Origin of the sequence: Aromatoleum aromaticum EbN1 (assembly GCF_000025965.1) — a bacterium.
Taxonomy (GTDB): domain Bacteria; phylum Pseudomonadota; class Gammaproteobacteria; order Burkholderiales; family Rhodocyclaceae; genus Aromatoleum; species Aromatoleum aromaticum.
In genome coordinates, this window is record NC_006824.1 from 170926 (window position 1) to 223670 (window position 52745).

The following is a 52745-nucleotide window of genomic DNA, read 5'->3' on the forward strand; positions in this document are numbered from 1 at the left end:
GCAGATCTCGTGGAACGTATGTATTGTAAAATATGCCGCACAATAACCGCTGTCAAGGTGCAGAACCACAGAGTGCGCGCGGATATCCTTAAACATCCGGGCATATCTACGCCTGCTCGGCCGAAGTGCAGCACTCATAGCGGCGAAATTTAGCTTACGTGCGCGGCACAATTTACTTGACACGACGGCCTCTGCGTTGCAGTGCTGGCCGCAGATCCTCGAGTAGCGCGGCGAGCTTGAGCAGGTCGTCCGTACGAAACCAGGAGCGTCCCGCGGAGATCTGGCTGAAGAGATCATCACCGGCGAGATTCGTCCACGAGATCAGCATCGAGCGCAATCGCGCTCGGCTATCGAAGTACATGACCCGATCTTCGCCCCAGTTCCACTTGCGCGTGACCAGCATAAACTCGACCCCGCGCAGGGGATGGAACGGATGGGTGATCTCGAAGGTTATGGGCGCTTGACTACCCTCACGGGCAGCAGTTGCTGACTTGATAGAAGGCCAAGGTCGAAGTCGGCGTGCAGATCGTGCAGCGCTGGATTCTGGCGCGGCTGCGTCACCGGCGTTTCTTCTCGCTGGGGGAGTTGAACGAGGCGATCGCCGCGTTACTCGAGCCGCTGAACACGCGTGCCTTCCGGCGCCTGCCAGGCTCGCGCCACGAAGCGTTCGAGACGCTCGATCGGCCGGCGCTGCGCCCGTTGCCCGCCACCGCGTTCCAGTTCGCCCAATGGAAACGGGCCAAGCCCAACATCGACTACCACGTCGAGTTCGACGGGCATTACTACAGCGTGCCGTATGCGCTCGCCGGCCAACCGGTGGAGTTGCGCATCACCGCGAGCAGCATCGAATGCTTTGCCGCGGGCCGCCGCGTTGCGGTGCATGCGAGAAGCCACCGGCACGGGGCTTTCACCACGCTCACCGAGCACATGCCCGCATCGCATCAGGCGCACCGCCAGTGGTCCCCGGGCAAACTCATCGGGTGGGGCGCCACGGTCGGACCTCACACCGAGCAGGTGGTCAGCCACCAACTCGAACGCATGCCGCACCCCGAGCAGGGCTACCGGGCATGCCTCGGGCTGATGCGCCTCGGTCGTCAATACGGCAACGAACGCCTCGAAGCCGCGGCGACCCGCGCCGTCACCCTCGGGGCGATGCGTTACCGCAACGTCGCCTCGATCCTCAAGAGCGGGCTCGACCGCGCGCCGCTGCCCGCATCCACTGCGCAGCAAAGCGAGCTTGCGCTACCGGCCGCTCACGAGAACCTGCGCGGTGCGCGCTACTACCACTGATTCCACCCACCGGAGAACATCGATGCTGATGCAACACAGCCTGCAACAACTGCGCACCCTGCGCCTGGAAGGCATGGCCCGCGCCTTCGAGGAGCAGCTCACCCAGCCCGCCATCACCGCGCTCAGCTTCGAGGAGCGTTTCGCCCAGCTCATCGATCGCGAGATTCTGCTGCGCGACGGCAAACGCATCGATCGGCTGCTCAAGGCCGCCCGCATCAAAGCCGCTGCCGCCTGCCTGGAGGACGTCGACTACCGCGCCGGGCGCGGCCTCGAGCGCAGCCAGATCGCCGCGCTCGGCACCGGTCAATGGATTCGTCACCACCAGAACTGCCTCATCACGGGCCCCACCGGCAGCGGCAAGACCTGGCTCGCCTGCGCGCTCGCCAACGCGGCGTGCCGGCAGGGCCTCGCGGCCTACTACGTGCGTCTGCCGCGGCTCTTCGAGGAGCTGCGCATCGCGCATGCCGACGGCAGCTTCAGCCGACGCCTCATGCAGCTCGCGCGCATGGATCTCATCGTCATCGACGATTGGGGCCTGGCCGCGCCGTCGGCTCAGGAGCGAAGCGACCTGCTGGAGCTGCTCGACGACCGGGTCGGCACGCGTTCGACCGTGATCACCAGCCAGCTGCCGATCGAGCACTGGCACACCTACTTGGGCGACCCGACCTTCGCCGATGCCATTCTCGATCGCGTCGTGCACGCCGCGCACAAGCTCGCCCTCAAGGACGAGTCGATGAGAAGAAAGGAAAAGGCATGAGGCCGTGCGCGCGAGACGCCTTACCCACAGGCGCCCGCCCGCCAGCGTATGAGGCGCGCTGGCGGCCGCCTGTGGATAAGTCTGCATCAGGCCTCGAATCGAGCGTCATCGTGACCAACGCGGTTAGAATCTGAACACCACGCTTCGCGCGCAGACCCCACCGGTCACGTTCGTCGGTGCAGGCGGTCACGTTCGTCGGAATGCGCAGACATCCGGGAACTCGGCTATCGAGCGCGGCGGTGGGTCGTCGAGCGGACCCACGGCTGGCTCAATCGCTATCGTCGCCTGTTGATACGTTGGGAGAAGAAAGCCGACTCCTACCTCGCCATGCTGCACTTTGCCTGCGGCATCATCACTTGGCGGGCCACTGGCCTACTGGAATAGGTTCTAATACTACAGTTGCAGATCATTCTTGTCCGACGCCTGTCAAAGCGAGGTTGGCTGCAGTCGAGGGTGGCAGTGATGTTGAGGCAGGCGGTTGAGTTGGCGCCCCACCGGGCGTTCTCCGAAGTGGAGCGCTGGTCAGAGCAGTTCGAAGCGCTGGTGCAGGAGATCGGGTGGCGTTTTTCGCGCAAGGATGTTCGCCGACATGCCATGGATTATTTGCGTGGCCTGCTCGGACCGGCCGAGCGCAAGAACGGCTGGCAGTTAGCCGAAGCGGCCGGTGAGGCAAGCCCGGCGGCGATCCAGCATTTGCTCGGGCGCGCGGTGTGGAATGCCGACGCGGTCCGCGACGATCTGCGCACCTATGTGACGAGGCATCTGAAAGATCCCGAAGCGGTATTGGTCGTCGATGAGACGGGCTTTCTCAAGAAGGGGCGCCACTCGGTCGGGGTGCAGCGCCAGTACAGCGGCACGGCCGGGCGCATCGAGAACTGCCAGATCGGCGTCTTTCTCGCCTATGCCGGCGAGCACGGGCGCGCCTTCATCGACCGCGAGTTGTACCTGCCGCGCGAATGGACGGACGATGCGGCGCGCTGCGAAGCGGCCGGTGTACCCAGGGACACCGGCTTTGCCACCAAACCGCAGCTGGCCCGGCGCCTGATCGAGGGCGCCATCGAGGCGAGCACCCCTTCGCCTGGGTAGCGGGTGATGAGGTGTACGGCAATGACCGGCGCCTGCGGGTGTGGCTCGAGGAGCAGGATCGTTCCTATGTGCTGGCCATTGCCCGCACCCAGCATCTTTGGCGCGAGACTATGCGCCAGCAAAGAGCGCGGGCCATCGCGCAGGAGATTCCCGACTCAGGGTGGCAACGACTGTCGGCCGGCGATGGCGCCAAGGGGCCGCGTCTGTACGACTGGGCCTTTGTGCCGATGCTCAGTTGGATGACGTCCCAGCAGCGGGGCCTGCTGGTGCGCAGAAGCCTGGGTGAGGACCGGGAGCTGGCCTACTATGCGGTCTATGCCCCCTTCGGCACCGCGCTGCCCGAGCTGGTGCGCGTGGCCGGACGGCGCTGGGCGATCGAGGAAGGGTTCGAAGCGAGCAAACAGCTCGTGGGCCTCGACCACTATGAGGTGCGCAGTTGGACCGGATAGTACCGGCACATCACACTGGCCCTACTCGCCCACGCCTATTTGGCTGTGCTGCGCCGGGCGGCGATCGACTTCGACCTCAAAAAAAGTCCCGCCCCTCCGCGCTCCTCGCTGCAGGCGTTCAAGGCCCGGCGGGGCTGCTACCCCTGACCGTGCCCGAGATCCGGCGCCTGCTGCTTGCCCTGGTCTGGCACCGCCCGCCTCAACCGGCCGCAACCCTCGCCTGGTCCTACTGGCGACGACGACACCAAGCCTATGCCAAGGACTGTCATTACCGCCGTGTAATTCAAGAGCATCTGCAACTGTAGTACTAGAGATCGCTGTTGACGATGAGCGACGTGGGCAGCCGCGGAGGAGAGCCCGCGTCGCTTTCAGCGCGCCGAGGCGCAGTCGATGCGGCGGAGCATTATTTGCCATCGACGCTGAACACGAGCAATGCATTCCCCGGCATTTTGAAGGAGAAACCGTAGCCCGAATTGACCAGCACATGCCCGTCGGCCAGAGTCGCCCCCGGCCCGCTCATGGAGCCGCCCTGTGCCATCACCCCCTCGCCGTTGACGGCGGGGAACTGCCGGGCGGTGTCGAATTCCCAGAGAATCTTTCCGGTCTCTCCCTCATAGGCGCGAAACCAGCCGTTCCAGTGCCCAGCAAACACCACGCCGGGCATTGCGGTTACGGCGGCCGACACGCCCGGTTCGCAGAATTTCCGGCCGTGGCACAGTTCCTCAGGCTCGCGGTGCGTCCACAGCGTCACACCATTGCGCGCGTCGATCGCATTCAGTCCCGGGGCTCCGGCCTGATCGTGCGGTGTGCCATCGGCCTTCATCATCACGTCGACGACCGGCACATAGACCCGCCAGCCTTCTGCAGCCATGCCGAAATGCGTGCCGCCCTGGATGCTTCCCTGTCCGACCCGGCTCTGCCAAACCTGCCTGCCGGTATTCGGGGAGAGTCCATGCACATTGCCGGATTTCGGAGCCACGACCAGGATATCCCGGCCTTTGCCGGCTTCAACCTTGAGGACCGAGGCGGCGATGTCGAAATCGGGGCCGTTCTCCTCAGGGCAGTTGGGATGGCCGGTGGCAAATGAGCAGGAGCCATTCCAGGAGTCTCGAGAGGTCGTCTGGAACTGCCAGCGGCGCTCGCCAGTCTTCAGGTCCACGGCGAATACCGCGTCCGAGTTGCGGTCGGCCGGCGAGGAATAGTTCTCGCCGCTGCCGAAGTACAGCACGCCCCGGGCCGCATCAATGGTCGGACTGTTCCACACCGGCGCGCCCGAGGGCCCGAGGATGGGCGTACCGACAGTGGTCTTGCCTTTAACCGCCGGCTTCTCCTCAACCGTGAAGTGGCGCCACCGAATTTCGCCCGTGTTCATGTCCAGCGCTGTCACTGAGCCGCGGAAGGTGCAGCACGCATATTTCTCGTCGAGCGCGTTCAACACTTCGAGGGAGGACACGGGCACATAAAGCAGGCCGTCGTGGGGTACGGGCGTTCCCGTGATGGTGGCGTTCGCGTGATCGTCGGGCCGCGTTCTCCACAACACCTTTCCGGTGAGGGCATCCATCGCGTACACGTTGCCCAGGTAATCGCCGAAGAACAGGCGCGGCAACCGGCCGGGTGCAGCCTCGGGCGGCAGCTGCTCGGCCACCACCGTGGTGCGCACCTCGCCTGAGACCTGGCTGGTCCACTTGGCGCACCCGGTCTCCAGATCGAACGCGTATACCGTTCCATCCTGGCTTCCCACATAGACGGCGCCATAAGCTACAACCGGCTGTGACCGAGCCTGTTTCGCGTCGGGGAAAGCATAGGCCCACTTGAGTTTCAGCTTGGGCACGTCTTCTTTGGTCAAGCCGGACGCCGACGTGGGCACGAAGCGCCGGTTGTCATAGCCCCAGCCCGCTGGCGCCGGCGGCTTGGACAGGTCGAAACCGCGCCGCTCCGGGGCGCACATCTCCGCTGCGGGGGGCGGGTTGTATGTAGCCAAATTCTTCTCCGTCAGGTATTCGGCAACTTGGCGCCGTTCCTCTGCGCTCAGAGGGGCTGCCTGGTCCTTCATGACCCCCTTGTCGAGCGCCCTGAGAATGGCTGCCGGCGACATCGCCCGCAAGAATTCGGCGTGCGGCGCCTTCGGGACCCCACCGTTGTGACAAGTCGCGCAGATCTTCGCAAACACGGCTTTCCCCGGATGCCTGTCCCGATCGAAATCGGCCCCGCTCCGGTCAATAGGCAACGATGCCGCCGCCTGCACTTCGAGCGCAGTCCATGCCGTCCACATCAGCAGGCCGACGAAGCGTCCGGTCGTGCGGTTCTTGTCGAAACCCCGACTCATAGTGTCTGTCTCCTAATTTTCCTGCTCTTCGCTTGTCGCCACGGCCGGCTGTGCGCGCCGCGGCGACGCGGCAAACGTGGCGGCGGGCTAGGGCGCGAAACACCGTCGTCGAAAAGCACGCGACGAGCCGCTGCCCCTCGGTCGCAGTCCGCTAGCGCGCCCTCGGCAGTAGCCGTCTCAGCCTTCGTTATGCTTGCCTGTCGCGTGCGCGCCGGCGATTTAGCCGAAGGTGAGCGCAACACCGATCGTGTGTCCGGCTCCGTAATACGCCTCCCGCGATATGCTGGCCGCGCAGTTGCCCGCCGCCTAGAGACCGGGAATCGGGCGGTTGTGGGCATCGAGCACCTGCGAGTGCTCGTTGGCCGCCGGACCGCCGCTCGTGCCGAGCGCACCGGCGGCGAGGATGAACGCGTAATACGGCCCCATTCGGCCAACGGATGCATGGTGACGTTGGGCCGCGGGTTGACGGGTTGAGCCGTGCCTTTGCGCATCGAAGAGAACGTGGCCGGCCAATCCCGATCGTAGGCGTGCAGGCCGCGTCCGAATTCCTCATCGCGACCGCTCTTCGCGTACCCGTTGAACCGGGCGACGGTTTCCCGAAGCGTCGCCGTAAAGTACGGCGACAGCGTGAAGGAACCGATTTCCGATCGGTGCTTCTGCAGACGGGCAGTGATGTTGGTGGTCAGTTCCGCAAGCGTTGCCCCTTGGATCAGGAAGGGGTGCGACTGCCCGTTGGGGAGCGGGAAGGCGCCACCGAAGCCGTCCAGCGTGCGCTCATCGAAGATCATGAACTGGCATTGGTTCGGGTATTCCTTGGCGACGGGATCGAAGACGAAATGTAGTTCGGTGCGATCGTTATAATTGATCTTCTCGTTGACGATGCGCTTCCCGTATTTGTTAACCACGACCATCGAATCGCCCGGCAGCACAAAAGCGCCCAGACCGATGGCGTGGTTCTCCAGCGCCTCTTCCAGCACGACCTGCGTGCGCCAGGCCGTGCCGAGCGCACCCATGCCGGCGCCAGCGTCAGCGGCTATCGACATGAAGTCTCCCGTTGAGCCGGACATTGCGCAGCTGCCGTAGAGGCCAGGCTGATGGATGCCGACCAGTTCGGTATTGTGGGCGTAGCCGCCGCTGCCGAAGTTCACCGCGCGCCGCGCCTTGACGCGAACAGGCTTGCCGTCCTTGATGGGTTCGATGCCAACGACGCGTGCGCCATCCGTAGGTATTTCACCCCCGCTTTTCGCGCCCTGGCGCCCTGGCGCCCCATCAGGATGCACCTCGGGCGTGAAGCGCCAACAACGGTCGGTGCGCCATAAACAGATTAGCCAGACCGAATAGCGAGAAGAGCTGCGCCTCGTTCTTCGCCAGTCCGCGGTAACGGGTCTTTCGGTGCTTGAAGAAGTTCTTCACGACATGGAACGGGTGCTCGACCTTGGCGCGGATGCTCGCCTTCGCGCGCTCGAGCTTCTCGAGGAGCTTGCCCAGCCGGTTCTTCGGCAGCGCCTTGCGTTTGCTGCGCTTCATGGCGATGTGCCAAGTCGCTTTGTTGTCGCGGTTTTCCTCGCGCTTCTCGACGCCCTGATAGCCCGCGTCACCCAGCACTTCCGTCTCCTCTCCGTGCAGCAGCTTGTGCGTCTGGCTCACGTCGCTCTCGTTGGCCGCCGTGGCCACCCCGCATGCACCAGGCCCGATTCGGCATCGACGCCGATGTGCGCTTTCATCCCGAAATGCCACTGATTGCCCTTCTTCGTCTGGTGCATCTCGGGATCACGTGCCTTCGCGCGGTTCTTGGTCGAAGGGGGCGCGGCGATGAGCGTCGCATCGACGATGGTGCCCTCGCGCATCATCAGGCCCCTCTCCGCGAGGTGCGTCTTGATCGCCTCGAAAATTTTGCGCGTGAGCCCGTGCGTTTCCAGTAGGCGGCGAAACTTCAACAGTGTGGTCGCGTCGGGCGCCGCTTCACGGGCCAGGTCGATCCCGAGGAAGCGGCGGATCGCCTGGCTGTCGTAGATCGCGTCCTCGATCCCTTCGTCCGACAATCCGAAGCACTGCTGCGCCAGGTACATCCGCAGCATCCGTCCCACCCCGATCAGCGGCCGACCGCGGCCTTCGCCCTTCGGATAGAACGGCTCGATCTCGACCTCAAGCGCCGACCACGGCGTCACCGCCTCGATCTCGGCGAGGAATCGGTCGCGCCGCGTCTGCTTCTTCTTCGCGGCGTACTCCAGCTCGGAAAAGCTCGATTGCATCGGTCGCAGTCTGGTCGTGATGGCAACAGCCGCCATTATCTGAAAGGCATGCCGCCAGCTGGGCGGCGGCGGACGAATAAATCAGCGCTTCCCTAGGCCTGCGCCCGGTCCTGCTCACTGCCACTACAGTTACGGGAAAGCAGGGCGTGTCACCGCGCTTATATTTCCTTTTCGCTTAGTCCGCGGTCGAGTTGCGTCGAGCAAATGAATTATACGATCGTTGGCGAAGATGACCTGTGTGAAGCGATGGTAAAATATAATCTCCCAGCAAGCAATATATTCTTTTTCGTTGCGGAAGTTTCATTTGCTTCCCCCCGACAACGGCGTAACAAGCGGCAGGCGACGGCGGTTTTCCCCTGGTCGGCATAATGGACCCTGCCCTTTTATCATCGATAGAGCTAGTAAAGATGGGGCGGCAGCGAGTATTGTCGGCACGCGCCAGAATATATTGCATAGACTGAAAAATATATTTAACATGAGGCCTATGCATATGATGGAACCAAGCCCGGACGCCTGACGTGTCACCTCGTATCCGGACTCAGGCTCATCGGCAGGCGGTTTTTGCGCCTGGAGCGCCACTTCATAAGAATCAGAAGATAGGGAGCAGTTCGAATGCCAATTGGCAGGATTGTCGAAATCTGGCGCTACCCGGTGAAGTCGATGGGCGGCGAGTCGATCACGAGCGCTTCGGTCGGCAAGCTCGGCATCGCGGGCGACCGCTGTTGGGCCGTGCGCGATCCCGGAGACAAAGGGGAAATTCGTACTGCGCGAAAGTTTCCTCGGCTGTTGCAGTGCTCGGCACGCTGCGTCGGCGAACCGGTGGCCCAGGGCGATGCCGACATGATTGACGTCGATTGGACGAAGCGAGGTCGTCCCTTGCGCGTCGCCCGCAAGTCCCCGCGCATCGAGGTGGACTTTCCCGACGGTGGCCGCCTAGGCAGTCACGAGCCGGGGATGTCGGACGATTTGTCGAAGGTAGTCGGCATTCCGGTCGACCTCTGCCCGCTACAGCCGGCCGACGACGCCGCTCACCATCAGCGCTTTCGCCGGCGTCGTCAAGAGCTCGATCAGGAGTTCAAGGATATGCTGGCGCGCTTGCCCGATGAGCCCTATCCCGACCTGGTCGCGCAGTTCGGCACCGACGTGATGGATTTCGTCACGCCCCCCGGCACGTACTTCGACGCCATGCCGCTGCACTTGATCACCACTGCGGCGTTGCGCGAGCTTGAGCGCTTGAATCCGCACGGCTCATTCGACCGACGCCGCTTCCGGGCCAACTTCGTCGTCGAGGTGGACGACGCGTCCGGCTTCGTTGAGTTCGACTGGTGCGGACGATCGCTGCGCCTCGGCGCCCTGACGACCAGCGTTCACATCCCGGTCGTGCGCTGTGTGATGCTAACGTTGGCGCAGCGCGATCTACCGAAAGACCCTTCCGTGCTGCGTACCGTGGTGCGCCACGCCAAACAGAACTTCGGGGTCTACCTCACCGCGGCCGAGCCTGCGACCGTCCGGGTTGGCGATCCGATCGAGCTGATCTGATAGGCAGAATAAGAATGTCAAAACAGGGACGAAAGCTGTTGAATCCGGCGGGTATCGAGGCGTTGTCGCGCCGTCTGGGTTTTTCTCAGGCAGTGCAGGTTGGCGATACGATCTGGGTATCCGGCCAAGTCGGCTGGGACGACGAAGGAAACATCGCCGAGGGCATCAAGGAGCAGTCCCGGCTGGCGCTCAAGAATCTGCGGCGTGTTCTCGCCGAGGCCGGAGCGACGCTTGACGACATCGTTGAACTCGTCACATTCCAAGTGGACATGTCCGACCTCGCGGCCTTTGCACAGGTGAAGTCGGAGCTGATGCCCAATGCCTATCCGGCGTGGACGGCGGTGGGCACGACGGCGCTTGCCTTTCCGGCGCTGCTCATCGAGGTGCGGGCCACTGCGGTGCGGCACTGCCTCGATCAGTCTGCGAAACCATAGCGGATCGGGGTTGCTCGGATTCGCCCCAATAGGGTGCCGACCAAGCCGCCCTGTGGCTCGCTCCGGCTCTTCATCAAGGGCACGACGAACCTGAAAATTGCTTGGGCCGCTAAGCTTGGGGAGGCACTGGCAACCGGCGGCCCAGCGATTTGATGGCGTGAGGCGCTCTGCGGCATCGCAGGTGCCAACATAGCCCCTAGCGGGCGATACGAGGAAGGAGTTGTGAGATGCGTTTAGAAAAAAAAATCGCGATCGTGACAGGCGCCGCTTCGGGGATTGGACAGGCGACGGCATTGCGGTTGGCAAAAGAAGGTGCTCATGTTGCTTGCTTTGACTTCAAGAGCCTGGACAGCACCATGAAGGCCATCGAGGCGGCGGGTGGCAATGCCAGCGCCTTCCAGGGAGATGTGAAACGAGCCTCCGACTGGGCGGAGATGGTGAAGCAGACTGTGGAACGCTTCGGGCGCGTGGATGTGCTAGCTAACATCGCCGGTGTCGTCTCTATCGGGTCGGACAATATCCTGGATCAGACCGAGGAGGGTTGGGACCGCATCATGGACATCAACGTCAAGGGTACCTGGCTGGGAATGAAGGAGGTCATGCCGGTGATGATGAAGAACGGTGGCGGGAAAATCGTCAATGTGGCATCCCTGGCCGCTCATGTGGGTCTGACTAACCTGGCGGCCTATTCGGCTTCCAAGGGGGCAGTCGTGGCCCTGACCCGGTACGCCGCCATGGAATACGCCAAAGACAATATTCAGGTCAACGCGGTTTCGCCGGGCATCATCCAGACCCCCATCCTGGGCGACACCACCCCGGAGATGACCAAGCTGTTCAGCGCCGACACACCGGCAGGAAGGTTGGGCAGGCCTGAGGAAATTGCCAACATGGTCCTGTTCCTTGCTTCCGATGAGGCTGATTTCATTACCGGTATCACCCACATCGTCGACGGTGGCTGGGGATCTCACTAGGGCTTTGGGGGAGCTGCACGAATGGCGCATGACACACGGATCCGAGGACTACTGGAACGACGCGGTCGGACGTCTCGTGCTCGCGAGTTCCCATCCGACCGTGATCGATTTCGTTCGTCTCGGCGGGTAGGCGGTTCACGCCACGGGCCACGGCGCGATGGCGGTGGCGGGGAAGCACATGACCATGCAGGCGGCGATACTCGAGTCACCCGGAATCGAAAACGTGCGCGTACGCGCGATACCCATGCCGACAGCGGGCCCGGGGACAGCCCTTGTCCGCATGCGCGCAGCCTCGCTCAATTACCGCGACCTGGTCGTGGTCAACGGAGGCTTCGGGTCGCGGCAGAAGCAGAGCGGCCTCGTCCTGCTCTCTGACGGTGCGGGCGAGATCGTCGAATTGGGTGAGGGCGTGTGTGAGTTCAACATCGGCGACCGGGTTGCCAGCTGCTTCTACGAGGACTGGGCTGGCGGCCGGCCTACCGCGGCGCGGTTGGCAACCGCGCTGGCGGCCGGACGTGACGGCATCGCGTGCGAGTACCGGGCGCTTGCGGCAACAGGCATCATGCGCGTACCCGATCATCTGAGCTGGATCGAGGCGGCCACTCTTCCATGCTCTGCGCTGACCGCCTGGAGTGCAGTCGTGGCGCACGGCGCAACGAAAGCCGGCGAGACTATAGTGACCCAGGGTTCCGGCGGCGTTTCGCTGTTCGCCGCCCAGTTTGCCCTTGCCTGCGGTGCGCGGCTCATATCCACGTCGTCATCGGAGGCCAAGCTCGCGCGACTGAAGGAAATCGGAGCACACGAGCTCATCAACTACCGCGCAGAACCGGAATGGGGGCGGCGGGCACGGGCGCTGAGCGGGGAGGGGGCTGACTTGGTAATCGACATCGGGGGCCGCGCGACCCTCAAGCAGTCCATGCTCGCGCTGCGCCCGGGGGGCACCGTCGCGCTCATTGGTGCGGTCAGCGGCCAGCGCGCCTCTCTCAACCTCGGTGCTGCCGTGGCCAATTCGATCCGCCTGCAGGGAATTGCCGTCGGCCATCGCGAGAGCTACGCTGAGATGATGCGCGCCGTGTCGTTCCATAAGATCAGGCCGGTGACCGACGAGGTGTTTCCCCTGGCCGATATTCAGGCGGCGCTCAGATTCTTGGCATCCGGGCAGCACGTGGGCAAAGTGTGTATCGAGATCTGACGCCGTCGTCCTGATAAAGCGCTGACCGGGCGATCCGTTCGGCCAGCTTCCCCTGCTCCGCCTCTCCCTGTTCAGGGATTGCCACCTCCGTGGAATACCGGCGTTCGCTTTTCCATGAATGCCGCGACGGCTTCTGGGGCGCGACAATCATCATGGCCGGCGTGTTGCCTCACGGAAGGATGTTACTCCGGCGTAATCGTCGCCTCGGGATTGTTCTGCGGTGGAGGCTGACGCCGCGTAGCGGCGGCAGCCTCCACCGCGTCGGCGTCGCCGAGTATTCGGGTTACGAGTTCCCTGGCGCGATTTGCCCGCCATTCTTTAACACGCCGCTGCAGGGTGCGCAGTTGGGCGCCGGAATAGAGCTCGGGCATCATCTCGGTGAGCCGTTTCTGCAGCTGTTGCGCGCTGACGCCGGGTTCCGTTTCGAGCCACTGCTGTATTTTCGGCCACGTGTGCGCGAAAGGATCCCGGCGCGAGCGCCAATCACGCACCGCGCGAGCTTTCCGACCATGGGTCGGGCGTACCTCGCCGGCCTGCCACGCCGTACTCAAACTGGTCAGGAACTCCGCAATCGGTACCTCACTGTCCGTCCTGACGCCTGTCACCCCAGAGCCCGTCGCCGAGCATTCGGCCACCTGCCGCTGAGCCTCGCGCATACGGCGCAGGAGGTCGACCGGATCGAGCGCGCGAAACTCCTCCTGCAGGCGCTGCCGGGTCGCCTCCGACACCGATGTTGAGCGCAGCACGCGCTCGAGCGGCGTCAGCGGCGTCTCGTAGTGCTTCGTTACCCGGGCCCCATGGCGTGTCTTCGACTTCAGCTTGAATGACGGCTGGAAGTAGTTGATGTACAGCCGCGAGACCCGATACAAGGACGCCAGCGTTTCCGTCGCTTGCAGTCCCCGCAGCTTGCCGTAGCCCACCAGCCGCCGCACGATCGAACCGTTCTTCTGCTCGACCCACGCCTGATCGTTCTTCTTGTAGGCCCGCGAGCGGGTCAGCTCGATACCCGTGTTCTTGCAGAACTCGAACACGCCTTCGTTCATGAAGACCGTGTCGTTATCGCTATCGAGACCTCGCAGCGGAAAGGGCAGTGCGGCACGCACGCGCTCGACGTGCTCAATGACGAATGTTTGGTTGCGAAACGGCATCGCCAGACACTCGGTCCAGCCCGTCGCAATGTCCGTCATCACCAGACTGTGCACGAAGTCGCCGTCGATCTTGATGCCGCCGCAATGCTCGACGAGGTCGATCTCGAGATAGCCGGGCAGCGGATCGACCCAGTCGGCAAACGTGCGGACGGGGACTGCGCGGCGAATCGCGTTGCCCACGCCTCCTGCACGTTTGCGTTGCCCGCCAAAGGCGTGTTGGCGGACGTCCCGGAGCAACCGGTCGATCGTCGCCGCGCTGATGCCCAGGAGCCTCTCGCGCAGCTCGTCGGCCAGCGACAGATGACCATACCGCGTCATCGACTCGAGCAGCGTCGGAATCACCGCCTTCAGCCGCTTGCCGCAGATCCGGTCGGCCGCTTCCCACAGCGTGATCAGCGCGGCACGACTCTCATCGTCGTAGCGCCGGCGTGGGCCCGGCCTTGCCTTCTGTGGCTGCGCTTCACGGCCCAGCACACGGATCGCGTGCTTGCGGTGATAGCCCGTCAGTTTGAGAAACTCATCGAGGATCTGTTGCTTGCCGCTGCGGCTGGAACGCCGGTACCGCTCCCCGACTGCCGTAATCAATTCCCGTCGTGTCGTCATGCTCAGTCGCCTCGCCATCGGTCGCCCCTGTCAGGCCTCTGACAGGTAGCAAAGTAGGTGAGGCAACCGCTGCGGCTCGGTAACAATTAATTCGAGTCAATGCGCCGGACAAGATGATTGTCGCGCCCCACATTAGGGCAAACTGTTCACGTCGGAGGCAGCGGCTCTTGCAAACCCGGGGCGGACCATACATTTTTTCCCGCGATCTCCTTCATGACCTCGATCTCGAGGTCGCGCTCGGCCAGCAACTTCTTCAGCCGCGCGTTCTCCTGTTCGAGCTGGCGCAGCCGCTTGACCTCATCGGGCGTCCATCGTCCCGAAGTGCTTGCGCCACGTGTAGATCGTCTGCTCGCTCACCCCGTGCTTCTTCGCCACTTCGGCGACCGGCGCCTTATCCGCTTCGCGCAAGATCGTCACCGTCTGGGCTTCCGTGAATCGGCTCTTTCGCATGACTTCCTCTTCTTGTTGGAAGCCATCCTCTCAAGTTTCACGTGGTCCGAAAATCCCCTGGCAGGTCAACCGTCTGTTGCCGTCGGATCTCGATCCGAATGTCGCCTGAGGGTTCGGCGGAGGGCGACTGCACGGTGACCGGCACAAAGGTAGGTGGGGCCTCCTTGCTCGGCTCTGCTGCATGAACATCACGCACGTTTGCCGAGACCTCCTGCAGCGCCTGCTCCCGGTGGGCCTTAACCCATTTACGCACGAAGTTGGTATTGCGCTGGTTGGCCAACGCCACCGCCGCAATAGAGATCCCCGGCTGCAAGCAGGCTTCGATTATCCGCGCCTTGAATTCCGGTGAATGTCGCCACCGTGTCCGAGGCGCGGGAAGAGAAATGAGTGCCGAGTCCATGTGTCCACGTGTCCGCAAAAAACGTCGTGGACACTATGCTCATCATCCGCAGGCGGCTCAGAAAGGTGGGGCGGCTGAACGCTTACTCACCAGCGCTACGCCATGCGGGCCCACGCCCAGGCGGCAATTCGCGAATACGTGGAAATCTTCTACAACCGCCAACGGCGCCACTCGCGCCTTGCTACTAACTTTTCAATAAGTAGTGTCACTATAGAGCGTATTGACACTCTGGTTGCCGGAAGAATGACTTCACGAGCTCGGGGAGTTTCTGAATGCTGCGCAGGGCCCCGAGTGCGAGGCGCTTCATGTCCTCCTTGCTCTCGACCACCTGGCGCGAAACCTTGCGCTTCACCTGCGCCCAGACCGTTTCGTCCGGGTTCAGGTGCGGCGAATACGGCGGCAGGTAGAACAGCTTCAGCCGGCCGCCGAGGCTGTCGACATAGGTCTTGATCAACTTTGCCTTGTGGATCGGATGACCATCGACGATGACGAACACCGGCTTCTGAGCGCCGATCATCAAGCGCTTGAGGAACTCCAGAAAGACCTTCGCACCGACCGAGCCTTCATGCAGCATGAACCGAAACTCGCCCTGCGCGCTCACCGCCGAGATCATGTTCAGCGAAAAGCGCCGGCCGGTGGCCGTCACCACCGGCGTCTGGCCCTGCGGCGCCCAGGGGGTGCCGGTGTGGTAGTCGGAACGGATTCCCGACTCGTCGGCAAAGTAGATCGTCGCGCCCGTCGCACGCGCTTCGGCGCGAATGGCGGGATAGGTCTCGGTCTCCCAGGTCCGCACCAGCACGGGATCCTGCTGCCAGGCCTGATAGAGCGGTTTCTGGGCGCTGAAGCCCAGGATCTTCATGAGCCGGTGGACCGAGGAAACCGACAGTTCCTTCTTGAGCTGACGATTGATCAGGTGACGGATCAGCGTCAGCGTCCACAGCCCGAACTCGAACTTGAACTGCTGCGGGGTGTGGTCGCGGACCGCGCGGGCGAGCCAGGCCATCTCCTCGGCGCTGAGCCTGGGCGGACGTCCCGGGATCGGCTTGGCGAGCAGGGCGTTCTGGCCGCCGTTGGCGAAGTCGGCCAGCCAGCGGAAGACGCTGCGAGGATTCACGCCGAACGAGGCGGCGACGCTCTGCACGGTCTGCCCCTCACGCACCGCTTTGATGGCCTGCTGCCGCATCACCTGCAAGGTGTGATGATCGTGGGCGCGACCGTCGGAAGTTCGCTTGCATTTCATGCCGCATATTATCGCCCATATGGCATTACTTTCGGGAAAGTTAGTATCTGGCGCCGGCCGTGTTTGCTCAACAATTCAGCAGACAGGCCGTCGCCGCTTGAGGCGGGAGTGTGCACGGTAGACAGGACATCTCAGTCGCAGGCCGACTGGCTGGGGGCGACGGATGATTCCGGACCCCGGTGCGCGATCAATCCTCCTTTGCCATGCCAAAGACCGGGGCACGCTTCTCCAGGAATGCCGCAACGGCTTCCTTGTGGTCGGGTGCCTGGTGGGCCAACACTTGGAACGCAGCGGACATCTCCAATAGCGTGTCCAAGCGCGTATGCAGGGCCTCCCGCATCAGCCGTTTGGCCAAGCGCACCGCGTGCGGCGGATTGGCGGCGATTTGCGCGGCCAGCTCATGGGCGGCAGTTAGCAACTCGTCCGCGGGAACTACGCGAGACACGAGATCCCAAGCCAAAGCCTGCTCCGCGTCGATCGTCCGGCCGGTAAAGGTGAGCTCTGCCGCGCGTGACAGACCGACAACCCGTGGCAGCAGCCAGGCGCCGCCGTCGCCGGGAATCAGGCCGAGCTTGACGAAGCTCTCGGCGAACTTGGCTTGGGTCGAGGCGATGCGGATATCGCACATGCAGGCCACGTCCAAGCCGGCGCCGATAGCCGAGCCGTTGATCGCGGCAATGACCGGGACCTCAAGGGTGAACAGCGCCAGCGGCAGGCGCTGGATTCCGCTGCGGTAGCCCTGCCGAATGTCCATCCCACCGATCTCGCCTGAGGCCTGGCGTTCCATCTCCTTGATGTTCCCCCCGCAGGAAAAGGCGCTGCCGGCACCGGTGACAATCACCGCGCGAACGCTCTGGTCCTGCTGTATGCGGTCGATGGCATCAAGAAAACCCTCCACGATGCGATTGCCAGTCAGGGGGTTGCGCTGCTCGGGTTGATTCATCGTCAGGGTGACAACATGGCCTTTCTGGCGGTACAGAATGTCATCGTTCATGAATCGGGTCCTAGGTCAGATAGTAGAGAAGACAACATCGGAAACATCGGCACGCGCGCAGGCCGCCGGCCCCTCAGGCGACGATGCTTTCGCTCCGGCATGTAATGGTCTTGGCCCGTGCGGCAATGTCACTGTCCTTAAGATACAAAACCGTGTGCCTGCCGGCGCCGAGCTCCGGCTGATCGATGAGGGCGAGCACGTCGTCCGGCCAATCGACATCGAAACCGATGCCGGACAAGCGCACGATGTGGACGGCAGCGCCGATTTTCTTGGCCTGACGCGCGTGCTTAACGAGACTCGAAGCCCCGTAGCTGAACTCGATCGCGCTCGCGGGGGTGCAGATTAGGCAGTTGGTGCCTTCGCGCTGCCGGTCCGGCGCCAACGTCAATGCGGGCCCCGGCGCGCTGCGGTGGGTGTCGATGAGGTGCGTGATCTCGGCGTGGTTGATGAGCGGCAGATCGCCGTGGATCACCATGACCTCGTCGATACCGCGTTCGGCCAGACGGTGTGCCGCAGCCTGCACGACGGCGTTGAGACCGGTGGCGGAAAGCCCGGACTCGTCGAGAAACTCGGCCCGATACTGCTCGGCCAGCCTGCGCGCCGCGGGATCATCGGAAACCACGACCACGCCCTCGATGGCCGGATGTGCGCAGAGCACCGTCAGCACGTCCTTCAGCATGGCGTGAAACAGTCCGCCCCGTTCCTCCGGGGTCAGGAGCCCGGCCAGGCGCTGCTTAGCCCGACAGAGATTCTTGGCTGGCAGAATGGTCCACATGTCGGTTCCCCTAGCGCGAGTGGATTTGAGGACGCGGCCGGATTGGCAGGCCGCGCGTCCGTCCGATGTCCTCATCGGGTGTGGGCTGGCGGCGCATAGGGTGCAGGCGTGAAGCGAAGTGAAGGGTTTCGCGAGCGAGCCGTTCCTGATCGGCGTCGTCCCGCATGAGGGTGTTGGTGGCCATGATCGCTGGCCCGGCCAAGCCCTCGGCCAGCGCCGCGTCGGCGCGGTCGATGACCAGGCCGTCGAGGAGGTCGCCATAGAACGACGCCAGCCCGGCCGGGCTCACCGGCAGACCGAGCTCGTGCATGATCTTGGCTGCCGGCCCCTTGATCGCCTGGCCGCCGATGAAAGGCGACACCGCGACTACGGGCGCGCGGCGCCGGCGCAGCAGCTCGGTGATGCCGGGCAGGGCGAGAATCGGCCGGATGCTGAGCACCGGATTGGACGGGCAGATCACGATGGCGGCCAGCGCGGGATCGGCCAGCGCTGCCGCCAGGGCGGAGTGCGGTCGGGCCGCCTCGATGCCGGCCAGGCTGATGGCGCGGAAGCGCGGTGCGGACTGCCGGCGCACGAAATAGTCCTGGAAGGCGAGACGGCCTTCGTCGGTGTCGACCAAGGTCCGCACCGGGTCGTCGGTCATTGGCACCACGCGATGGCGCACGTTAAGGCGCGCGCAGAACTCCGCGGTGACGGCGGACAGGGGCTGGGTCTTTAACCGCCAGGTGCGTTCGACGTGTGTGGCCAGATCCTGGTCGCCCAGCTGGAACCAAGTCGCGCCGCCCAGCCGCCTGAGCGCGGACATGAAGGCCCAGCTCTCGCCGGCCAGTCCCCAGCCCTGCTGCCGGTTGTTGAGCCCGGCGAGGGTGTACATCACCGTGTCGATGTCGGGCGACACATGCAGGCCCAGATGCTCGAAGTCATCGCCCGTGTTCACGATGATGGTGAGCGCCTCGGGCGCCAGCGCGGCGGCAAGGCCGCGGGCGAGGCGCGCGCCGCCGACGCCGCCGGCAAGTGCGAGAATCATTGCGCCCTCCGCACGATCCGTTGTCCGCCGGCCTTCATCGGAACATGTCCCGGTGCTTGGACCGGATGAGCTCGGCGGCGCTGCCCTCGCGTCGCTCGTAGGGGACGCCGCGCACTAGGACGACGGGCCGGCCCTCGCTCGCCTGTCCCATCACCAGCGACGCGGCGGCGGCAACCTCGTCGGCCAGCCCCAGTTCGCTGGTCCGCAGGGCGCGCCCGAACAGATCGGATTCGCCGCGCAGATCGAGCAGTCCGGGAAGTCCGCTCACGCCGATGGCCGTTCCCACCGTGCCGTTGCGCCAAGCCCGCCCGAAGCTGTCGATGATCACCACCGCGACATCGACGCCGCAGCTCTCTCGCAGCGAGGCGCGAATCTGCCGGCAGGTGTCGTCGGGATCGAGCGGCAGCAACAGCGCGTGTTCCTCGCCCGGATCCTGGACGCCATCATGATCGACGTTCGACTGATCGATGCCGGCATTAGCCATCACCATGCCGAGGCGATGGGCGACAACGATCACGCCGGGGCAGGAGCGCACCACCTCGGTCGATTCGCGCAGGATGAGCTCGACCAGGCGCGGCTCCTTGCCCGTTGCAGCAGCCAGTTCCAGGGCCTGCGCCGACGGGGTGACGCTGCCGAGGGCAACCTGCCGGCATTCGGCCTTGGAGACGATCTTCTGTGCCAGCACGACGACATCGCCAGGCGCGAGCTCGGCATCCGATGCCGCCAAACCGCCCAGAATGATCTCCGTTAGATCGTCCCCGGGTTTCACCAGCGGAATGCCGGCCAGCGCCCGCAGGGACATCGCGGCAGGTTGCCTGGCCATCACATCACCTTGGCGTCCGGGATGCCGGTGATACGGATGCCGGCGCTGGGGACCTTATAGCGCTGGTTCAGAGCGATCAGCACCGAGGTGAGGCCCTCGGCCACGATGGAATTGGCCAGCACGCCGCCATTCCAGCCGCGCAGGCCGACAGCATGGACGAGCTTGATCACCTCGTCACTGGCGACCGGATCGTCGCTGCATACCAGCACGTCGCACTCGGTGACGTGGGAGAGATCCTTCAGGTGATGCGCGGAGACGTTCTGGAACGCCGACACCACGTGCACGTCGGCACCGAGCAGCTTCTGGATCGCCTCGACGGCGGAGCCGTTGTCGGGTAGCTGTACCCGGTTCACCTTGGGCGGCATGAGGGGGACCGTCACGTCGACCAGGATCTTGCCCTTCAGGGCGTCCTGCACCTCCATTATGGTTGTCCGTTGGGCGGCGTAGGGCACGCTCAGCACAGCGATCTCCGCTGCCGCCGCTGCCTCGCGGTTGCTGCCGCCGCGTACGCGGTCGATGCCCAGTTCCTTGTTCATGGCCGCGGCGGCCTCAATCGCCTTTTCGGCCGAGCGGCTACCGAGAAACACTGGATAGCCCCTGTGCGCCCAGCGGAACGCGAGTCCGCCGCCTTCCTTGCCGGTGCCTCCGAGAACGCCGATGACTGGGAGATTCTTCTTGGTGCTCATGCTTTGCTGTCCTTTTCCTTCGTTAACCAACAACGGTTTCCTCGCAGCGCCCCTGGCTCTTGCGCTTGGCCGGCGTCAGGATCAGCGGCGCGAGCGGGGCGGCCTCGAGGCCGCGTTGATGAATTTCCTCGGTGACCGCTTGATACAGTGTGTCGCGCTGGCGCGGAATGCGGCCAACGGAGCGGATGAGCGCCTCCATCACCTTCGGCGGCATCTCCTGGCCATGCTGCGTGCCGGCCGCACGCGAGATGCTTTCGTTCATGAGGGTGCCGCCGAGGTCGTTCGCGCCCGCCCTGAGCGCCGCGCGGACGCCTTCGTGGCCCAGCTTGCACCACGATGTCTGGATGTTGGTCACGAGCGGATACAGGGACAGTCGCGCGACGGCATGCATGAGCAGGACCTCGCGGAAGGTGGGTCCGCGCCGGGTGCGTCCCTTCAGCGCGATCGGCGCCTCCATGTGCACGAACGGCAGCGGCACGAACTCGGTGAAGCCGCCGGTCTTTTCCTGCAGCGAGCGGATGTGCAAGAGGTGGCGTGCCCAATGGCGCGGCATGTCCACGTGGCCGAACATGATCGTCGCGGTGGTCTTGAGGCCGACAGAGTGCGCCGTGCGCATGATCTCCAGCCATTCGGTGGTAGTGAGCTTGTCGGGACAAAGGACAGCGCGGACCTCGTCATCGAGGACCTCGGCCGCAGTGCCGGGGAGGGTGCTGAGGCCCTCGGCGCGCAACCGCATCAGGTAGCCGGCGACGGTGAGGCCCAGCGTGGCAGCGCCTTGCGCGATCTCCAGCGGCGAGAAGGCGTGGATGTGCATGTCGGGCACAGCCTTCTTTACCGCACGGCACAACGCGAGATAGGTGTCCCCGGTGTAGTGTGGATGGATGCCGCCCTGCATGCACACTTCAGTCGCTCCGCGCGCCCACGCCTCCTGCGTCCGGCGCACGACCTCGGAGTGGTCGAGGTCGTAGGGCGCCCCGCGCAGCGCCTCGTCAGTATTGCCCTTAGAGAACGCGCAAAAGCCGCATTTGTATGAGCAGATGTTCGTGTAGTTGATGTTGCGATTGACCGCGTAGGTGACTATATCGCCGTTCACCCACTGGCGCAGTTCATCAGCGGCAGAGCAGACGCGCTGGAAATCGACGTCGCGAGCGTGGAACAGAGTGACGATCTCGTCCTCGTCCAGTCCCTGGCCGTCCATCGCTCGGCGGATGATCGACTCGATGCGCGCATCTGCGGGGAGATTCGCAGCCGGAGTCGGCGGAACCGCCGCCGTCGTCCCGGGCGCCCACGCATCATCGCGCGCATAGCCGCAGGCATCGCTGAGTTGGAGTACGTGGTGCGCGACCGAGGCGTCCTGCCAGCGTGCCGTCTCGCGCACGTACTCGGGGTAGATCGGCAGCCGCCGGGCGAGGAGCTTGCCTTGGCTCGCGGTGGCTTGACGCAGACGCTCGATTCCGGGCCAGGGCGCCTCGGGGTTCACATGGTCGGGCGTCACCGGTGAGACGCCACCCCAGTCGTTAATGCCGGCCGAAATCAGGGCGGGGAAGGTCGCGGGGCTGAGATTGGGCGGCGCTTGGATGTTCATCTCCGGCCCGAAGATGATGCGGGCGGCCGCAATCGTCCATAAAAGGTCGTCGAGATCCGGCTCGCGGCTGTTCGCCATCAGCGTGCCCGACTTCGCGCGGAAATTCTGGATGATTATTTCCTGAATGTGCCCGTACTGCCGGTGCAGGACCTGCAGGGCGAGCAAGGAGTCGATGCGCTCCTCACGGGTTTCGCCGATTCCGATGAGGATTCCGCTGGTGAAGGGCACGGCCAACTCGCCGGCATGGCGGATAGTCTCCAGGCGCACGGCCGGGACTTTGTCGGGCGAACCATAGTGGGGCGCCCCGCGCTGGCACAGGCGGTCGGACAGGCTCTCCAGCATCAGGCCCTGCGATACCGACACCCGGCGCAGCGCGGCGATGCCGTTCCCGTCCATCACTCCCGCATTGACGTGGGGAAGCAGGCCGGTTTCGCGCAGAACCAAGTCACACATCTCGGCGAGATAGCCGAGAGTGGTCTCGTGTCCGAGACGGGCGAGCTCCTTGCGGGCGTGCGCAAAGCGCAGTTCCGGCTTGTCGCCAAGGGTGAACAGCGCCTCCGTACAGCCGGCCCGCTGACCGGTGCGCGCAATTTCTAAGACCTTTTCGGGCGAGAGATAGACTGCCTCCAGGCGGCTCGGCGGTCGCGAGAAGGTGCAGTAGTGGCAGACGTTCTGGCACAACTGCGTGAGCGGAATGAAGACCTTGGGTGACCAGGTCTGAATGCGGCCGTGGCCCTCGTCGCGCAGCGCAGCCGCCTGCGCCATCAGGGATTTGGGATCGGTCGCGAGGAGGGCGTCTCGTAATACGTCATTGGTTTGCCCATACGACCGCGATTCAAGGCTGTTGAAAGTGCTCACAGGAATGCTCCCAAAGTGCCTGCTCACATTACAAGTTGCTTTGTCGTCGCCCGCCACCGCCGGTAGCGGGCGATAGAATCAGGGGATCCCGAGCAACATCAAGTGCCGCAGACCGGACACGGTCGCAAGCTGCGTCGTGGCCACCCGGTCCGATTACAGATCATGAGGTGCACAGCCCCGATCAGATGAACTTCGCGGACATGTCGTACGCCTCGCGGAACCACACCCCCGGGGTATAGGCGTTGATCATCTTGCCGAAGTCCCAGTTCAGGGTCTTGTCGGGCACGATTCGGATCACTGCCCGCAGGGGGGTATGAATGGCGTCGAAGGCAACCTGACGCTGCTCTTCACCCTTCACCTCGGACCAGTACTTGTCGAGGATCGCCCAGTGGATCTCGCGCATGATGGGGTCGTCGGTGGACACCTCGGCGTGACCGATGACGAGGATCGCCTTTTGGTGACGGAGGTTGGCACCGTCGTTGTGAATGCAGACTGAGACCTTCGGGTTGTTTTCGAGATCCATTACCTTGTGGCGATGTTTGCGGATGCTGCTAACCCAGATCTCGCCGTTGCGCACGACATAGAACATCGGCGTGACGATCGGGAAGCCGTTCTTGTTGATGTGAGCCATTTCGCAATAGCAATTGTGCTCGAACAGTTTTTTGAACTCCTCCGGCTCCATCGGATAGTCCTTGCCGGCATTCACCGTTTCGAGCTTAACCGGATCAAAGACCGGAGTAGGGGCTTGTTGTTCCGTCGCGCTATCCGTCATCTATCTTCTCCTTTGGTGTTAAGAGCTTTGCGTTCGAGAGTGTGAAGGCCACGACCTTCGGTAATCAGGCTTCAGCTGGCCAGTGTCGTCCGGCCTGCGCGGGAACGGTGGGAGACTCCCAGAACTGCCCATCGCCGGCATTCGACATCGTGTGCAGCACCCTTGAAGCGATCCTAAATTATATTATGAGTGCGATCAATATATATTTTTGCCGGTGAAAAATGAACACGACCGCGGCCAGAAGGTCTCCCAGGGGGACGGCGCAGGGCACCGGGGCTCTACCTAAGCCGCGTGGACTGCAGTGGGCGAATCTAGCCGGAGGAGGCGGCCTTCCACCCTCATGGGTCCGCTAGAGGAACTGTGTGGGTGAGGGCCACGTTAAGTTATATTCGGGTAGTGTGCAACATATTGTAAATGCATCGCTGGTCTCCGTTTTTGCGCTCAGTCTCGGAGTGCACACCCCTCTCATTAGAGGGCTGGGGGGCATTTCAATGCAAAAATTTGCTGCACGAGGTCGAGTTGCCGCCGAACCGTCATAATTGATCAGAACGTAAGGCGGTAGCCGGCCGTCCGCTGTCCGACGGCCACTCGCGTCCGCGGGGGTGTGAGCGGGGACGAGTGAGTGCGGTGCCGTGCCTGACCGACACCCGCTTGCTAACCGAAAGGGGGACTTGGTCTGAGAAAATGTCTTGCTTTCGATCAGCGCAATGCGGAGAGCTAATCTCGTGCTGTATACTTTTATTGTCTATATAATATATAATCCAACGCGCTCAAGACAACGAAAATGCGAAAGACAACAAAAGTAACCCATGCAGAAATGGTGCGGATGGCCATCGAGCAAGACATTTTCAGCGGGCGCTTGCCTCCCGGAAGTCCGATCGATGAAGACGCACTGAGCGAACGCTTCTCGGTGTCGCGCACGCCGATCCGCGAGGCAATGCTTCAACTCATTGAGTCCGGTCTCGTCGAAAAAAGCGCCCGGCAGAGGGCGACGGTCGCAAGGCTCAATGTCCGACGCTTGCTTCAGTCTTTCGAAGCATTGTCCGAGGTGGAAGGAATGTGCGCGCGACTCGCTACGCGCCGCATGACGCAGTCAGAGCGGGACGCGCTGGTGGAGAATTACGAGCTTGGAGCCAAGGCTCTCGCGGCGGCCGACAAGGAGGAGTTCTTTCGGCTCGGCCGTCGCTTCCACGCGATCGTGATCGGCGCGACGCACAACGATGTGCTGATCGAGCTGACGAACAAGTTGGTGCTCCCGCTGGTGCCGTATCGCCGTTTTCAACTCGGCCGCGGCGAACGGCAGGACCAGACTCAGGTGGAGCACGGCGCGATCGTTGCTGCGATTCAGAACGGCAACGCCGACGAGGCGTATGAATTGATGCGCCGCCATAACACTGTCCAGGGCGACGCTTTGGCGGAGTACGTGTCTATGGACAGCGAGGTGGTTGCCTGATCCTGACCAGGCCTGCCACCTTGTCGCTCCACGTGTCGGCAAGCAACCGTCTCGGGCCAAGGGCCGGCGTGTGAAGAGACGCATGGGGGTGGCTTGGGATCCCGGTTCTTTGTGAAGGCACGGAAGGCGGAGCGGTTTGCGGACGGACAGAGGTTCGGACGCTCGCTGCGCAGGAATCCACAATGGCCGATGCAAGCGGTTCGGCCGCTCGCATCGGCCATTGTGTGTTGTTAGTACTACAGTTGCAGATCATTCTTGTCCGACGCCTGTCAAAGCGAGGTTGGCTGCAGTCGAGGGTGGCAGTGATGTTGAGGCAGGCGGTTGAGTTGGCGCCCCACCGGGCGTTCTCCGAAGTGGAGCGCTGGTCAGAGCAGTTCGAAGCGCTGGTGCAGGAGATCGGGTGGCGTTTTTCGCGCAAGGATGTTCGCCGACATGCCATGGATTATTTGCGTGGCCTGCTCGGACCGGCCGAGCGCAAGAACGGCTGGCAGTTAGCCGAAGCGGCCGGTGAGGCAAGCCCGGCGGCGATCCAGCATTTGCTCGGGCGCGCGGTGTGGAATGCCGACGCGGTCCGCGACGATCTGCGCACCTATGTGACGAGGCATCTGAAAGATCCCGAAGCGGTATTGGTCGTCGATGAGACGGGCTTTCTCAAGAAGGGGCGCCACTCGGTCGGGGTGCAGCGCCAGTACAGCGGCACGGCCGGGCGCATCGAGAACTGCCAGATCGGCGTCTTTCTCGCCTATGCCGGCGAGCACGGGCGCGCCTTCATCGACCGCGAGTTGTACCTGCCGCGCGAATGGACGGACGATGCGGCGCGCTGCGAAGCGGCCGGTGTACCCAGGGACACCGGCTTTGCCACCAAACCGCAGCTGGCCCGGCGCCTGATCGAGGGCGCCATCGAGGCGAGCACCCCTTCGCCTGGGTAGCGGGTGATGAGGTGTACGGCAATGACCGGCGCCTGCGGGTGTGGCTCGAGGAGCAGGATCGTTCCTATGTGCTGGCCATTGCCCGCACCCAGCATCTTTGGCGCGAGACTATGCGCCAGCAAAGAGCGCGGGCCATCGCGCAGGAGATTCCCGACTCAGGGTGGCAACGACTGTCGGCCGGCGATGGCGCCAAGGGGCCGCGTCTGTACGACTGGGCCTTTGTGCCGATGCTCAGTTGGATGACGTCCCAGCAGCGGGGCCTGCTGGTGCGCAGAAGCCTGGGTGAGGACCGGGAGCTGGCCTACTATGCGGTCTATGCCCCCTTCGGCACCGCGCTGCCCGAGCTGGTGCGCGTGGCCGGACGGCGCTGGGCGATCGAGGAAGGGTTCGAAGCGAGCAAACAGCTCGTGGGCCTCGACCACTATGAGGTGCGCAGTTGGACCGGATAGTACCGGCACATCACACTGGCCCTACTCGCCCACGCCTATTTGGCTGTGCTGCGCCGGGCGGCGATCGACTTCGACCTCAAAAAAAGTCCCGCCCCTCCGCGCTCCTCGCTGCAGGCGTTCAAGGCCCGGCGGGGCTGCTACCCCTGACCGTGCCCGAGATCCGGCGCCTGCTGCTTGCCCTGGTCTGGCACCGCCCGCCTCAACCGGCCGCAGCCCTCGCCTGGTCCTACTGGCGACGACGACACCAAGCCTATGCCAAGGACTGTCATTACCGCCGTGTAATTCAAGAGCATCTGCAACTGTAGTATTAGAACCTATTCCAGTAGGCCAGTGGCCCGCCAAGTGATGATGCCGCAGGCAAAGTGCAGCATGGCGAGGTAGGAGTCGGCTTTCTTCTCCCAACGTATCAACAGGCGACGATAGCGATTGAGCCAGCCGTGGGTCCGCTCGACGACCCACCGCCGCGCTCGATAGCCGAGTTCCCGGATGTCACGCTGTTCCTCGCCGCGGGCGCGGATATGGGCAGTAAATCCGAGGCCGGCTACCAGCTCCCGCACTTCGTCGTAGTCGTATCCCTTGTCCAGGCACAGGCCCTGCGGTCGTGTCATGCTCGGGGTTGGCCGTTTGACCATCAGCTTGCCCAGCGTCGCCTCGACCAGCTTCATGTCGTGGCGGTTCGCGCCATCGATTTCAATGGCCAGCGGAATGCCGCTCGCCTCGGTCAACAGACTGCGCTTGACGCCGCCTTTGCCGCGATCCGTAGGGTTGGGGCCGGTTTTTTTCCCCACCCAACGGCGCTTTGGTCATCGCCCCATCCAACGACAGCCAACTCCAGTCAATGCCCTCGAGGCGATCGTACTCGAGCAAACCCTCGTGCCAGAAGCGCCCAAAAACGCCCGCATCGCGCCATTCGGCAAACCGCCGGTACGCCGAACTGCTCGAGCAAATCCCGCTGCCGTTGAGCGCGTTCCACTGCATCCCGGTGCGCAGTACCAGCAGAATCGCATTCATCGCGATTCGGTCCGGCACCCGCGGCCGATGACAGCCCAGCGGGTGCGCTTTGCGCGCTGGCAACAACGGCTCCATCTTCGCCCACAACTCGTCCGGCAGCCGCCACCCGTCATCCTTGCAGACCAGTCCCATCGCCGTGTCCTCTCAAATCAACCCCCCGGCGATTTGGCAGTCGACCTACCGGGATAGGTTCTTAGTGGGATCCCCAGCCGCCGTCGACGATGTGAGTGATACCGGTAATGAAGTCGGCCTCACTGGAGGAGAGGAAGAGCACCATGTTGGCGATCTCCTCGGGCTTGCCCAACCGTCTGGCCGGCGTTGCCGCGCTGAAGATCTCGGTCATCTGGGGGGTGGTGTCGCCGAGAATCGGGGTCTTGATGATGCCGGGGAGATCGTGTTGACCTCGATGTTGTGCTTGGCGTATTCCATCGCCGCGTAGCGGGTCAGGGAGACGACCCCGGAGATTTAGTCAAGACTGGTGTATGACCAGATCCTGATAGAAGGGCTTGATGAGGCGGCGTGCCTCTGCTGAGAATTGAGTTGTCGAGACCAAATTTTCAGCAACCACGGAGGCGCGCCTTGAAGAAGGATACGAGTGAGCAGTCGGTTGAGCAATCGGAAGTGGGGCTGTCCCTGGAGGAGCTGATCCGGCGCGGCGCGCGGGATCTCATCGAGCGGGCGATCGAGGTGGAGGTGCAGCAGTTGTTGGCCGAGTACGAGAACGTGCGGATGCTGGGCGGGAGCCGAGCGGTGGTCAGAAATGGCTACCTGCCGGCACGCGAGGTGCTCACGGCGGTCGGCAACGTCGAGGTGCGGGTACCCAAGGTGCGTGACCGCTCGGGCGCTGGGGTGAAGTTCAATTCCGCCTTGGTGCCGCCGTATGTTCGCCGCTCGGCGCGGGTGTCGGCGGCGTTGCCGTGGCTGTACCTGAAGGGCATCTCGACGGGCGACATGCGCGAGGCGCTCACCGTGCTGCTCGGCGATGAGGCCAAGGGCCTGTCCCCCAACGTGGTGAGCCGCCTGAAGACCGAGTGGGCGAGCGACTACGCCGGCTGGATGAAGCGGGATTTGTCCGGCAGCCGCTACGTCTATTGGTGGGCCGACGGCGTGCACACCAGCCTGCGCGGCGAGGACGATGCCCGCCAGTGTCTGCTGGTCGTCATCGGCGTGCGGCTCGACGGCACCAAGGAACTGGTCACGGTCGGCGACGGGCACCGCGAATCGAAGGCGTCCTGGCTCGAGTTGCTGCGCGACCTCAAGGCTCGTGGCCTCGAAGTCGGTCCGCGCCTGGCAGTAGGCGACGGGGCGCTGGGCTTCTGGGGCGCGCTCGACGAGCTCTACCCCGAAACCCGCCGGCAGCGCTGCTGGGTGCACAAGAGCGCCAACGTGCTCAACGCGCTCAACGCGCTGCCCAAGAGCCTGCAGGCCAAGGCGAAGGCGCAGCTCCACGAGATTTGGATGGCCCCGACGCGCGCGGCCGCCGTGAGCGCCTTCGAGCGCTTCGTCGAGTGCTACCAGGCGAAGTACCCGAAGGCGGCCGACAAGCTCGTCAGGGATCGCGACGCGCTGCTCGCCTTCTACGACTTCCCGGCCGAGCACTGGATTCACCTGCGCACGACCAACCCGATCGAGTCGACCTTCGCCACCGTGCGTCACCGCACCACCCGCACGAAGAACTGCGTGTCGCGCTCGAGCTTCCTCGGTCTCGCCTTCAAGCTCGTGCAGGAAGCCGAGAAATCCTGGCGGCGGATTCGCGGCGTTGAGCGCATTGCCGAACTGATGGGCGGCGTCGTCTTCAAGGACGGCGAACCCGTGAAAGACGAAGAGCACGAACAGCAGCGGCTCGCCGCCTGATCAGCCATGCCGGATGGGTCCATACACCAGAATTGACTTTAGCTCACGACCCCGCCCTTGGATGCGGAATAGGCGCAGAGGTTGGTCAGACCGATGTGAGCGGCGAGCGAGGCGATATTTACGATCTTGCTGTCAATGCCGATTTAAAACTGACACGCTTTCCCGGCGGTTGCCGATTTAAAACTGATACACCTCTATCTCATTGACATGTGCGACGGAGCGCCCCGAAGGGAGGGCCGAAGGCCCGACCGCAGGGGCGCTCCGTCGCGCGGCCCTCAGCCGGCGACCGCCAGCGCTTGCACCATCCCGGCCTTGCGCTGGTGTTTCAGCCGGTAGCTCTCGCCGCTGATCGGCACGATGTGCGCGTGATGCAGCAACCGATCCAGCAGGGCCGCCGTGAGCGTCGCATCCTGGGCGAAGGTGCTGTCCCACTGCCCGAACGACAGATTGCTGGTCACGATCAGGCTGCCCCGCTCGTAGCGCGCCGCGATCACCTGGAAGAACAGGTTGGCCTGCTCGCGCGTCATCGGCAGGTAGCCGATCTCGTCGACGATCAACAGCCGGTAGGCGTTGATCGCCCGCTGCATCACGTTCTTGAGCTGGTTGCGCTCATGCGCCAGGACCAGCGTCAGCAGCAGGTCGGCGGCGGTGGTGAAGCGCGTCTTGATGCCGGCCTGCGTGGCGCGGTAGCCCAGCGCGATGGCCAGATGGGTCTTACCCACCCCGCTGGGGCCCACCAGCACGACGTTCTCGGCACGCTCGACGAAGGCGAGGCTGGCCAACTCCTCGATCTGGCTGCGCTTGAGCCCGCTGGCAAAGCCATAGTCGAAGTCCTCGAGCGTCTTGATCGCGGGGAAGCCCGCCAGGCGCGTGAGCATGCTTTGCTTGCGGCTCTGACGACCGGCCGCCTCGGCCCGCAGCAACTGCTCGAGGAAGTCGCTGTAGGCCAGTTGGTCGGTGGCCGCCTGCTGGGCCGCTGCGGCGTAGCCTTGGGCGGTGAGCGGCAGGCTCAGCGTCTGGCACAGCGCCTGGATCCGTTCGTATTGCAGGTTCATGCGCCGATCTCCTGCGCCTGTTGCAGCGTCTGCAGCAACGCGTCGTAGACGGCCAGCGGATGCTGGGCGGGTTGTTCCGTTTCGAGGTGCGCACGCACGGCGGGCGGGCGCACGGGGCCCTCGTCGTGTGCCGCCTCAGCCTGCGGCCGGGCGCCCTCGATGTCGCCCCGCCACGGCGGTGCCAGCGCCTGCAGCGCAGCCCGTTCGGCCGCCAGCCGCGCTACCGGTTGCTCGCCGGTGGTGCCATGCACGCGCACGTTGGCGACTTCGTCGAGCCAGCGGCGCACCTGCACCGTGGCCGTGGCGGCGTCGAGCACCAGACCGGCCTGCTTGAACTGCGCCACCAGCGGCACGTAGAACGAGCGCCGCAGATAGCCGTTGAAGCGCTCCACCTTGCCCTTGGTCCGTGCCCGATAGGGGCGGCACAGCTTGATCACGAACCCGGCGTGACGGGCGTAGTCCAGAAAGCCGGCGTGGTAGCGGTGCGCGCCTTCGCCGTCGACATCGCGCTCGAGCACCACGGTCTTCATGTTGTCGTACAGCACCTGGCGCACCACGCCCCCGAACGCCGCGAAGCTGCGCTCGTGGCAGCCGATCAGCGTCGTCACCTTCATGTCGGTGACAAACTCGACGTAGCTCATGCGGCTGTAGCCGAGCGTGGCGCAGAACGCGTACAGCGGCTGCGCGCCCTTGCGAAACTCCACCCAGTCGACCTGCATCTGGTGGCCCGGCGCCGTCTCGAAGCGCACCACCGGCTCCGATGGCTGCGCCGGCTTGAGCATGTGCATGAACGCGCGCAGCTGGCTGGCGCCACCCTGATAGCCCTGCGCCACGATCTCACGCATCAGGACCGAGGCCGGAATCCAGTGCGGATGCGCCGCCGCCTGGCGTTCGCGCAAGTACGCCTCGAAGGGCGCCAGCTTCGTCACCCGCTGGACCTTGCGCGCGTAGCGCGGCAGCCCCGGCGACGCCAGGTGCGCACGCACCGTGTTCACCGCACACCCCACCTCGGCGGCGATCCGCCGAAGGCTCAACCCGTGACGCCTCAACAGTTCGATTTCCACATACACCTCGTCTGTGATCACCCGGGCTCCAAATGGCCCGATCTTCTCAACTCGGTGTATCAACTTTCAATCGGCAGCCCGTATCAACTTACATCCGGCAGTGACACTTGCCGCCGCCGTTCTTGATCATGACCGGCATGACCTCCTTCATCCCCAGCCAAGTGCCTTTGAGATTGATGTCGACGATGCGATCCCAGCCGTCCTCAGTCTGCTCGATTACATTGTCCGGCCCGATTGAGACCACTCCCCCGATGTTCCCCCGCACATCGATGCGGCCGAAGCGATCCACCGTCTGTTGGACGACTTCCTTCCAGTCGGAGGCGTGCCTTACGTCGCCCTGATAAGCAATAGCGCTGCAGCCGACGTTCTCGATCGCCCCGATGGTCTCATCGAGGCTCTTGCAGTCAAAGCAAACCACTTGGGCGTCCTCCCGGGCGAAACGCAGCGCCGTCGCCTGCCCGATTCCCGAAGCCGCTCCGGTCAGGATCGCAATCTTTTCTTCCACTCGCATCTCCAACTCCTTTTTCTTCAGTTCGCCCGTATAGGACGGTCTCATGGCTGCTCTAAAGCGCGCTGTGGGCCTCGTTCTCCAGACTTCCCTGTCCTCCTGCGACACCGTTGTCCGGCAAGAAGCATGGGCTAGAAGGGGAGCCCTCGGTTGCGCTGTCATCGGTCGGTTTTTTTCAGAACGATCTGTGCATGGAGCCTCCTTCCGTTTGGTGGATGAAAAGAACTCCCCCGCGAGGCACTGCGTTGCGTGGTGGGGCGTGGGGTACAGAGTCGTGGAAAGCGGCCTCGATCCGGCGAACGTGGGAGGCACTCAAGCTCGGTCAAAGGGTGCAGATGTAAGCAGCGACATCGATAATGTCCTGTTCCGAGAGCATGAAGGGATAGAGCGTTGGCATCGGCAGCTGGGGGAGTGGCGATGCTCTTTTCCAGCGTGCCCTGTCATCACGGACGGCTGGAGAGGGATTAGTGCTCAAACCGCGGTACTGCCTTCGCCGCCAGGACAGTTACAGGCGCTGCAGATTGCGACGTAGGTCGCCTTACCCTGGGCGAGATCCGCTGCCTCGGGTCCCTTTGCCGACCGGGCGGCCCGGCTCGACGCCGCCTTGGCGGGGTGGCTAGTCTGCTCGGCCTTCGTGCCCGCGCTGAGTGCGATGATGACCAGGCTCGGTTTCCCGAGCACGCCGAAAGTGGCGTGGGAGACCTTGCCGGAGGTGGGTGCGACATACTGCCTGCCGCCGGCCGAGTGGGTGATCACGCGGCGCCCGCTCACTTGCCAACGGGCGCTCGCGCCCCTTACCACGACTGAGGTGCCCTGGGCCGACACTACGCCGGCTTGGGTTTCGGCAGGCCCCGCTTCCTTCGAGACCTTCCCTGCAGCGTGGATGCTGCCGCGGGCGCATACGGCGGACAGGACCGCGCGGGCAGTGCGCGGGCAGTGCATGTGCTGCGGCCCAAGACGCCCATGTTTCTTGCCCGCGGCGACGTCCATCGTCCAGCGCATCGGGGCGTTCACGCCTTGGCCCTGCGGGCGAGGGCGTGGCGGGCGGCGACGTAGCCGAAGGTGAGGGGGGCGCGGAGGGTGTGTGGCTGGCGCCATAGTAGGCCCGCCCCGAAGGGGCTAGCCACGCAGTTGCCCACGTCGCACAGGCCGGGGAGGGGGGTGCCGCAGTCGAGCACCTGCGCGTGCTCGTTGATCGAGGGGCCACCGCAGGTGTCGAGCGCCCCAGACCCGGACGTTTCGGAGGGGTATTCGTCAAAGTCGTCTCCTTTTTCAATGGCGATCATCGGGCCGGCCGAGGGTGCTGCGCGGGTGCCAACGCACTGCGCCCTGAACCGTATGCCGCCTTTCCTCGGCTCGCGGCGCGGCGCGAGGGCGCCCGCGGGGAGGCGTAGCCTCACTACGTTATATGTATGACAATACCAATTTGTAATCGTTGTCATTCCAACCTATAACAAACACCAATAACAAAACTGATTGTGATGTAGGTAAAACGCTTTCGGCGGCGCCTCGGAGGTTGCGGTTCTGCCATGATGATTGAGGTCTGGAAGGCTTCTCCGTCAGCTGCCGTTGCTGCCCCGTACTTTCCAATCTGGGCAGCCCCATCTTTCTTTCGATCTGCTCCGCGCCTCGTCGGCTGGCGTAGAGGGGGCAACTGTCCTGGCCCGGGCACTCCCGCAGACACCCTTGGAACCGCCGGGCGGAGTCATCTTGGGGAAAAACGTCTATTGTTTTCGGTGGGGTGACAGTATAATATTTGTGCTGTTTAAATATAAACCTATCACGATTTGGAGGAGATCATGAGATACCTCACTCTCGGCAAAACGAACATCCAGACCTCTGAAATGGGCTTTGGTTGTATGGGGATGTCCGAGTTCTACGGCGAGGCCGACGACGCGGAATCCCTGAAGACGCTCGAGCGGGCCTTCGATCTGGGGGTGACGCTCTACGACACCTCCAACGTCTACGGCCGCGGCCACAACGAGAAGCTGGTGGGTCAGTTCGCTCGCGGCAAGCGCGACAAGCTGGTGATCTGCAGTAAGTTCGGCGTGGTCCGGGATCCGAGTGGCCCGAGCGGCAGCACCTACGACCGCGGAATCGATAATTCGCCCCTCTACATGCGGCGCTGCTGCGAGGAATCCTTGACCCGTCTCGGGATCGAGGCGATTGACCTCTATTACGTTCACCGTGTCGATCCGAACGTTCCCATCGAGGAAACCGCAGCCGCGCTGGCCGAATTGATCCGCGAGGGCAAGATTAAGAGCTACGGTCTCTCGGAAGTGACGGCCGAGCAGCTGCGCCGCGCTCACGCCGTGCATCCGGTGACGGCGCTTCAATCCGAGTATTCGCTGTGGAATCGCGAGCCCGAGCTCGACGTGCTGCCCGCCTGCAAGGAGCTGGGTATTACTTTCATCGCGTATTCGCCGCTCGGCCGGGGCTTCCTGACCGGCGCCATCAAGCAGGCGGGCGAGTTGAAATCGGACGATTTTCGCCTCTCTCTGCCGCGTTTTCAGGGCGAGAACTTCGACCGCAACCAAGTCCTGGTCGGGCAGATCAAGCAGTTCGCTACCGCGAAGAATTGCACCCCGGGTCAGATCGCTCTTACCTGGCTGTACTACCGCGGCCAGGACATCGTTCCGATTCCAGGCACGAAGCGGATTAAATACCTGGAAGAGAATGTCGGCGCGAAGGGGGTCAAGCTGACGCAGTCCGACCTCGATCAACTGGAAGAGATCCTTCCGCTCGGCGCACCGGCCGGCAGCCGTTACGACGCGAAGTTCGGCGGCAACCCGCAAACGCCGAAGTCGTAAGTCTGGTTAGTTAAAGGGAGGAAAACGAAGAATGAGTGCAAGTTGGAAGCTCTGGGAGTTGCCGTTTTTCGATCGGTGGCACAAGGATCTGGCGGTGCAAGTCACATCGTGGCTCGCCTCCCGATCCCACAACGCCGGGTCGGACGGCTTTATCGCGGAATGCCGCGGTATCGTTCGTGACTTGGGAGATGCCGGGTTGCTGCGCTACGTGGTTCCGGAGGGCAGCGAGAGCTACGACTTGCGCTCGATCTGTCTCCTGCGCGAAGCGCTGACCTACGAACACGCCTTGCTGGATGGCATGTTCGCCATGCAGGGCATCGGCACGATCGGCATCCGCCAGTTCGGTAGCGAAGAACAAAAGGAGCGGTACCTGCCGGGTTGCCGGCGTGGGACACGCGTCGCGGCCTTCGCCCTGACCGAGCCCGAAGCCGGTTCTGATGTGGCTTCCTTGGCGACGACTGCCACCCGCGACGGCGATCATTTCATCATCAACGGGGAGAAGACGCTCATCTCCAACGCAGGCTTCGCCGACCACTATGTCGTCGTGGCGCGTACCGGTGAAGCGCCGCGTTCGCGCGGACTCTCGGCGTTCATTGTGGATGCAGAAACGCCCGGGGTCAGCGCCGGGGAGCAGATGGAGTTTATCGCCAAGCATCCGGGCGGTTCGATCAAGTTCACCGACTGCCGGGTACCAGCGTGCGCCATGCTGGGGGCGCCGGGGCAGGGCTTCACTGTCGCGATGGCGGCGTTCGATATCTTCCGTCCGTCAGTAGGTGCCGCTGCGGTGGGGTTGGCCCAGCGGGCCATGCATGAGACGCTGAAGCGCGTCACAACGCGGCAGCTGTTCGGCAAGCCGATGTGCGAGTTGCAGAGCGTGCAGATGACGCTCGCCGATATGGCCGCCGACATCGATACCGCTGCCCTGACGGTGTACCGCGCCGGGTGGTCGCACGACGTTCTGGGCAAGCGCGGCTCCTATGCGCCGTCCATGGCGAAGCTCGTCGGCAGCGAAGCGGCCGGCCGCGTGGTCGATCGCGCCGTTCAGCTCAGCGGCGGAATGGGGGTCACGCAAGGTAATCTGATCGAGCAGTTGTACCGCGAAGCTCGCCCCATGCGGATATACGAAGGTGCCTCTGAGGTGCAGAAGCAGATCATCGCCCGCTCGATGCTCGCGGAGTACCTCGGAAAATGACGATACGCGACAAGACGGCCATCGTCGGCCTGGGCTCCACGCCTTATTACAAGCGGGGGCAATCGGCGCCGCAAACGCTGATCGAGCTGGTCGGAAAATCGGTTCTGGCCGCGCTCGACGACGCAGGGCTCAGCGTGCGCGAGGTGGACGGTTTCGCCTATTTCGCAGGCGGCTTCGATACCGGGATGCTAATGGAGACCTTGGGCATCCCCGAGGTGCGCTTTACGGCCAGTCTCACTGGTGCTGGCGGTGGCTCGGCCGGCGCTGTGGGCCTGGCCGCCGCGGCGATCGTGTCCGGCATGGCGGACGTGGTCGTTTGTGTCGGTGCGAATCAGATGGGCGAGCAGCGCTTCGGCTCGATCACGTCGCGCTACGACGCCACGCCGGAGAACACCTTCTTCTCCGCTGCCGGTCTCGTCGGCCCTGGGCATATGTTTGCCTTGCTGGCGCGCCGCCACATGCATCTGTATGGAACCACGCGCGAGAACTACGCCGACGTCGCCATCACCACCCGCAACCACGCTCTCAACAATCCGAACGCTTTGATGCGCAAGCCGCTGACGCGCGAGGATTACTTCAAGGCGCCGCTGCTAGCCGATCCGCATTGCCTCTACGATTTCTGCTTGGAATGCGATGGCGCGATCGCCGTGGTCGTCACTAGCGCCGAGCGCGCCCGGGATTTGCGCTCGACGCCGGTTCGCGTGCTGGCGAGCACCCACGGCGGATCGCGCGACTGGGGGCGGTCCGTTTACTGGATGAACATGCCCGACGAGACCTTCGCCTCTTCGGGGCACGCCGTCGTTGCGCGCAACTTGTACGCGATGGCCGACGTCGGCCCCGAGGACATCGACGTGGCGCAGATCTATGACCACTTCAGCTCTCAGGTCATCATGCAGCTGGAAGACTACGGCTTCTGCCCGAAGGGTGAGGGCGGGCCCTTTGTTTCCAGCGGCGCGATCGCCTTCGATGGCGGCCTAATCCCGGTGAACACGGATGGCGGACAGCTTTCCTGCGGCTACGTGTGGGGCATGACCCACGTCCGCGAGGCGGTGGAACAGATCCGCGGCGTGGCCGCCAACCAAGTGGCGGGTGCCGAGCTGGCACTAGTAACCGGGGGCCCGTCGTGTTTGCCAGTCAGCGGCTTGATTCTTGGGAAATAGACATGTCTGTGCATATTGCAAAGCGCCCACCCGTACAATATTTTAATCATGCCACTGATGCCTGGATGCAGCCCTTTTGGGATGCCGCCGTACAACATAGTCTCGTGGGTGCAAGCTGCGCCAAATGCGGCACGTTTCGCATGCCACCCACTCCGTTCTGTCCCCACTGCCACTCCCAGGGGCTGAACTGGGTGGCCCTGCCCGGCACCGGGACGGTTTATTCCTACTCGGTGGTGAAACGGGCGATCCTCCCAAGCATGGAAGACTGTCTGCCTTACGTCACCGCGATTATCGAGCTCGACGGAGCGGGAGGCACGCGGCTGATCAGCAATGTAGTCGACATTCCTGTTGATGCTGTTCGGGTAGATCTCAAGGTGCGGGTCGTGTGGGACGATAACTGGGGCGGCGTCACCGTTCCCCGTTTCACGGCTGACCTGTAGCGCCGGCTGCCGCGAACCGGGCAGCAATCTGCACGGGGCGGCGGGCGCTACGCCGCCGGTTTCTTCATTCGTCCATAAGCCGAGCGCAAGCGCAGCCCTGCGTTCCACAGCGAATTCCCCCTTCTTCTCGGTCGCTCGTGCGGCCCTGCGGCGTGCGACCTCCAACCCTACTTCGGTCGCCAAGAACACGACCGTTGCAGCGGCCAGCATCAGTGTTGGTGCAGCCGTTACCCCACTGATCCGTATATTCCCCTGGGCGCCCAACGGCCGGGGTGCGCCTGCGTTTCACGGTAGGCGTGAGGGGATCGATGCGGCAGATTCGAGGCAGCATGCGTATATTGAAAATTTGCTGAAAATATATTGCGTAGCTCGCAAAATATAATCTAAACTTGATCTAATGGATGGGTAGATCAGGGCGTCAAGCAAAATTTCCGATTGGTTGTGCGACGAAAATATTCAAATTGACGTCCTTAGATAGGAATCATTTAGGCGTACAGAACAATAATGTCTCAAGTTCAATACAATCATGTTGTAGGGGATTAATAATGCTGACTTTTCCGAGATTCATTCCCCACTTGTCGCGCGATCAATGGACCTTGCCGGCCGTCCTCGAGTACCAGGCCGTGCACAGAGCCAATCGGCCGTTCTTCTCGTGGATGGACAGCGGCGCGCCGGAGACCTTCGTCGAGGTGAACGCGCGGGTTAATCGTCTCGCACATGGGCTAGCTGCGTTCGGCGTGGCCAAGGGGGATCTGGTCGGGTTGCTGCTGCCGAACTGCCCCGAGTTTATCTACACGTGGTTTGCGCTGTGCAAGCTCGGTGCGGTCGAACTCGCCATCAGCGACGCCTACAAAGGGGCCTTCCTCGCGCACCCGATGAACTTGGGCAAGGCGCGCGTGCTGTTCACCAACGCAGACCTAGCGCAGCGCGTGGCGGAGATCGAGGATGATCTGCCCAGCCTCGAGCGGATCGTGATCGTCGATCGGCCCGAGGGAACGGCCTCTTCGGCACCCAAGTTCCACCGGATTGTCGTCAGCCGCTTCGAGGAACTGTACACCGACAACACGAGCAACCCAGATGTCATCGTCACGCCCCATGATCCTGCTGCTGTGCTGATGACTTCTGGCACAACGGGTCCCTCCAAGGGCGTCGTTATGCCCCACTCGCAGTTCTATTTCTTCGCCGAGGAGGATGTTCAGCTCACGCGCCTGCGCGAGGAGGACGTCTATATGACCGGCTTCCCGCTGTTCCACGGCAACGCGCAGTTCCTCACCGTGTATCCGTGCCTCATTGCGGGGGCGCACGTGGTGCTGTACCCCCGCTTCAGTGCCTCCGACTGGGTTGGTCGCGTGTGCCGGTCTGGCGCCACGGTCACCAACCTGCTCGGCGCGACGATGGCCTTCATCCTGTCGCAGCCGCCTTCTGAGAACGACCGCGCCCACCGCATACGCTGCATCTACGCCGCGCCGCTGTCGCCCGATCTGGCAGGCAAGTTCACCGAGCGCTTCGGCGTAGAGGAGTACGTGGATGGCTTCGGTCAGACCGAAATCTCGAACGTCTTCATGACCCCGCCGGATGCGCCGCGACCTGCCGGCGCGTCAGGCGTCCTAGTGGATCAGTGGTTCGAAGTCAAGTTAGTCAATCCAGAAACCGACGAGGATGTGCCCGAGGGTGAAATCGGCGAACTCCTCGTGCGCAACAAGGCGCCCGGGATCATGAGTACGGAATACCTCGGCATGCCGGAGAAGACCATCGAGGCCCGTCGCAACCTCTGGTTCCACACCGGGGACGCTCTGCGGCGCGATAAGGATGGGTGGTACTACTTCGTCGACCGCGTCAAAGACGCGCTGCGTCGCCGCGGCGAGAACATCTCCTCGTTCGAGGTGGAGGCGGGCGTGCGCTCGCATCCAGCTGTGGCCGAATGCGCAGTTGTCGGGGTACGCGCTGACGAAGCCGCAGGCGAGGACGAGGTGATGGCCTGCGTGGTGCTGAACCCGGGCGACGAGGTTTCCTTCGATGAGCTGAGCGAATGGTGCGAAGCGCGCATGCCTAACTTCATGGTGCCGCGCTACATCCAGATCCTGCCTGATCTTCCCCGCACCGCGAGCGAAAAGGTGCGCAAGAAGGAGCTTCGCGAACGGGGTGTCACCGCCACCACCTGGGATCGCCTGCAAAGCGGCAAGGGCCAGGGCGCGGCAGTCAAGTCCGGGGCGCAGAAATGACGACCGCCAATGAACACGTCAAGATCGAGCGCCAAGGCGCGGTCGCGCTGGTCACGCTCAATCGCCCCGAGGCGCTCAACGCGATCAACGACGACATCCGCGGCAGCCTGCCCCAAATGCTGCGCGAGTTCGATGCCGATGTCGAAATCGGTGCGATCGTCATTGCCGGGTCAGGCGAGCGCGGCTTTAGCGTGGGCGCCGACATCAAGGAGAGCCGGCCGAACGACTCGCCGATTGCGACGCGCCGGCGGCTCGTTCCCACGACTTGGATCGAGGCTCTGGATGCGACCTGCAAGCCGGTGATTGCGGCCATTCACGGCTTCTGCCTGGGCGGCGGCATGGAGCTCGCCCTGGCGTGCGACGTGCGCGTCGTGGCCAAGGGCGCCGAGTTCGCCCTGCCGGAGACCGCTCTGGGGTTGATGCCGGGTGGTGGCGGCACGCAGCGGCTGCCGCGCCTCATCGGACTGTCCCGGTCGCTGGACCTGCTCCTTACCGGGGACCGCATCGGTGCCGAGGAAGCCTACCGGATCGGGATTGCGACCCGTCTGGCGGAGTCGCCCGAAGCCGCCCTCGCCGAGGCGATGCGGGTTGCCGAGCTGATCGCGGCACGTCCCCGCGTGGCTGTCGCTTATGTCAAGGAAGCCGCGCGTGCGGGGCTCGACATGGACCTGGCCAATGGCCTGAAGCTGGAGAAGAGCCTCTTCGCCCTCCTGACCTCGTCCGCCGACCGCATCGAGGCGGCTCGTGCCTTCCGCGAGAAGCGGCAACCGAACTTCATTGGCGCCTGACGCAGCCGTTCGCCGGGCTTTTATTCGGCGGGCCCCGCCCGCAAGGAGATTCAAGTGAGCCAAATGGAAAAGATTATTGTAGTCGGAGCAGGTTTGATGGGGACGGGGATCGCCTATTCGTGCGCGATCAGCGGATACCGCATTCTCCTCGTCGACGCCAATCCGAGCGCCCTTGACAAGGCCGTCGGCCAGATCAACAGCCTAGTCGCTGCCGGCGTCAAGTTGGGCAAGTTGGTCGAGGCGGCAGGCAAGGCCGCGCTCGAGCGGCTGGAGGCAGCGATCGAGCTGGACGGCCGCGCGTCCGACGCCGCGCTGCTGATCGAAACGGCCACCGAGAAGATTGACATCAAACTCGCCATCATCGGCAAGGCCGACGAGTTGCTGCCGCCCGAAGCGATCATCGCCTCCAATACCTCAGCGCTGTCGATCAGCGAGCTTGCCGCGGCCACCCGCCGCCCCACGCAGTTTGCGGGGATGCATTTCTTCAATCCGGTGCACAAGATGAAGCTCGTCGAGCTCATTCGCGGCATCGAGACGACCCAGGCCACGGTTGAACGGCTAAAGGCCGTTACGGCGGCCTTGGGCAAAACCAGCATCGTGGTGAACGAGGCGCCCGGATTTACTACCAGCCGGATGTCCGCGCTGATGGGTAACGAAGCGATGTACATGCTGGCCGAGGGCGTAGCCTCGGCCGATGACATCGACACCTCGCTCCGCATGGCCTTCAACCATCCGATGGGTCCGCTCGAGCTGGGCGACCTGACCGGCTGGGACACCCGTCTGTCGGTCCTGCAATACCTGCATCAGACGATGGGCGAGAAGTTTCGCCCGTGCCCGCTGATCATCAAGATGGTCAAGGCCGGCCGCTACGGCCGCAAGGTCGGCCGAGGGGTGTATGAGTACGACGCCGAAGGGCAGAAGATCGCCGGATCCGGGTTGCGGAGGGCCGGCTGATGCGCGACGTCGTCATCGTTGAAGCCGTCCGCACCCCGGTGGGGAAGTTTCGCGGCGGACTGAAGGACGTCCGCGCCGACCACCTCGGGGCCCTAGTTCTGGACGAAGTGATCAAGCGTGCCAACCTCGGCGCGGAGGTGGTCGATGACGTCGTCTTCGGCTGCGTGACTCAGGTCGGCGAGCAGTGCGGGAACATTGCCCGCACCTCGCTGCTCTCAGCCGGCTGGCCCGAGACAATCCCCGGCATGACGGTCGATCGCAAATGCGGCTCGTCCGAGGCTGCGATCCACGTGGCCATGGGCGAGATCGCCTCCGGCGCCTGCGACATTGTCGTCGCAGGTGGCGCGGAGAACATGAGCCGGGTTCCGATGGGCGGCAATCGTGACGTCCATGGCGAGCCGTTCGGCTGGCGCCTGCGCGAGCGCTTCCACCTCACCTCGCAGGGCGAAGCGGCCGAGCGCCTCTGCGATCTGTGGGGTCTCTCCCGCGACGACATCGACGACTTCGCGATCGAAAGTCACCGCCGTGCCGCGCGCGCCGCGGATGCGGGCTGGTTCGAACGCGAGATCGTGCCCGTCCCCGTCGCCGAGATTTGCGAGCAGGGCGTCAAGATTGCCGTCGAGCGCGTAGCCGCTGACGAGACCATCCGCCGCGACACCAGCCGCGAAAAACTCGCCACTCTGAAGACGAGCTTCCGGCCGGAAGGTGGGCGGGTGACCGCAGGCAACGCGTCCCAAATCTCCGACGGCGCCGCGGCGCTCCTGCTGATGTCGGCTGACAAGGCTAAGGCCCTGGGGCTGAAGCCGCGCGCGCGCATCCGGGCGGTCACCACGGTGGGTTCAGACCCTGAGCTCATGCTCACCGGTCCGATCGCCGCCACGCGCCGTGCAGTGGAGCGCGCCGGACTCGCCCTCGGGGACATCGACCTCTTCGAGGTGAACGAAGCCTTCGCGCCGGTGCCGATGATCTGGATGCGTGAGCTCGGGATCGGCCACGACCGCTTGAACGTGAACGGCGGCGCCATTGCCCTAGGTCACCCCTTGGGCGGCAGTGGCGCCCGAATCATGACCACCCTGCTGCACGAGTTGGAGCGGCGCGGCGCAACGTTCGGCGCGCAGGCGATCTGCTGTGCGGGCGGCCTCGGCACCGCGACGGTCATCGAGCGGCTGGGCTGAAGGTCACGTCGATATGGGCCGAGCAAGAGCGTATGTCGACAGCTCCGCCCGCCTGAGAACGAAGTCGTCGAAGTATGTCGGGCGAATGCGTCTTTCATTGAGGGATTTTTCGGTTGGACCACTGCCGCGGCGACATGGAGAGCGCCGCGAATAGCGCACGAAAATTGAGGGGCTGGGCACGGGCAAGGACAGACAGAGCATCGCTTGCAGAACTTCGGAAGTCTGTCCAGACCCACAGGCCATCGAGTAGCAGTTCATTTGAAGGGTATTACGACAAATGGTTGCGCCGCCAGCCGGCGTAGTAAACGGTTTGTTGCCTCAATCAATCGATTGCGCAGTACGAACACGGGAGACAAGGCATGAAAAAACTTCTGGATCTCATCCTCTCTGGGGCGCCGCTGGCCATTGTCGGCGGCTTGGCCTACGCGGGGATCTTCATCAAACCGCAGCCGCAGGGCTCTGCGGTCGAGCAGCCCGTGTTCGAACGCGGTGAAGGCTACTACGGCGTCTCGGTGCTGGATCAAGGCAAGGCGTGGGTCGTGGGCAGCAACGGCAAGATCGCGGTGACGGAAGACGGGGGCGCCTCGTGGCAAAAGCAGGCCACGCCGAGCCGCGCCGCCCTCCAGGATGTCGCCGCCTGGGACGACCAGCACGCCGTCGCGGTCGGCAATGACGGCATCGTGCTGATTACCGTCGATGCCGGGCGCAGCTGGCAGTCGGTCGACGCACCCAAGTCCGAAGTCGCCAACAAGCTGCTGCGCGTCAAGGCATTGCCGGGCGGAACGGCGTGGGCGGTCGGTGAAGCCGGCATGGTCATGCGTTCCACCGATTTCGGCCGCAGCTGGACGCGGGTCGGGGGCGACGAGGATGTGGGCTGGAACGACATTGTGGCCACTGGGGGCCGAATCTGGCTGGTCGGCGAGTTCGGCAACGTCAAGGTCTCCGGCGACGACGGTGTCTCCTGGCGCGCAATCGAGACCCCGGTCGAGACGAGCCTGATGGGCCTGGCATTCAAGGATGCCGAGAATGGCGTCACGGTCGGCTTGGGCGGCGTCGTCCTCACCACCCGCGACGGCGGCCAGAGCTGGGAGCAGCAGCAGACGCCTTCCTCCGAGCACCTCTTCAGCGTCCTGTGGGAGGGCAGCCGCTGGATCGCCGCTGGCGCGTCCGGGGTCATCCTCGTCGGCGGCGATGAGGGGCGTCGGTGGAAGGAGACGCGGTTGTCCGAGCTCGATCGCAATTGGTACACGGGGCTCGCCCGCCAGGGCGACAAGTATTTCTTCTCCGGGTCGCAGGTCGCCGTCGTCGGCGCCACTGCCCTGTAACCCGGCCGTAGACCGGCCGGTTCGGGAATCGAGACGCACATGAAAGACAGGAACTTTCTCAAGCTTGAGCATTTCGTCGAGGCGTGCATCGAGCACCGCATTCTGGTGACGGCGATCTTTGCAGCGCTGACCGTCATCATGGCGGTCCTTGCCGTCCGGGTCGAGTTCAAGACGGTATTTGACGACCTGCTGCCGCGCAGCCACGACTACATCAAGATCCACGAGCGCTTCCGCCAAGACTTCGGCGGCTCGAACATGGTGAGCATCATGGTCGAGGTCGAGGAGGGGACAATCTTCGAAAGATCTGTGCTGGAAAAGATCAAGAAGATCACCGACGAGCTTCCGCTGGTGCACGGCGTGAATCCGTTCCAAGTCATCTCGCTGGCCTCGAACAAGCTCAAAGACATCACGTCCTCGACGGACTCGATCGAGATTCGTCCCTTGATGGGGAGCGAGGTGCCACGGACCCAGGAGGAGCTCGATGCGCTGAAGGACAGCGTACTCAACAGTCCGATGGTCTACGGCGCCTATGTCTCGAAGGATCTCAAGGCCGCCCTGATCACGGTCGACTTCTATGAGAACGCGGTCGACTACACCAAAATCTTTCCGCAGATCACCAAGCTCGTGGATTCCCTAGAGGGCGACGGGGTGCGGGTGGCCGCGGTCGGTGAGCCGATGCTGTATGGCTGGGTGAACTACTACCTTCCCGAAACGATGCGGATCTTCCTGACGACCATCGGTTGCTTGGTAGCGCTGCTGTTTCTCACCGCACGCACTTGGCGCGGCACTCTGTTGCCGCTGCTCGCCGGCTTGACGAGCGCCATATGGGCGCTTGGTGCCGCCAATCTGCTTGGCTACAACCTTGATCCGCTCGTCATTGTAATCGCGTTCCTGATCACGGCGCGGTCGATCTCGCACTCAGTCCAACTGGTTACGCGCTTCGGCGACGAACTCGCCGCCGGCGTGAAAACCTCTAAAGCGGCAGCCTCTGCGGCGATGCTGCAGTTGTTCAAACCCGGCATACTCGGCGTGGTCGCTGATGCCGGGTGCATGCTTGTGGTGGTGCTCACGCCGATCCCGCTGATGCAGAAAGTGTCGGTCATCGGCACGATCTGGGTGCTTACCATCGCGGTCACAGCGTGCGTCATGACGCCGGTGTTCCTGTCGTGGCTTGCTCCCTCGACCCGGAATGCCCATCCGGTCAACGTCTATCCAATCCTCGATCGCGTCCTGAAACTCTGCATCGCCACGACCCTGTCGCGCGGCCGCTATGGGGTGCTGGGCGTAGCGCTCGTGCTGTTCATCGGTTCCGGAATCTACGCGTTCAAGCTGCAGGTAGGCGACGCCGACGGGGGTTCGCCCATCCTGTGGCAGGAATCCCGCTACAACACCGACTCAGCGGCGATCAACAAGCAGTTCCAAGGTGCCGACCGAATGTACATCGTGTTCGAAGGCGACAAGCCGGGCGCTGTCAAGGAGCCGGCAGTGCTACAGAGCATGGCGGCGATGCAGCGCTACATGGGCGCCCAACCGGAGGTCGGCGGCAGCTTGTCGCTCGCCGACGTGATCCCTGGCGTCAATCAGATGCTGCGCGAGGACAATCCGCGTTACCGCGACCTCGGCAAGAGCGCGGCCGAGAACGGCGAACTGCTCTACATGTGGTCGCCCGACTCCGGGGATGCTGCGCGTTTTATGGACCCGAAGGCGCAGAACGCTCCGGTGACGCTGTTCTTCAAGGATCACCGCGGCGACACCATCCGCACGGCGATCGAGCGGGTGAAGGAATTCATTGTAGCGAACCCGATCGAGCAGGGGGCGTACGTCCTGGCTGGAGGCCTAGTCGGGGTGACGGCGGCAGTGAATGAGGTGATCTTCCGTGGCCAGATCGAAAGCATTGCCCTCGCGCTGCTGGTGCTAGTGATCTGCTGCGCGGTGGCCTACCGCTCAATGCGCGCCGGCATCTTCTTCATGGTGCCGGTCATTCTCTCCAACACCATCACCTTCTGCGTAATGGCATGGCAGGGTATCGGCATGACGCTCTCCACCCTGCCGGTTGCCGCGCTCGGGATTGGTCTCGGTGTGGATTATGCCTTCTACATTGTCGATGGGATTCGCGAGGAGCTTCATCACCATTCGGATTTGAAACGGGCAATCACCCAATCGCTGCTCAGTGCCGGCAAGGGCGTGCTGATCACGTCGCTGACCCTCACCGCAAGTGTGGTGCTGTGGTTTGCTTCCTCGCTGAGGTTCCAAGCAGAGATGGGTACGTTGATGGCGATCTGGCTGTTCGTTTCTTCGGTGAGTGCGCTGTTCATCATGCCGGCCATGGTCTACGTCTTCCGGCCGGAATTTGTGGTGGGCAAGCGCGAGAAAGTCTCTGCCGTTAGTGGGGAGGGTGCGGTGGCCGCAGCTTGAGGCCACTTCGCAATCGCACATGACGACGAGAAAGGGAGGAGCTATGACCCAGGTGGCGAAGTGACCTTTTACGATGCTAAAGGCGCTGAAGCAATCTGGCGTAGCTTGAGTCATTAGACTGGGCTGGAGACGTTATGAAAATAAAATTGAATGGCACGGCACGATCGACGGTGCTGTTGTCAATCGCACTGAGCTGCAATAGCGCGCTGGGGGAAGATTTCCCCGACCTAGAAGACGATCTGAACGTGAATTACTTTAAGTGGGGCGGCTACGTCCGCACCTGGATGTCCTGGAATCTGGCCGACAACAAGGATGTGACCTCCCCGCTGCCCGGCACGCCTGCCTACGACAAGCTGGGCGGCCGCGGCGACCTGTCGACGGCGCGGGCCTCGCTCCAGCTCACCGCCGATGCGAAGACCGGACCCATCACCTGGCGCGCCGTGGGCCGTGCGGACCGTGAAAAGCTCACCTCCTATGGGGAGGAACTCGAAGAACGTTCCTGCCGCAGCGCCGCGGTGGCGGGGATGCCCTCCGGCCCCGGTTGCGACGCCGTGGAGAACTACAATCAGGAGGAGCTGCGCGAGTTCTACGGCGATTTCAACCTCGGCGATCGCGTCTCGGTGCGCCTGGGCAAGCAGCAGGTGGTATTCGGCGAGACCGACTTCTTCCATCCCAACGACCTACTGCACGGCTTCGACTATCGCTGGCGCGCCTTCGGTGAGCCCGAGAGCGACGAGCTGCGTAAGCCGCTCATCATGGCCAACATCAAGATGGCCGTGCCCGAGGCGCGCGGCACCTTGCAGCTCGTGGTGCGCCCCGGCTGGGATCGCAAGAAGGACATCGGCAACACGTACGACATCTTCGGCGGGCGCTGGGCGGCGTCTCCTAACATGGGCGTGGACTATCTGGCCTATGCGACGGACTTCAACTACAAGCACTCCGAAGGCGATTACCGCGATGTCACCGGCGCCCTGCGCTGGACGGGTTTGGCAGGTGACCTCAACTACGCTCTGTCGTACCAGCGCGTGTTCCAGCCCGACTTCGTGCTTAACCCCTGCGGTGTGTTCGCTTCCGCCGGCCAGCGTGATGCGACCGGCTGCGCGCCCTCGCTTTACTACAAGGAAGCGCCCAAGAACAAGGCGTACGGTGACTGGATCTATCCCATCATCAATGTCTTCGGCGGCAGCGTGAGCGGGGAGAGCCGCTGGCTCGACGCCGTGGTCAACTTCGAGATGGCGTACCACAAGGACCGCCTGTTCAACTCGAATACCAACGTCACGGGCTTTCCCAACGCCTCGGGGTTTTTCCAGATTCCCAACAACGCCGGCGTCATGGGGCCGTTGGCCAAGAAGGACGTGATCCAGACCACGCTGCGGATCGACAAGCAACTGCGTCTCGAGGATCTGCTGGGCACCAACGCGCCCTCCTTCGCCTCCGTGCAGGTGTTTGACACCTGGGTGCAGGATTGGGACAGGAAGGACGATCTGGTGGCGGCCGTCGGTTCGAATGCAAAACTGCGTGAGCACGCCACCATCGCCACTGCGTTCGTACAGTTTCCCTACATGAATTCTCGTCTCACCTACGGCCTGGCCTATGGGCGCGAGCTTCAAGCGGGCAACAGCTTCTTCATTCCGAGCGTCAGCTACAACATCGGGAACAACTGGCGTATCGCCGCGGACGCGGTGTTCTTCCAGACCAACAACGCGCGGCGGGACAACATCTCCAGCCCCGGTTCCCGCCATTACGGCATGGCGGCCTTCAACAACCACGACTACGGCACTTTGCGGGTGACGTATCAGTTCTGAGTGGAGCGGCACCGCTATGAAGAGCCTTACCAACGACAGCGCAACTTTCAAAGAGAGGAATCTAACGATGCAGACCATCGCGCTTCGACGAGTCGTCGCCCCCCTGGCTGCCAGCCTATTCGCCTTGGGTACCCCGGCCTTTGCCGCAGAGCTGGCTGAAGGCACGGTTATCAGCAAGGAGAACATTGACAGGGTCATGAACGACACGTTCATGGGTCACAAGGTCTCCGATCTGCTGACAGAGCGCATGCAATGGTTTGTGCGCACCTACGACAAGAAGTACCCGCTCACCAAGGCGCCCGAGCCCCAGCTCGACCCGAAGTACGTCGAGGCGACCAAGAAGTATTCGAGCCAGGTGAAGCTGGACCCGCAGACCCGCGAAGTTACCGGTTACGCCGCGGGCATGCCGTTCCCCAACATCGATCCGTCCGACCCGCTGGCGGGTGACAAGGTGATCTGGAATTTCTACCTCGGCGCGCCCTCCGGCGGCGATGTCTACAACACCACCTATTTCCTGACAGCGAACAAGAACGGGTTCGAAGCGAGCCAGAAGTGGACTTTCCAGCGCATCTGGGCCAAGAACCGGCTGTGGGGCGAAGCGCCCTTCCCCAATGAGCCGACGGTGTTCACCAAGACCATTCTGGTCGGCCTCCAGCCGCAGGACGTGCGCGGCGTGGGCACCTTCACCGTACAGTACGAGGAGGCCAACAAGCTGGACGATCTTTGGGCGTACATCAAGTCCGCGCGCCGCGTTCGCCGTCTGTCCGGCAACTCGTGGATGGATAACGTGGGCGGCTTCGACTTCTTGAACGACGACACGAGCTTGTGGAACTCGCGGCCCTCGCGCTACCAGTCGACCAAGCTGATCGGAAAGCGCTGGATCCTCGCTGCCACCGACTTTGAGCCGGAACGCGTGAAGGGCAAAGAAGGCACCGGGGAGGAGTGGGCGAATCTGAACTTCAAGGATGCGCCCTACCTGATGTCGACGCAGAAAGTGACCCCGCGCGAAGTGTGGGTGGTCGAGGGTACGCCGCCGGACGGACACCCCTACGGCAAGAAAGTCGCCTATGTCGACACCAAGGTGCCGGCGGTCTATCACACCGAGGTGTATGACAAGAACGGCGACTTCTGGCGGATGATGGACCACCACTTCAACCAGCGCGTCGGCGCCAAGTCGGGCATCAAGTACTACTACGCCCTGGGCGGCGAAATGCTCGACTTCAAGGCCATGCACGGCACCTTCTGGACTGCGGAGTCGAAGGTCGACGTCGGTCTGAATCCCATTCAGCACACCGTCGAGAAGCTCGAACGGCTTCAATAATCGAGGAGGGCACGCCTTCGGCCGCATGGCCGGGAGGCGTCCTTTTTCCATTCATCCATGACGAGGGATCACGCCTTTTTTGGAGCTGTGTGATGAACGACCTTGAAGCGAACAAGAACGTGGTGACGCGCCTTTTTACCGCCTTCGGCAACGCGGACATTGCGCAGATCGTCGATCTGCTCCATGACGAGGCCACATGGTGGGTTTCGGGCTCGCTGTCGATCTCGGGCACATATACGAAGGCCGAGATGGAAAAGCTGCTGGTGGGCATGCACGACCTGGTGGACGGCGCGATCAAGCTGACGCCGCAGGGTTTCACCGCAGAAGGCAACCGCGTCGCCGCGGAAGCGGAATCGATGGCCAACACCAAGAGCGGTCGCGTTTACAACAACCTCTACCACTTCCTCTTCGAAATCAAGGACGGCAAGGTGTTTCGGGTCAAGGAATACATGGACCCGATGCATGTGCAGGCGGTCTTCTTCGAGGCGTAAGGGGGAAGGGCGCCGCCGGCGCCTTGAATTGAATCAATACGAGGTCTGAGGAGAATCAAATGACCGTCAAACGGGTCGGCGTGATCGGCGCCGGGACCATGGGAAACGGAATAGCGCAGACGTGCACCGCAGCCGGTCTGTCGGTCACTATGGTCGACATTTCCAAGGATGCGCTGGACCGCGCGTTGGTCACTATCGGCGTCAATCTTGACCGGCTGGTGAAGAAGGAGAAGCTCTCGACCCAGGACAAAGAAGCCATTCTCGGCCGCATCACCGTCGCGACCGAGCTCTCCGCGGTGGCCGATGTCGATGTCGCGATCGAGGCCGCCACCGAGAACACCGCGCTGAAATTGAAACTCCTGCGCGAGCTCGACGGACTGCTCGGGCCGGACGCGATCCTGGTCACCAACACTTCCTCGATCTCGATCACGATGCTCGCTGCGGCGGTGAATCGGTCGGAAAAGTTCATCGGCATGCATTTCTTCAACCCGGTGCCGGTGATGGCGCTGGTCGAGCTCATCCGCGGCCTGCAGACCAGCGACGAGACCCACCAGGGGATGGAGGCCTTGGCGCGGCAGATCGGCAAGACACCGATCACCGTCCGCAACAACCCCGGCTTCGCCGTGAACCGCATCCTGTGCCCCATGATCAACGAGGCGATCTTCGTTCTCGCCGAGGGCATCGCCACCGCGGCTGACATCGACGAAGGCATGAAGCTCGGTTGCAACCATCCCATCGGCCCGCTCGCGTTGGCCGACATGATCGGTCTGGACACCCTGCTGGCCGTGCTGGAGGTCTTCTACGAAGGCTTCAATGATTCCAAGTATCGCCCCGCGCCGCTGCTCAAGGAGATGGTGGCGGCGGGCTACCTCGGGCGCAAGAGCGGCCGAGGCTTCTATCAGTATTGAGAGGAACCAATAATGACACAGCGTGAAGTGGTCGTCGTCGGCGCGGCCAGAACGGCGATCGGAACCTTCGGGGGCTCGCTGCGGGATGTTCCCCTGACCCGGCTGGGCACCGTCGCCGTCGAGGCGGCGCTCAAGCGCTCGGGGGTGAATCCGCAGGAGGTGGGGCACGTCGTAATGGGCAACGTGATTCCGACCGAGCCGCGTGACGCCTACCTCAGCCGGGTCGCCGCGATGGACGCCGGGGTCCCGAAGGAGACGCCCGCGTTCAACGTGAACCGGCTGTGTGGCTCTGCGCTCCAAGCCGTGGTGTCGGCGGCGCAGAGCATTCTGCTGAGTGATACCGACATCGCCATCGGCGGCGGTGCCGAAACGATGAGCCGTGGCGCCTATCTGCTGCCCGCCAGCCGCTGGGGCGCCCGGATGGGCGACAGCCAGGTCGTCGACTATATGAACGGTATCCTGCACGACCCTTGGAAGCGGATTCACATGGGCGTGACCGCGGAGAACGTCGCCGAACGTTATGGGATCACTCGCGAGATGCAGGACGAATTGGCCTTGGAGAGTCAACGCCGGGCGGCCAATGCGATCGCCGCCGGGTACTTCAAGGAGCAGATCGTGCCGGTGGAGGTGTCCTCCAGGCGGGGTGCGGTCCTGTTCGACACCGACGAGCACGTGCGGGCGGACATGACGGCGGAAGCCCTGGTGAAGATGAAGCCGGTGTTCAAAAAGGAGGGCGGCACCGTCACGGCGGGTAACGCTTCGGGCATCAACGACGGTGCCGCTGCGCTCGTCCTGGCCGAGGCCGGACGCGCCGCCGCCCTGGGCCTCAGGCCGCTGGCGCGTCTGGTCGGCTACGCTCATGCCGGCGTCGAGCCGGAGTATATGGGGATTGGCCCCGTCCCCGCGACCCAGCAGGTGCTGAAGCGATGTGGGCTGTCGATCAAGGATCTCGACGTAATCGAAGCCAACGAGGCGTTTGCCGCGCAAGCCTATGCCGTCATCCGTGAGCTGGACCTCGATCCGGCGAAGGTCAATCCGAACGGCTCGGGGATTTCCCTCGGACATCCCGTCGGCGCCACCGGCGCGATCATCATCACGAAGGCGATCGCCGAGCTTCACCGGACCGGCGGCCGTTACGCGCTGGTGACTATGTGCATCGGCGGGGGCCAAGGCATCGCGGCCATCTTCGAGCGGCTCTAAAATCGCCCAAAGCGCGCGCCGACCACGGCCGCACCAGTTCGGTGACACGGGCGTCTGTTGGTATTGCGGCTGTCGAGAACGCAGGTCGGTAACTCTGCCATCGGCCGGGCCGACAGGCACGCTCCTTCTTCGAGACAGGCGGGGGGCGGACCCTGAAATCTCCCGGCCCGACCGTCTCTGCGCCGCCGCAGGCGGCGTCTCCACTTCACCGCCTGCGGCGGGCACTTTCCCAACAGCTCGCCAAGCACGATCAGTGCGGCCGCATTCCTACTAGTGCGATGCACGTCCGGTCCGGCGACCAGCCGTGGTCGCGTTGCCCGAGCCGGATACGCATGTCGCAGCCTCAGATTCGACGTGTCCGCGCCCGGTCCTGCCTCGGCCGATCGCGCTAACGCTGCTCACTGCGCACTTGCAAGATACTGGTGCAGGTGCGCGACGGTGCGCAGACGGCAGCACGTGGGAGGGGAGCAGCAAAGACCTGAAGGCGGCGTAGTTACTTGATTTAGACGCGATCAAAATATATTGATAGGTACAAACGTATAATGTACTATCAACATTT

General features: G+C 63.5%; 43 protein-coding genes and 6 pseudogenes. 26 read left to right on the forward strand and 23 right to left on the reverse strand.

Annotated features, from left to right (window positions below):
* Nucleotides 1-172: 172 nt before the first annotated feature.
* On the reverse strand, nt 173-496 hold the full coding sequence (locus tag EBN1_RS22650; RefSeq protein ID WP_157866804.1) for a DUF5372 family protein: 324 nt from the start codon (nt 494-496) through the stop codon (nt 173-175).
* A 2-nt stretch (nt 497-498) separates the two neighbouring features.
* On the opposite strand from EBN1_RS22650, the pseudogene istA (EBN1_RS22655) reads away from it, so the two are divergent.
* From istA (EBN1_RS22655) to EBN1_RS22670, 4 genes and pseudogenes are all read left to right on the forward strand, one after another.
* Nucleotides 499-1290, forward strand: a pseudogene (gene istA, locus EBN1_RS22655) (IS21-like element ISAzo4 family transposase); the annotation flags it as partial.
* 22 nt (nt 1291-1312) lie between these two features.
* Nucleotides 1313-2047, forward strand: a complete 735-nt coding sequence (gene istB, locus EBN1_RS22660) for an IS21-like element ISAzo4 family helper ATPase IstB (protein ID WP_011254967.1) — start codon at nt 1313-1315, stop codon at nt 2045-2047.
* A 216-nt stretch (nt 2048-2263) separates the two neighbouring features.
* A pseudogene (locus tag EBN1_RS22665) lies at nt 2264-2431 on the forward strand (transposase); the annotation flags it as partial.
* A gap of 78 nt (nt 2432-2509) precedes the next feature.
* Nucleotides 2510-3729: pseudogene (locus EBN1_RS22670) on the forward strand (IS701-like element ISAzo35 family transposase).
* Nucleotides 3730-3985: 256 nt separating this feature from the next.
* On the opposite strand, the gene EBN1_RS22675 reads toward EBN1_RS22670, so the two are convergent.
* The 3 genes from EBN1_RS22675 to EBN1_RS22690 form a co-directional block, all read right to left on the reverse strand.
* Complete coding sequence (locus EBN1_RS22675; protein ID WP_011254963.1) at nt 3986-5908, reverse strand: outer membrane protein assembly factor BamB family protein; 1923 nt, start codon at nt 5906-5908, stop codon at nt 3986-3988.
* Complete coding sequence (locus tag EBN1_RS22930; RefSeq protein WP_338390415.1) at nt 5905-7188, reverse strand: FAD-binding protein; 1284 nt, start codon at nt 7186-7188, stop codon at nt 5905-5907. Before EBN1_RS22930 ends, EBN1_RS22675 begins: the two co-directional genes overlap by 4 nt.
* A protein-coding gene (locus tag EBN1_RS22690) for an IS5 family transposase (RefSeq protein WP_157866798.1) occupies nt 7178-8160 on the reverse strand; the annotation gives its coding sequence in 2 pieces (ribosomal slippage) (nt 7178-7584 and nt 7584-8160; 984 coding nt in all). Before EBN1_RS22690 ends, EBN1_RS22930 begins: the two co-directional genes overlap by 11 nt.
* A gap of 612 nt (nt 8161-8772) precedes the next feature.
* Here EBN1_RS22690 and EBN1_RS22695 point away from each other — a divergent pair.
* From EBN1_RS22695 to EBN1_RS22710, 4 genes are all read left to right on the forward strand, one after another.
* Nucleotides 8773-9699: an MOSC domain-containing protein gene (locus tag EBN1_RS22695; RefSeq protein ID WP_011254959.1), complete on the forward strand. Its 927-nt coding sequence runs from the start codon at nt 8773-8775 to the stop codon at nt 9697-9699.
* Nucleotides 9700-9713: 14 nt separating this feature from the next.
* Nucleotides 9714-10133, forward strand: a complete 420-nt coding sequence (locus EBN1_RS22700; protein WP_011254958.1) for a RidA family protein — start codon at nt 9714-9716, stop codon at nt 10131-10133.
* Between the two features lie 227 nt (nt 10134-10360).
* Entirely contained in the window at nt 10361-11104 is a 744-nt protein-coding gene (locus EBN1_RS22705; protein WP_011254957.1) for an SDR family NAD(P)-dependent oxidoreductase, read from the forward strand.
* Between the two features lie 178 nt (nt 11105-11282).
* The gene (locus EBN1_RS22710; protein WP_011254956.1) at nt 11283-12296 is read left to right on the forward strand and encodes a zinc-dependent alcohol dehydrogenase family protein; all 1014 of its coding nucleotides are present in this window, start codon (nt 11283-11285) and stop codon (nt 12294-12296) included.
* A 182-nt stretch (nt 12297-12478) separates the two neighbouring features.
* Here the strand turns inward: EBN1_RS22710 and EBN1_RS22715 are convergent, their stop codons facing one another.
* The 11 genes and pseudogenes from EBN1_RS22715 to EBN1_RS22770 all read right to left on the reverse strand — a co-directional run bounded on the left by EBN1_RS22715 (nt 12479) and on the right by EBN1_RS22770 (nt 23657).
* Entirely contained in the window at nt 12479-14065 is a 1587-nt protein-coding gene (locus tag EBN1_RS22715) for an integrase catalytic domain-containing protein (protein WP_011254955.1), read from the reverse strand.
* A 158-nt stretch (nt 14066-14223) separates the two neighbouring features.
* A pseudogene (locus EBN1_RS22720) lies at nt 14224-14497 on the reverse strand (transposase); the annotation flags it as partial.
* Between the two features lie 37 nt (nt 14498-14534).
* On the reverse strand, nt 14535-14897 hold the full coding sequence (locus EBN1_RS22725) for a transposase (protein WP_068881207.1): 363 nt from the start codon (nt 14895-14897) through the stop codon (nt 14535-14537).
* 208 nt (nt 14898-15105) lie between these two features.
* The gene (locus EBN1_RS22735) at nt 15106-16137 is read right to left on the reverse strand and encodes an IS630-like element ISAzo33 family transposase (protein WP_011254953.1); all 1032 of its coding nucleotides are present in this window, start codon (nt 16135-16137) and stop codon (nt 15106-15108) included.
* Nucleotides 16138-16324: 187 nt separating this feature from the next.
* On the reverse strand, nt 16325-17131 hold the full coding sequence (locus tag EBN1_RS22740; RefSeq protein WP_011254952.1) for a crotonase/enoyl-CoA hydratase family protein: 807 nt from the start codon (nt 17129-17131) through the stop codon (nt 16325-16327).
* A gap of 73 nt (nt 17132-17204) precedes the next feature.
* Nucleotides 17205-17906: a 2-phospho-L-lactate guanylyltransferase gene (gene cofC / locus EBN1_RS22745; protein WP_011254951.1), complete on the reverse strand. Its 702-nt coding sequence runs from the start codon at nt 17904-17906 to the stop codon at nt 17205-17207.
* 10 nt (nt 17907-17916) lie between these two features.
* Nucleotides 17917-18933 carry a 2-phospho-L-lactate transferase gene (cofD, locus tag EBN1_RS22750; protein WP_011254950.1) on the reverse strand — a complete coding sequence of 339 codons (1017 nt, stop codon included), beginning with the start codon at nt 18931-18933 and terminating at the stop codon, nt 17917-17919.
* A gap of 34 nt (nt 18934-18967) precedes the next feature.
* Entirely contained in the window at nt 18968-19756 is a 789-nt protein-coding gene (gene cofE / locus EBN1_RS22755) for a coenzyme F420-0:L-glutamate ligase (RefSeq protein ID WP_011254949.1), read from the reverse strand.
* Entirely contained in the window at nt 19756-20442 is a 687-nt protein-coding gene (npdG, locus tag EBN1_RS22760) for an NADPH-dependent F420 reductase (RefSeq protein ID WP_041648010.1), read from the reverse strand. The genes cofE and npdG overlap by 1 nt, the downstream gene beginning before the upstream one ends.
* Nucleotides 20443-20464: 22 nt before the next feature.
* The gene (cofH, locus tag EBN1_RS22765; RefSeq protein ID WP_157866806.1) at nt 20465-22792 is read right to left on the reverse strand and encodes a 5-amino-6-(D-ribitylamino)uracil--L-tyrosine 4-hydroxyphenyl transferase CofH; all 2328 of its coding nucleotides are present in this window, start codon (nt 22790-22792) and stop codon (nt 20465-20467) included.
* Nucleotides 22793-23066: 274 nt separating this feature from the next.
* Nucleotides 23067-23657, reverse strand: coding sequence for a pyridoxamine 5'-phosphate oxidase family protein (locus EBN1_RS22770; protein WP_011254946.1), 591 nt, complete (start codon nt 23655-23657; stop codon nt 23067-23069).
* Nucleotides 23658-24441: 784 nt separating this feature from the next.
* Here EBN1_RS22770 and EBN1_RS22775 point away from each other — a divergent pair.
* Entirely contained in the window at nt 24442-25110 is a 669-nt protein-coding gene (locus EBN1_RS22775; RefSeq protein ID WP_011254945.1) for a GntR family transcriptional regulator, read from the forward strand.
* Between the two features lie 305 nt (nt 25111-25415).
* A pseudogene (locus EBN1_RS22780) lies at nt 25416-26635 on the forward strand (IS701-like element ISAzo35 family transposase).
* A 167-nt stretch (nt 26636-26802) separates the two neighbouring features.
* Here the strand turns inward: EBN1_RS22780 and EBN1_RS22785 are convergent.
* Both EBN1_RS22785 and EBN1_RS23030 read right to left on the reverse strand, forming a co-directional pair.
* Nucleotides 26803-27631, reverse strand: a protein-coding gene (locus EBN1_RS22785) for an IS5-like element ISAzo38 family transposase (protein ID WP_076611358.1) whose coding sequence is annotated in 2 segments (ribosomal slippage) — nt 26803-27267 and nt 27269-27631 — 828 coding nt in all. Because the reading frame shifts where the segments join, the coding sequence is not laid out codon by codon here.
* A gap of 61 nt (nt 27632-27692) precedes the next feature.
* Nucleotides 27693-27928 (reverse strand): annotated as a pseudogene (locus EBN1_RS23030) (SDR family NAD(P)-dependent oxidoreductase).
* 150 nt (nt 27929-28078) lie between these two features.
* Here EBN1_RS23030 and EBN1_RS22795 point away from each other — a divergent pair.
* On the forward strand, nt 28079-29353 hold the full coding sequence (locus EBN1_RS22795; RefSeq protein WP_011254941.1) for an IS256-like element ISAzo34 family transposase: 1275 nt from the start codon (nt 28079-28081) through the stop codon (nt 29351-29353).
* A gap of 38 nt (nt 29354-29391) precedes the next feature.
* On the opposite strand, the gene EBN1_RS22800 is transcribed toward EBN1_RS22795, so the two are convergent.
* The 6 genes from EBN1_RS22800 to EBN1_RS22825 form a co-directional block, all read right to left on the reverse strand.
* The gene (locus EBN1_RS22800; protein WP_338390418.1) at nt 29392-29496 is read right to left on the reverse strand and encodes an SDR family NAD(P)-dependent oxidoreductase; all 105 of its coding nucleotides are present in this window, start codon (nt 29494-29496) and stop codon (nt 29392-29394) included.
* Nucleotides 29497-29628: 132 nt separating this feature from the next.
* Nucleotides 29629-30408 carry an IS21-like element ISAzo17 family helper ATPase IstB gene (istB, locus tag EBN1_RS22805; protein WP_011236051.1) on the reverse strand — a complete coding sequence of 260 codons (780 nt, stop codon included), beginning with the start codon at nt 30406-30408 and terminating at the stop codon, nt 29629-29631.
* A complete protein-coding gene (istA, locus tag EBN1_RS22810) occupies nt 30405-31493 on the reverse strand; it encodes an IS21-like element ISAzo17 family transposase (protein ID WP_011254940.1) in 1089 nt (362 codons plus the stop codon). Before istA (EBN1_RS22810) ends, istB (EBN1_RS22805) begins: the two co-directional genes overlap by 4 nt.
* A gap of 67 nt (nt 31494-31560) precedes the next feature.
* The gene (locus tag EBN1_RS22815; protein WP_241762891.1) at nt 31561-32028 is read right to left on the reverse strand and encodes an SDR family NAD(P)-dependent oxidoreductase; all 468 of its coding nucleotides are present in this window, start codon (nt 32026-32028) and stop codon (nt 31561-31563) included.
* A gap of 423 nt (nt 32029-32451) precedes the next feature.
* On the reverse strand, nt 32452-32994 hold the full coding sequence (locus tag EBN1_RS22820) for a hypothetical protein (protein WP_157866800.1): 543 nt from the start codon (nt 32992-32994) through the stop codon (nt 32452-32454).
* A complete protein-coding gene (locus EBN1_RS22825) occupies nt 32991-33266 on the reverse strand; it encodes a hypothetical protein (RefSeq protein ID WP_157866801.1) in 276 nt (91 codons plus the stop codon). The genes EBN1_RS22820 and EBN1_RS22825 overlap by 4 nt, the downstream gene beginning before the upstream one ends.
* 513 nt (nt 33267-33779) lie before the next feature.
* On the opposite strand from EBN1_RS22825, the gene EBN1_RS22830 reads away from it, so the two are divergent.
* The 15 genes from EBN1_RS22830 to EBN1_RS22900 all read left to right on the forward strand — a co-directional run bounded on the left by EBN1_RS22830 (nt 33780) and on the right by EBN1_RS22900 (nt 52186).
* Entirely contained in the window at nt 33780-34790 is a 1011-nt protein-coding gene (locus tag EBN1_RS22830) for an aldo/keto reductase (RefSeq protein WP_011254937.1), read from the forward strand.
* Between the two features lie 31 nt (nt 34791-34821).
* Nucleotides 34822-35982, forward strand: a complete 1161-nt coding sequence (locus EBN1_RS22835) for an acyl-CoA dehydrogenase family protein (RefSeq protein WP_011254936.1) — start codon at nt 34822-34824, stop codon at nt 35980-35982.
* Nucleotides 35979-37142 (forward strand): thiolase C-terminal domain-containing protein, encoded by a 1164-nt coding sequence (locus EBN1_RS22840; protein WP_011254935.1) that lies wholly within the window; start codon nt 35979-35981, stop codon nt 37140-37142. Before EBN1_RS22835 ends, EBN1_RS22840 begins: the two co-directional genes overlap by 4 nt.
* 2 nt (nt 37143-37144) lie before the next feature.
* Complete coding sequence (locus EBN1_RS22845; RefSeq protein WP_011254934.1) at nt 37145-37582, forward strand: Zn-ribbon domain-containing OB-fold protein; 438 nt, start codon at nt 37145-37147, stop codon at nt 37580-37582.
* 545 nt (nt 37583-38127) lie between these two features.
* Entirely contained in the window at nt 38128-39804 is a 1677-nt protein-coding gene (locus EBN1_RS22850; protein ID WP_011254933.1) for an AMP-binding protein, read from the forward strand.
* Nucleotides 39801-40592, forward strand: coding sequence for an enoyl-CoA hydratase/isomerase family protein (locus EBN1_RS22855; protein ID WP_011254932.1), 792 nt, complete (start codon nt 39801-39803; stop codon nt 40590-40592). Before EBN1_RS22850 ends, EBN1_RS22855 begins: the two co-directional genes overlap by 4 nt.
* Before the next feature lie 63 nt (nt 40593-40655).
* Nucleotides 40656-41546, forward strand: coding sequence for a 3-hydroxyacyl-CoA dehydrogenase (locus EBN1_RS22860; RefSeq protein ID WP_173361299.1), 891 nt, complete (start codon nt 40656-40658; stop codon nt 41544-41546).
* A complete protein-coding gene (locus tag EBN1_RS22865; protein ID WP_011254930.1) occupies nt 41546-42721 on the forward strand; it encodes a thiolase family protein in 1176 nt (391 codons plus the stop codon). Before EBN1_RS22860 ends, EBN1_RS22865 begins: the two co-directional genes overlap by 1 nt.
* 359 nt (nt 42722-43080) lie before the next feature.
* A complete protein-coding gene (locus EBN1_RS22870; RefSeq protein ID WP_011254928.1) occupies nt 43081-44046 on the forward strand; it encodes a WD40/YVTN/BNR-like repeat-containing protein in 966 nt (321 codons plus the stop codon).
* A 39-nt stretch (nt 44047-44085) separates the two neighbouring features.
* Nucleotides 44086-46461 carry an efflux RND transporter permease subunit gene (locus tag EBN1_RS22875; RefSeq protein ID WP_011254927.1) on the forward strand — a complete coding sequence of 792 codons (2376 nt, stop codon included), beginning with the start codon at nt 44086-44088 and terminating at the stop codon, nt 46459-46461.
* A 134-nt stretch (nt 46462-46595) separates the two neighbouring features.
* Nucleotides 46596-48266, forward strand: coding sequence for a DUF1302 family protein (locus EBN1_RS22880; RefSeq protein ID WP_011254926.1), 1671 nt, complete (start codon nt 46596-46598; stop codon nt 48264-48266).
* A gap of 67 nt (nt 48267-48333) precedes the next feature.
* Nucleotides 48334-49587 (forward strand): DUF1329 domain-containing protein, encoded by a 1254-nt coding sequence (locus tag EBN1_RS22885; RefSeq protein WP_011254925.1) that lies wholly within the window; start codon nt 48334-48336, stop codon nt 49585-49587.
* Nucleotides 49588-49679: 92 nt separating this feature from the next.
* Complete coding sequence (locus EBN1_RS22890; RefSeq protein ID WP_011254924.1) at nt 49680-50078, forward strand: nuclear transport factor 2 family protein; 399 nt, start codon at nt 49680-49682, stop codon at nt 50076-50078.
* 59 nt (nt 50079-50137) lie between these two features.
* Nucleotides 50138-50986, forward strand: coding sequence for a 3-hydroxybutyryl-CoA dehydrogenase (locus EBN1_RS22895; RefSeq protein WP_011254923.1), 849 nt, complete (start codon nt 50138-50140; stop codon nt 50984-50986).
* A 12-nt stretch (nt 50987-50998) separates the two neighbouring features.
* Nucleotides 50999-52186 carry an acetyl-CoA C-acyltransferase family protein gene (locus EBN1_RS22900; RefSeq protein ID WP_011254922.1) on the forward strand — a complete coding sequence of 396 codons (1188 nt, stop codon included), beginning with the start codon at nt 50999-51001 and terminating at the stop codon, nt 52184-52186.
* Nucleotides 52187-52745 lie beyond the last annotated feature (559 nt).

Bases quoted from the DNA above. Each gene is read 5' to 3' on its own strand.
- istB (WP_011254967.1), top strand. From the start codon at position 1,313: ATGCTGATGCAACACAGCCTGCAACAACTGCGCACCCTGCGCCTGGAA.
- EBN1_RS22675 (WP_011254963.1), bottom strand. From the start codon at position 5,908: ATGAGTCGGGGTTTCGACAAGAACCGCACGACCGGACGCTTCGTCGGC.
- EBN1_RS22695 (WP_011254959.1), top strand. From the start codon at position 8,773: ATGCCAATTGGCAGGATTGTCGAAATCTGGCGCTACCCGGTGAAGTCG.
- EBN1_RS22700 (WP_011254958.1), top strand. From the start codon at position 9,714: ATGTCAAAACAGGGACGAAAGCTGTTGAATCCGGCGGGTATCGAGGCG.
- EBN1_RS22705 (WP_011254957.1), top strand. From the start codon at position 10,361: ATGCGTTTAGAAAAAAAAATCGCGATCGTGACAGGCGCCGCTTCGGGG.
- EBN1_RS22710 (WP_011254956.1), top strand. From the start codon at position 11,283: ATGACCATGCAGGCGGCGATACTCGAGTCACCCGGAATCGAAAACGTG.
- EBN1_RS22715 (WP_011254955.1), bottom strand. From the start codon at position 14,065: ATGGCGAGGCGACTGAGCATGACGACACGACGGGAATTGATTACGGCA.
- EBN1_RS22725 (WP_068881207.1), bottom strand. From the start codon at position 14,897: ATGGACTCGGCACTCATTTCTCTTCCCGCGCCTCGGACACGGTGGCGA.
- EBN1_RS22735 (WP_011254953.1), bottom strand. From the start codon at position 16,137: ATGAAATGCAAGCGAACTTCCGACGGTCGCGCCCACGATCATCACACC.
- EBN1_RS22740 (WP_011254952.1), bottom strand. From the start codon at position 17,131: ATGAACGATGACATTCTGTACCGCCAGAAAGGCCATGTTGTCACCCTG.
- cofC (WP_011254951.1), bottom strand. From the start codon at position 17,906: ATGTGGACCATTCTGCCAGCCAAGAATCTCTGTCGGGCTAAGCAGCGC.
- cofD (WP_011254950.1), bottom strand. From the start codon at position 18,933: ATGATTCTCGCACTTGCCGGCGGCGTCGGCGGCGCGCGCCTCGCCCGC.
- cofE (WP_011254949.1), bottom strand. From the start codon at position 19,756: ATGGCCAGGCAACCTGCCGCGATGTCCCTGCGGGCGCTGGCCGGCATT.
- npdG (WP_041648010.1), bottom strand. From the start codon at position 20,442: ATGAGCACCAAGAAGAATCTCCCAGTCATCGGCGTTCTCGGAGGCACC.
- cofH (WP_157866806.1), bottom strand. From the start codon at position 22,792: ATGGCGCAGGCGGCTGCGCTGCGCGACGAGGGCCACGGCCGCATTCAG.
- EBN1_RS22770 (WP_011254946.1), bottom strand. From the start codon at position 23,657: ATGACGGATAGCGCGACGGAACAACAAGCCCCTACTCCGGTCTTTGAT.
- EBN1_RS22775 (WP_011254945.1), top strand. From the start codon at position 24,442: ATGCGAAAGACAACAAAAGTAACCCATGCAGAAATGGTGCGGATGGCC.
- istB (WP_011236051.1), bottom strand. From the start codon at position 30,408: ATGAACCTGCAATACGAACGGATCCAGGCGCTGTGCCAGACGCTGAGC.
- EBN1_RS22815 (WP_241762891.1), bottom strand. From the start codon at position 32,028: ATGAGACCGTCCTATACGGGCGAACTGAAGAAAAAGGAGTTGGAGATG.
- EBN1_RS22825 (WP_157866801.1), bottom strand. From the start codon at position 33,266: ATGATCGCCATTGAAAAAGGAGACGACTTTGACGAATACCCCTCCGAA.
- EBN1_RS22830 (WP_011254937.1), top strand. From the start codon at position 33,780: ATGAGATACCTCACTCTCGGCAAAACGAACATCCAGACCTCTGAAATG.
- EBN1_RS22835 (WP_011254936.1), top strand. From the start codon at position 34,822: ATGAGTGCAAGTTGGAAGCTCTGGGAGTTGCCGTTTTTCGATCGGTGG.
- EBN1_RS22840 (WP_011254935.1), top strand. From the start codon at position 35,979: ATGACGATACGCGACAAGACGGCCATCGTCGGCCTGGGCTCCACGCCT.
- EBN1_RS22845 (WP_011254934.1), top strand. From the start codon at position 37,145: ATGTCTGTGCATATTGCAAAGCGCCCACCCGTACAATATTTTAATCAT.
- EBN1_RS22850 (WP_011254933.1), top strand. From the start codon at position 38,128: ATGCTGACTTTTCCGAGATTCATTCCCCACTTGTCGCGCGATCAATGG.
- EBN1_RS22855 (WP_011254932.1), top strand. From the start codon at position 39,801: ATGACGACCGCCAATGAACACGTCAAGATCGAGCGCCAAGGCGCGGTC.
- EBN1_RS22860 (WP_173361299.1), top strand. From the start codon at position 40,656: ATGGAAAAGATTATTGTAGTCGGAGCAGGTTTGATGGGGACGGGGATC.
- EBN1_RS22865 (WP_011254930.1), top strand. From the start codon at position 41,546: ATGCGCGACGTCGTCATCGTTGAAGCCGTCCGCACCCCGGTGGGGAAG.
- EBN1_RS22870 (WP_011254928.1), top strand. From the start codon at position 43,081: ATGAAAAAACTTCTGGATCTCATCCTCTCTGGGGCGCCGCTGGCCATT.
- EBN1_RS22875 (WP_011254927.1), top strand. From the start codon at position 44,086: ATGAAAGACAGGAACTTTCTCAAGCTTGAGCATTTCGTCGAGGCGTGC.
- EBN1_RS22880 (WP_011254926.1), top strand. From the start codon at position 46,596: ATGAAAATAAAATTGAATGGCACGGCACGATCGACGGTGCTGTTGTCA.
- EBN1_RS22885 (WP_011254925.1), top strand. From the start codon at position 48,334: ATGCAGACCATCGCGCTTCGACGAGTCGTCGCCCCCCTGGCTGCCAGC.
- EBN1_RS22890 (WP_011254924.1), top strand. From the start codon at position 49,680: ATGAACGACCTTGAAGCGAACAAGAACGTGGTGACGCGCCTTTTTACC.
- EBN1_RS22895 (WP_011254923.1), top strand. From the start codon at position 50,138: ATGACCGTCAAACGGGTCGGCGTGATCGGCGCCGGGACCATGGGAAAC.
- EBN1_RS22900 (WP_011254922.1), top strand. From the start codon at position 50,999: ATGACACAGCGTGAAGTGGTCGTCGTCGGCGCGGCCAGAACGGCGATC.